The organism is Butyrivibrio sp. VCB2001 (assembly GCF_000423965.1).
GTDB lineage: Bacteria > Bacillota > Clostridia > Lachnospirales > Lachnospiraceae > Butyrivibrio.
The window spans coordinates 1-56,382 of record NZ_AUIZ01000012.1; the positions used below are offsets into that span (position 1 = coordinate 1).

Here is a 56,382-nt window from a genome sequence, read left to right on the forward strand (position 1 = left end):
CAAAGGAAGCATACTTATAAAGCAAACTTTACAGTAGCAGTCCATATGTGCAGACTATATTACCGCAGAAAAACAACGCTACAAGTTTTGGAAGCCGTTATTTCGAAGAACCTCTTGCCAATTCGGCCAGATAGGAACTGGGAGCGAAATTTCGCGCCAAGAGTTTTCCGTGGCTTCTTATATAGAGTAGCATAACTGTGCTTGAATTCATAATTATGATTAGGCAGATTAGCGTCTGCCTATTAGGCATACCATAAAAAGCAAAAGAGAGACTGAAATAATGCTATCAGTCTCTCTTTATTATATCTTTGATTGATTCGCGACCCTTAACTTAATGACATTGGGGACGGAGTCAGGGGCTCAAAAATGGAGGCGCCCTGTGTATGTACATTTCATGATATACATACACAGGGCTTTTAAAATGGCTAATCAGGAGACACGGTCCTGAAACATTCGAATTTAATTGAAAATGTAAAGGAGTTGGAGGGCGACAAGCCCTGCAGCAAGCGCTGCTGACAGGATTCCCGTTACTCCTTTTGTTACACTTCGTGGATCTTTATAACGGCCAAGCAGGTTGATGGCGTCATATGTCTTTGGGATGGGTTTGCCATAGCATCTATAGGTTACATGTTCATTGCTCAATGGTATTTCCTCCGCGAACGCTCGAGGCGTTCTGAGACCCATGACCACTAAATCTTGTGCTCTATAATTTTATTATATACAACATATTCTAAAATGAGCATAAATAAATATTAAAACTTTCTAACCTGATTAACGATGAATTTATGGCGGTTTAGTGTAAAATAGGATATAAGACCGGTTTCGGAACAGGAGAGCTATAAAATGCCATTTCAAATAATCAGAAACGACATAACAAAAGTAAAAGCAGATGCCATAGTGAACACGGCAAATCCCAAAGTAGCCATAGGGAGCGGTGTTGACACTGCCATTTATAATGCTGCGGGAAAAGACAAGCTCCTTGCCGCCCGTGCTAAGATCGGGCCACTGGAATACGGCGAAGTTGCGATCACGAAGGCCTTTGATCTTGATGCAAAATACATCATCCACGCAGTTGGCTGCTGGTGGGAAGGCGGAGACAAGGGCGAGGTAGAGCTCCTTCGTAAGTGCTATGACAGAGCACTTGAGCTGGCCGCCAAAAAGAGATGCAAGTCCATCGCATTCCCTGTAATGGCTACGGGATGTTACGGTTTTCCGGCTGAGATAGGCATGGAGGTGGCCGTCAGCTCTTTTACCAAGTTCCTGGAAGAGCATGATATGGAGATATACCTTGTGGTGTTCGACCAGGGAACCGTGAGGGTTTCGGGCGAACTCGGCGAGGAAGTGCGCAGTTTCATAGATGATGACTACGTTACAGAAGCCTACGAGGATGAGTATATTGACCAGGGACTTCCGGAAGGACTGCATGGTTCTGCGCCAACCTGGCATATGGACATAGCGGCAAGAAAAGCAGAATCTGCGCCGACTGAAATGGACGATGGCGTTCCGGCCGGAATGGCATACTCGGCGCCATATGAAGCGACGGGCGCTGCGCCGTCTGCGCGCAAGGTTAAAGTCGGTGCGCCTGCGCCCAAAATGAACAAGCTCATGAAGGCCGAGTCCCTTGATGATGTGCTGAAAGGGATCTACACGGACTCTTTTGAAAAGCATCTTCAGAAGCTGATCAACAAGAAAGGACTGAAGAACTCTGAGGTTTACGTCGCGGCGAATATCAACAAGCAGTACTTCTCCAAGCTCCTCAAAGGTCAGGTCAAGCCGTCAAAAGAAAAAGTCCTGGCCCTGGCAGTTGGACTTCGCCTAAACATGGATGAAACGGTGGACTTTTTGAAGATCGCAGGCTACGCTATTTCGCCGATCTCGCAGACGGATGCGGTGGTCAAATACTTCATCGAACATGAGCAGTACAGCGTGATCAAGATAGATATGGTGCTCTTCGACTACGGACTTGCGCCACTTTCAAAGGAAACAAAATAAATTTTCAAGGTCGCCTCCCGTGCGACCTTTTTTATTCCCTCATGAATTACTATTACCTTACAAACAAGGACAGCTCTTCCGCGGGGGCACATCAAAGAAGGAGAGGTAATAGTTATGAGTAAAGGATATACAGAGATTGTTTACATATTGGACAGATCAGGATCCATGGGCGGTCTGGAGCTCGATACCATCGGCGGCTTCAACTCAATGATGGAGAAGCAGAAAAAGACAGGCGAGAAGGCGGTTGTGTCGACAGTTCTTTTCGACGACGTGTGCGAAGTGATCCACGACAGAGTTCCCATCGAGAAGATCGAGAAGATGACAGACAAGCAGTATTACGTCAGAGGCTGCACGGCGCTTCTGGACGCGGTTGGCGGAGCAATCCACCACATCGGCAACATCCACAAGTACGCAAGGGAAGAGGACAGGCCCGAGAAGACCATCTTTGTCATCACAACTGATGGACAGGAGAATGCCAGCTGCAGATACTCTCGTGAGAAGATCGAGAAGATGGTCAAGAAGCAGCAAAAGAAATATGGCTGGGAGTTCATCTTTATCGGAGCCAACATCGACGCCTACGCTGAGGCCCAGAAGTACGGCATCAGAAAAGACAGGGCAGTCAATTACGTAAGCGATGGCATCGGAACAGCCACTGTCTACGCAGGAGTTTCAAAGGCAGTCTGCTCCGTCATGATGGCAGGTAGCGCTCGCGAAGCCAGCCGTGACCTCGGCGCCAGCGGATGGGAAGAAGACATCGCAGCAGATTATAGGAAGAGAGGATGATCCCTAGGGACGGAGTCAGTGGCTCATTATCAGACAATAAAACATAGGAGTTGGAATTTTCAGATAATGAGCCCATGACTCCGTCCCCAGGGCTCATTTAGAAAGGAGAATTGAAATGGCAGTAAAAGGAGCAGTTTTAGGAGATATATTGGGATCGCAGTACGAATTTAACAGACCGAGGAACCTTGATTGGAAGAATGTTCCGCTGGTGTCGTGGCTTCCGATGAGTTACACTGACGACACGGTGATGACTCTGGCCATCAAGAAGGCTCTTTTAGAGGGAAAAGACCTTGTTGAGACCATGGTGGCTGTTGGCAGAAAGTACCCGGATTGTGGCTATGGCGGAAGATTCTTTGGCTGGATCATGGGGGCCGTCCACACGCCGTATAACAGCTGGGGCAACGGCTCAGCCATGAGGACAGCCTATATCGGCGAGGCGTTTGATGACTACGACGAGATGCAGAAGATGGCAGCCGACGTGGCGGCAGTTTCGCACAATCACCCGGAGGGCATCAAAGGCGCAGTGGTTACGTCAACCTGCATCTGGATGGCAAGGCACGGAAAGAGTAAGCAAGAGATCTATGACTACGTCCTGGAGCAGTATCCAAAGGATGACTACGAGTACAGCATCGCCTACAGCCTCGATGAGATCAGGCCTCGTTACAAGTGGAACGAGAGCTGCCAGGGCTCAGTACCTGCGGCAATGAGATGCTTTTACGAGAGCTGCGATTACGAGAGCTTTATCCGAAATGTCTTTTCCCTGAAATGCGATTCTGATACCTTCGGAGCAATCGCAGGCGGAGTTGCAGAAGAGTTCTACGGCGGATTCGGAAATGTAGATGCAGAGGGCATCTTAAAGGAGTATCTGACACCGGATCTGTATGAGATTCTGATCGCATAAAATGGTATAATACTGGTGATACGTTAAAGGAGGTAACTTGAATGGAAACCTGGTATTACGTAGTTGTCAGCATTGACGGCGATTATGCAAATTTAAAGAGAACAGACATTGAGTCGGATGATCTGAAATTGGTTGCGAGAGCTCTTTTACCGGAAGGCATTGCTGAAGGGACGCAGCTGAAGTACGAGTTTATGCAGTATTCGATTGTGTGAGCTTGTTGGACATAGAGATATATCGTTGCTAAAGGCATATTATAGAATATTGACTTATGAAGAATTCCCCAAGGCGTGGCTTTGGGGAATTTTTTGTGTGGATGTAACGTGAAATAAAGGCGAGCGGCCATGATATAATAATTGCAATAAGAGAAAGAACGCCCATGACCAGAAAATCAAGCATAGCAAACAGAATATGCATCCTACTTTTGACTTCATTATGCATCGGCATGTCGACGCTGATGTTGTGCAGCGCTGCGAGCCGGGCAGCAGAGCAGATCCAGGCGGACAGCCTGGAAACATTGGCAGAGCAGATCCCGCCGTACAGCGGAGAAGCATCTGTAGTGGTAAACGGAAACGTGCCGGAGTTCACAGCTGAGGAGATCACCACAAGCTCTTTTGAACAATACGGGGAGCTGGATGGGCTGGGAAGATGCACGGCGGCGGTTGCGTGCCTTGGCAGGGACCTGATGCCAAAGGAGGAGAGGCAGGAAATCAGCGAGATCAGGCCGACCGGATGGAAACAGAACAAATACCCGGGACTCATTGACACGGATCCGCCCTTTCTATACAACAGGTGCCACATGATCGGCTTCCAGCTGACGGGCGAGAACGCCAATGAAAAGAACCTTATCACCGGCACAAGGTACATGAATGTTCAGGGGATGCTGCCCTACGAAAATGAGGTGGCGGAGTACGTTCAGGACACGGGCAGGCATGTGATGTACAGGGTTACGCCCGTTTTCAGGGAAAAGAACCTTTTGTGCGATGGGGTTCAGATAGAAGGCTATTCGGTTGAAGATAAGGGGAGAGGAATCTCTTTTAACGTGTTCTGCTACAACGTACAGCCGGGCGTGGACATAAATTATGCAGACGGCAGCAATGAGCTTGCGCCGGACGCAGACAAGGTTGTAAACACGAACCCGATTTACGATGCCTGGCAGAGGTTTCGGGAGTGGATCGGCAGAATTTTCGGTGGAGAGTGAAGCTTGCGCGACTTCCGCAAGGACTGAAACTTACGCGATTCCCGCAGGGACTGCATAAGGAGGAAAAGAGCTATGAGCAATATTCAATTTCACGTAGGAGATATAACAAAACTTGCAGTTGACGCCATCGTGAACGCAGCAAATTCAAGCCTTCTCGGCGGCGGAGGCGTTGACGGAGCAATCCACAGGGCAGCAGGCCCGGAGCTCCTTAAAGAGTGCAGGACTTTGAACGGGTGCAGAACGGGAGAAGCAAAGATCACGGGAGGCTACAACCTTCCGGCAAAGCACGTGATCCATACGGTTGGGCCGATTTACAGCGGAAGTAAGTATGATGCGGAGGACCTTCGGAATTGCTACTGGAACAGCCTGGAAGTTGCCAGGAACAACGACCTTCACAGCATTGCTTTTCCGGGGATTTCGACCGGTGTCTACGGATATCCCAAGAGGGAAGCGGCGGAAATTGCTCTTGCTACAGTAAAAGAGTGGCTTGAGAAACATGCAGATTATGAGATGGAAGTAACCATAGTGAATTTCAGCCGGGCGGACTACGAGGTCTACAAGGGGATAACAGGATGATCAAAATCGCAGTAATTGGCGTTGGAAATATGGGTAGCAAATATGCGCAGATCCTTCAGGACGGGCTGGTTGACGGCGCGCAGCTTTCTGCGCTCACCCGCGTAAGAGGCGCATACAGAGAGCTTTTGCAGAAGTCGATTGACGGAGGCGTTCCGGTTTTTGAGAGCGCAGATGCTTTGTTTGAGGCTGTGGAGAGCGGCAGTCTTGCGCTGGATGCTGTGATCATTGCAACTCCGCATTTTGCTCATGAAACAATTGCTGTCAGGGCGTTTGAAAATGGACTTCACGTTCTGTGCGACAAGCCCTCGGGCGTGTATTCAAGGCAGGCAAGGCTCATGGAGGAAGCAGCTGATGAGTCGGGAAAGGTCTTTTCCATGGTCTTCAATCAGAGGACGCTTCCTGTGTACATTAAGTTAAAAGAGCTTGTGGAGAGCGGAAGGTACGGCGCGCTAAAGCGCGTGAACTGGGTGGTTACGGACTGGTATCGCCCGGAGCAGTACTATAAATCAAGCTCCTGGCATGCTACCTGGGATAAGGACGGCGGAGGAGTGCTGCTTAATCAGTGCCCTCACAATTTGGATCTTTTGCAGTGGATATGCGGAAATCCCAAGAGAGTCCAGGGCTTCTGCCATGAAGGAAGATTCCACGACATCGAGGTTGAAGATGACGTTACGGCGTACTTTGAATGGGAAAACGGCGCGACGGGAACTTTCATCACGTCCACTGGAGATGCGCCGGGCATCAACAGACTTGAGATATCTTTGGAAGAGGCGCTGATCGTGTGCGAGAATGGGAAGCTTCGGATTGGCGAAGTGGCGCAGGAGATGGGCTGTAAGGAAGCCGAGTACAGAAAGACTTCCACAGACTTTTTTGCCAAGATAAAAGGAACCTGGAGTGAGATTGTGCCTGAAACTCAGCCGCAGCCTTATGTAGAGGTGATAAAGGGATTTACTGATGAAATAAAAGGAACTGGAAAGAGTGTTGCCGACGGCAGAGAAGGGCGAAAGAGCCTTCTTTTGTCCAACGCAATATATCTCTCCTCCTGGGAAAGAGAGATGGTGGAGCTGCCGGTTATCGGAAGTGACGCCGAAAGGTCTTTTGAAACAAGATTCGAAAGTGCTCTCGGGGAAAAATGAGCCCTAGGGACGGAGTCAGTGGCTCATTATCAGACAATAGAACTCAGAGATGGGCATTTTCAGATAATGAGCCACTGACTCCGTCCCCGGGGCTCATTTCAGCGGACGTAGTAGTGGCGCCCGAGCCAGCGTGAAAGGCCGTCAAGGCCGGGATATACGATACGCTCCGAGACATTCTGGTGATCGAGCATGTCTCGGATCTGCCAGCGGATTTCCTTCTTTATGATGTAGCGGACGGTCTTCTCGGTGTGCACATCAAGGAACCCCTCGATATCGTGCATATCGGTTGGGATTACAGAGAAGAACGAGTACTGGTTGACGATGCGGACATCGACTGAAGGCGGCTCTATCATGAGCATGGATGATGAACCCATGTCTTTGTCGTACATATCAAGGCTTTCGCAGGCTTCTGCGAGCATGTCTACGGAAAAGACTGTGGTGTTGTACTTGGCAGATATCGCTTTGTACTTATCGGGCAGCAGGTCGTGAAGTTCGTGGATATCAGTGCGCCACACGCAGCTGTCTCTTTTCTCCATATCTTCCATGTCGTTTTCTGTGACAGAAAAGTGGAGGGCGATAAGAGGAGAGAAGGACCAGTCAAGGAGCCTTGTTGGAAGGCCGTGGTGCTGGCCGAAGATCATCTGCCTCCAGACGGAGTTCTCGATGGAAGGCTCTTCCAAAACCGCGTATTTGGTGAAGTTTCTGAGCATGCAGGGCTCGAGGGCTTTTTGCTTGTCCTTGCAGTTCCTGGCAAGGCTCGTGGTGAGCTTAAAGGAAGCATCCGGCTGGCCACGATAAACAAAGAGATTTCGGTTTCTCTTAAGGTCAGAGCGAAATTCCTGCTCGTTCAGGAGCTCATACAGGTGGTCCATATCTTCAATGTAAACAGTCTTGATCATATGCGTCGCCTCCTTTATTTAAGCATATCACAAATTTGGTACCGAAATAACGATAAGTATTATGGGAGTGATTGGAAAGTGGAAAAGAGATACAGGCTTTGCTTTTACGGAATGGTACAGGGCGTGGGCTTCAGATTCACAGCCATGCACGCTGCGAATATGTACAGGCTCACGGGTTACGTCAGAAATGAGTACGACGGCTCCGTGACCTGCGAAGTGCAGGGCGAAGAAGAGGCCATCGACAGGTTTGTGGCCACCATCAGAAGTGGCAGGTTCATCGACATATCAGACATAGACCGGAAGGAACTGGCAATAATCCCCGATGAAAGGTCCTTCGATGTGCGTTTTAATTAATGAGCCCCGGGGACGGAGTCAAGGGCTCATTATCAGACAATAGAACCTAGGGATGAGTATTTTCAGATTATGATCCCCTGACTCCGTCCCCAGAGCTCATTTTTTTGGTACAATATAATAAATATTCAACTATATTGGAGGAGGTAAAAAAATGGGTAGTATCTTAGACGTAGCTGATATCATCAAAAAGATCAACGGCAACCAGGAGCTGATGGCGCAGATCGCCAAGGCTGATCCCAAGGAGGGTGTTGCTCTTCTTAAGAAGGCCAACATCGATGTTTCCGAGGATGATATCAAGAAGGTTCAGGCTGCTGTAGCTGATGGCAAGCTTGATCTTGGAGACATTAAGAACCTCGCCGGAGGACTGTTCAAGAAGTAAGAAAGTAAAAAGCGCCTTAGTTCGCACTAAGGTGCTTTTTCTAAAAAAGGAAGAGTATATGAAAAAACTTGGATTCGGAACCATGAGATTACCGCGCCTAAATCCTGATGATCCTGCATCGATCGATATTGAGCAGTTCAAGAAGATGGCAGATCTTTTTGTGGAGCGCGGATTTAAGTATTTTGACACGGCTTACCCCTATCACCAGGAGTGCTCTGAAGGAGCGGTAAAAGAGGCTGTTGTAAAGAGATTTTCAAGAGACAGCTTTGTTCTTGCTGACAAAATGCCAATCCTGAGAGTCACCAAGACTGAGGATTATCAGATGTATTTCGATGAGCAGCTGCGTCGCTGCGGAGTCGATTATTTTGACTATTACTTGCTCCACAACCTGGGCAGAGATAGATATATCAATACCGAGAAGTTCGGCGGATTCCCGTTTATCGAAAAGCTAAAAAGAGACGGTTACGCCCGCAACATCGGATTCTCTTTTCATGATGATGCACAGACTCTGGACAGAATTCTAACGGATCACCCGGAGGTTGATTTCGTCCAGCTGCAGATCAACTACCTGGACTGGAACAGCATTGCCATCGAGTCCGGCAAGTGCTACGAAGTGGCACAAAAGCACGGCAAGAAGGTCATGGTAATGGAGCCCGTAAAGGGCGGAGCGCTTGTAAAACTCCCGGATGCAGCCATCGCGAAGTTCAATGAGTTCTACGCTCCCATGAATGACCCAGCCCTGACCCCTGCATCTCTGGCCATCAGATACGCAGCATCCCTCAGCGATGTGCAGATCGTCCTAAGTGGCATGAGCGACCTGGCGCAGCTCGACAACAACACCACATACATGCAGGACTTTAAGCCCCTCTCCGAAGAGGAGTACAAGCTTGTGGACGATATAACTGAGATCCTTAGCAGCACCGGAACCATCCAGTGCACCAGCTGCAGATACTGTACGGAGGTTTGCCCGAAGAACATCAACATCCCTGAGTATTTCGGACTCTTTAACATGCACGCCGTGACCGGCAACAAGTCAAACATGTACTACGAGCGTTTCTCCATGAACCACGGCAAGGCATCGGAGTGCATTAAGTGCGGGCTTTGTGAAAAGAACTGTCCTCAGCATATAGAAATCAGGAAGAAGCTCGAAAATTTCGCAGCACTGTACGAACAAGAGTGAGTCATTGGGGACGTTTCAGTTTGACTCAAAATGAGACAAAGTGAAACGTCCCCGGTGACTCATTTTATAGTTTAGAATATCGTTCATATATGGTAAGATGAGTTATACGTGTTTGTATTTTTATGCATCACGGAGAAGGCAATCAATCAAATCATATTTATGGAGGTATTTATGGCAATGAACAAAGTAGTTGTTGCAGGCGGCGGTGTGTTGGGGACACAGATCGGTCTTATGTGCGCATATACCGGTCATGACGTTACGTTTTGGCTTAGAAGCGAGTCTTCGATTGGAAGAACAACTCCGAAGATCGAGCTCTACAAAAAAGCTATGCTTGACGATCTGTCTGCAGCAAAAAACCTGATTGGCAATCCGCTCGGTAAGCTCCTTTATCCCAAGGGACTTATCACAAGCTGGGACGGAATCACCGCTGAGGCTATTGATGAGCTTATAGCCAAGGGCGAGAAGAACATGACTGACAATATACATATCGAGCTTGATATGGCTAAGGCCGTTTCAGGAGCAGATATTGTTATCGAATCCATGGCAGAGGATCCGGATGCCAAGATTGATGTATACGAGCAGATGAAGGACCTTCTTGATCCTGACACCATCCTGGTAACCAATTCATCTACTCTTCTTCCAAGCATGTTCGCTCAGTACACAGGAAGGCCTGAGAAGTACCTTTCACTGCACTTTGCCAACACCATCTGGAAGAACAACACAGCAGAGATCATGGGACATCCCGGAACAGATCCTGAAATCTACAAAAAAGTCGTTGAGTTTGCAAAAGAGATCAACATGATTTCACTGGAGCTCAAGAAAGAGCAGCCCGGTTACATCCTTAACTCCATGCTGGTTCCATTCCTTTCGGCAGCTCAGGCTCTTTGGGCAAAAGAGGTAGCGGATCCCGAGACTATCGACCTTACATGGCGCCTTGCAACCGGCGCACCCAAGGGACCTTTTGAGATCCTTGACATCGTAGGTCTTGAGACAGCTTACAACATCAACCAGATGAAGCCCGAGGCACAGGATCCCGATTCAACAATCCACAAGATCGGCCTTCTTCTTAAGGAGAAGATCGATAAGGGCGAGACAGGTATCAACGCCGGAAAAGGCTTCTATGATTACAAGAAATAATAAATAATAATGCAAAAGAGCTGCTGGCTCCCGAACATGGGGGTCAACAGCTTTTCATTTTTAGGCTATAATTGATACATTGATATAAAAAAGAGGAGAAGACCGGCCATGGATTACTTACACATCGTTCAGTACTACGAGACCGACAAAATGGGGATAACTCACCACTCCAATTACATAAGGTGGATGGAGGAAGCGAGGGTCGATTTCCTGTCGCAGATAGGCTGGGAGTTTGCAAAGCTTGAGGCCATGGGGATTGTATCCCCGGTTCTGACAGTGAGCTGCGACTACAAGCTCCCCACCGGGTTTTCCGATAAGGTTACCATCAAGGTTACCGTTAAGGAATTTAAGGGCGTCAAGCTCTTCCTTAATTATGAGATGAAGAACGAGGAAGGCAAGATTGTCTGCACCGGAACAACGTCCCATGCGTTCCTGAACACCGAAGGAAAGCCGATCAGAATGAAGCAGGAATTCCCTGAATTATTTGAAGCACTATGCAGTCTCGTAGAGGAGGCATAAAGGAGGAGTAATTATGAAAAGACCTATCGTATTATTAGCAATCACAACAGCAGTACTCATGGTGGGCTGCGGAAGCACTCAGCCCCAGGAGCCACAAACCACGGCCACAGCCGAGACACCTGCTCCAACAACTCTCGGCGTCCCTGAGGTAAAAGACGGAGTTTCCCGTGCCGGCGAAGACTGCGCGGAAGTATATTTTGAGTGGGCTCCGATAGAAGGCGCTGACGGCTACGAAGTTTCCGTTGCCAACAAGTACTTTGCGGAAAAAGACTACCGCGAACCCGAAAACGTAGAGACCACCGAGGCTAATTACGTCGACGGTGCGCAGGACTACTTTGATTTCCAGATCAAGGTCAGAGCATTCGCAGGAGCAGGTGGCGATAGAACCTACGGAGAGTGGAGCTCTTTTGCCGAAGGAAGTGTTTACGAGAAAAAGACCCTTACCAGCGGCGGACCACTTGGCGAGCTATCCATAACCGTCCCCGAGAGCTGGACCTGTGAAGTTTCGAAAGTTGGTGACGACAAGCTCGTTGCAGACGCCTACGGATTCATCCTTGCGCCTGACTCTGCAGATGAGGGACACATAGAGGTCTTTTGCTCAGAGAACTTCGGTGTCTGCGGAACAGGACTTAAGAGTGAGGAGATCGAGCTTGCAGGACTCAAGGCGCACGTTGGCACCTATGACGAGCACGAGCACTGGGATTTTATAATAATCGGCGAGGACCAGCCACAGATCATCGCGCAGACCGTTGGCTGCGATTCATGGTTTGGAAGCCAGTTTGAGGAGGCACAGGCTGTCCTTGACACACTTAAACTTGATACCAGCAAGACGGAAGGATAAGGTATGAGAACACTTTTTATCGGAAACAGCCACACCTATTACAACGACATGCCCAAGATGTTCAAGGACATCTGCGCTGAGAACGGGATTGACATGCAGGTGACCATGCTGACCAAAGGCGGAATGGGCTTTGATTATCACGCGGAGAACGAGCAGACCAGGTTCAACATTTTGTTTGGCGACTACGACTTTATCATTCTGCAGCACGTTGCGCACCCCATGGGTGAGTACGAGGTCATGGAAGCAGCTGCCGACAAGCTCATGGGCTGGATCAGGCAGACTAAGGCCGTTCCCTGCTACTACATGACCTGGGCAGAGGAATACAACGAAAGTTACCAGACCGAGATGAGCGCAAGGTACAGGAAACTTGGCGAAAGACATAACTGCCTTGTGGCACCTGTCGGCGAGAAATGGTGGGAAGAGGTTCACAAGCATCCGGAGGTCGATCTGTTTTTTACCGACAGAAGACACGCTTCCCCGGCGGGTTCTGAGCTGATCGCCCAGACCATTTTTGATACGTTAAAAGACAAAATGAAATAATTTTCGAAATTCATGTAACCAACTACTATCAAACATCGCTATATAAAGTGAAGGCCTTAAAAGAAAGAGAGGATCATCTTAATGGATGACTCAGCAATTGTAGATCTTTACTTAATAAGAGATGAGACGGCTATATCACAGACATCGCAAAAATACGGAAGCGGACTTCGCAGCATCGCCGGCAATGTTCTGGCAGATGCAGAGACAGCCAAGGAGTGTGAGAACGATGCGTACCTTCAGACCTGGAACCTGATTCCGCCAAACGAGCCCAGGAGCTACCTTTTTGCATTTGTCGGCAAGATCGTCAGGCACCTGGCAATCGACAGGCTTCGCCACGAGAGCAGGCAAAAGAGATCTGCCCAATACTGCGAGCTATCGGACGAGATGCTTGAGTGTATCCCGGGAAGCGCAGACGTTGAAGGTGAATTTGATGCAAAAGAGCTCTCGGAGTGCATAAACGCATTTCTTGATTCATGCACAGAGGAGCAGCGGAACATCTTCGTCAGAAGGTACTGGTACTTCGATTCCGTAACTGAGATCTGTCAAAGGTATTCCCTCCCCCAGAGCAAGGTCAAGACCACGCTCTTTCGGATGAGAGAAAAGCTGAAAGTCCATCTCACAGACGGAGGATTCACTTTATGAACGAACATGATTTATTAGATGCAATAGGCGATATTGATCCAAAGCACATCGAAAACGCAGGAGGCGCAGGAGGAAAGGGAAAGGCCAATGCCGCAAAGCGCAGCAATGTGGCGCGTTTCAGAAGCTTTTATCTGGCGGCAGCAGGTCTTTTGCTACTGGTGGTAGCCGGCGTGGTATTCAGGAATATCAGGCAGGTTCCGGTAACCGAAGAGGCACTTCCTGAGACAGATGCTGTTACTACACTGCAGGCACCGGTCACCGAGACAGAAGGCGTGACAACCATGGGAGCAATCACTGAGCAGGCAGAAGAGACAGAAGAAGCAGTAGTAGAGTCGGCGATTTCCGAGGATAGCCTTGATATGGACTTTAACAACGCACTTATAAACTTCATAGAAAGTTCAGGTTTTGAGAACCAAAACTACATGGTATCCCCGACCTCCTTCAGAGCTGCTCTGGCACTGGCTGTATCCGGTGCGGATAACGAGACCAAAGACCAGCTCCTTGAGGCAATGGGATTTGATAGCATGGAAGAGCTGACGACCTGGTACGAGGGCGTTTCCGCATCAGTCGATTCCTACAACGAGTGGCTTGAGTTTGCCAAGAAGGATTTCGAGGAGTACAAGGAATATTACGGCGATGATGCCAAGGCACCGGAAGGAAGCTTTGACCTTCAGAACTCAATCTGGCGCAACACCAAGGCCAGTGGCAAGCTCTCCAAGAAGTACATCAAACTTGTAAAAGAGAACTTCGGCGCAACAGCAGAGAACGTGGCGCCCGACAAGATCACAGACAAGGTCAATTCATGGATCAACAAAAACACTAACGGACTTATCCCGACCATCAGCAATGACCTCTCCTACGCGGACCTGATCCTTGTTAACACGCTCTACTTACGTGCCGGCTGGGTTAGCTCTTTTGAAGAATTTGCAACTAAAGAAGGCGACTTCACCACAATCTCAGGTGATGTTGTCAAAAAAGATTTCATGCATCAGCAAAGCCGTTTCATGTATTACGAGGACGAGAATGGTAAGTTCGTGGTTCTTCCTATGAATGGCGGGATCAACGCAGTCTTTATCCTTGGTGACGTGGAAGATGTTGTAGGCAAAATGGCAAGTGCAACGGCCGAGGAAGTTGCAGTTGCGCTTCCTAAATTCGAGGCAGAGACTGAGTTTAGTAATAACGAGCTTGTTGACTTCTGCAAGCAGCGCGGAGCAGCAGATGCCTTCACTGCAAACGCAGACTTCTCGCTGATGAGCGATGACATGTCAGTATTTATATCCGACATCATTCAGAAGACCAAGATCAAAGTCGACGAAGAGGGCATTGAAGCTGCAGCAGCGACAGCTATCATGATGACTGAAGGCGCATTCTTGGAGCAGCCTGAAGTAAAAGAGTTTACCGCTGATGAGCCGTTTAAGTTCATGATCCTGACAGCGTCTGAAGAGCCGGAACTTCTTTTCTACGGACAGATTGTTGAATGATAATACAGTGCTAAAACCTTATAAAAGGGCCTTTTCGAAAGAAGAGGCTCTTTTTTGTTAGCATAAACTAATAAATATTCACAAAAGTTGTTGACAATTAAATTGATATATGAGAATATGTCATGGTTAGCAAACGCTAACAACGAGGAGGGTAAAATGAAGAACAAAATCTTATCAACAATGCTTGCAGTCTCAATCAGCATGTTAGCAATGGCTTGCGGAGTTGCCAGCGAAATCAATACAACTGAAGAAACTGTAAACGAAGTAGAGGCTGAAAAAACTGAAGCCGGTTCAGTAGAGGAAGCCGTTACGGATGAATTATCCGACAGCTCTTTTCCTATGACGATCACACACGGTCTCGGCGAGATAGTCCTTGAGGAGAAGCCGGAGAACGTAGTTGCTATCGCCTGGGGAAACCCTGATGTGCCTCTTGCTCTCGGCGTTATCCCTGTTGGAATTTCCGAGGCGAACTTCGGACCAAGAGATGAGAACGGCCTTCTTGCATGGACAGCCAAGGCCTTCGAGGATGCGGGCGTTACACCTAATGTCTTCGACGACACAGACGGATGGGACTACGAGGCAATTTCAGATTGCAACCCTGACGTAATCCTTGCTGCTTACTCAGGACTTAGTCAGGAGGAGTACGACAGACTCTCAGAGATCGCACCGGTTGTGGCTTACCCCGAGATCGCCTGGACAACAACCTGGCAGGAAGAGGCCATAAACGATGCAAGAGCCCTTGGTCTTGAGAAGGAGGGAAAAGAGCTTGTGGAAGAGACAGAGAAGCTCATCGCCGATAAGCTCACCCAGTATCCTGACCTTGCAGGAAAGAGAGTAGCCTTCGCATGGCTCTCCGAGGACGACCTTGGAACCTTCTACATCTACACAGGAAATGATCCAAGAGCAGCTTTCCTTTCTGACCTTGGACTTGTAACACCTGATAGTGTAAAGAGCCTTATCACCAGCGATCAGGATTTCTCAATTACAGTAAGTGCTGAGAATGCAGATCTTTTAAATGATGTAGACATCATCATCACCTACGGTACTGAGTCCCTGGTTGATGCAATGCAGGCTGACGGAAGATTTGCAAATATCCCGGCTGTCAAGGACGGAGCATTTGTGCTTCTTGATACCAACGATGTTCTTGCAGCAGCAAGCACACCTACAGTTCTTTCAATTCCTTATGCAATTGATGATTATTTGAAAGCTTTAAACGATGCAGCACAGAAAATACAGTAACAATCGCATATTTATTGCACTTGCAATTGAAATTTGTTTTGTCATTCTAAGTCTTTTTCTTTCCATATCCTATGGAAGCAAGAGTATTCCTTTTGGTGACACCATGAGCTACTTCACAGGCGGCATGACCGACGAGTTTTTAAGTGCAGTTATCGCAGCCAGAATCCCGAGGACAGTCTTTGGGCTTCTGGCCGGTGCTGCCTTAGGGGTATCGGGTGCTCTTATGCAGGCAATAACACGAAACCCCATAGCAGACCCCAGCATCCTTGGAGTAAACACGGGAGCTGCGCTGTTCGTGGTGGTTGGTATCGCCTATCTAAACATTTCCTCAGGCATCAGGTTAATAGGTATATCTTTTGCAGGAGCTCTTTTGACAGCACTCTTCGTATATGGCATTGCGTCTGTCGGCTATGGCGGAGCCAATTCCATTAAGCTGGCACTGGCGGGAGCTGCGGTTTCTACGGCCCTGGGAGCACTGGTAAACACCATCATGCTTCCGGATACGCAGGTCATGAAGCAGTTCAGGTTCTGGCAGGTGGGCAGCATCAGCGGAGCAACCTGGGAGGACATAAAGCTCATCGTTCCTTTCCTGGTGATTGGAGTTGTCTGCGCAGTTGTGCTGGCATCGCCCTTAAATGCCATGGCTCTTGGAGATGAGATGGCAATTTCCCTGGGCGTCAAAGTCGGAGTTGTCAGGATGTTTGCAGCCCTTGCAGGCGTTATTCTATGCGCTTCGGTCACGGCTCTTGCTGGACCCATCGGCTTTGTGGGACTTATGCTTCCCCACATTTTCAGGCAGCTCTTTGCCAGCGACTTAAGGCTGGTGATACCTATGTCGGCCATCGGAGGAGCGGGGCTTCTCACTTTTTCGGATGTCCTCGGAAGAGTCCTTGGAAGGCCCGGAGAGCTGGAAGTTGGCATCATCACTGCGATAGTCGGTGCACCTGTTTTTATTTGGATTGTTTGTAAGACAAAGGCTAAGAGTATATGACAAAGAACCTTGAACATGATCTTAAGAATATATATAGAAAACACAGCCGCCTGAACACCGCTTGTATTGTGGCTTTGCTGGTGATCATCGCCGCACTTGGAGTGCTGATGATGACCTTGGGCAATACCAATTATTCGTTAAAAGAGGTTTTGGCTTACCTTTTAAGCTCTGAGAGCAAAGGTGCGGCTTACAACATAAAGACCATAAGGCTTCCTAAACTTATTGTGGGAGGCTTTGCGGGATTTGCGTTTGGGATTTCCGGATATACTTTCCAGAATCTGCTAAGGAATCCACTGGCTTCGCCGGATATCATCGGAGTTTCGGCCGGGTCCTCCGCAGCAGCGGTGTTCTGCATTCTGATCCTTGGAATAAGCGGACCGGCGGTGACTTTTTTCGCCGTAGCAGCAGGACTTCTCATCACAACTGTGATTTTTGTGTTGTCTGGCAGAGGAAGCTTTTTTGGCAGCCGGATGATCCTCATCGGAATTGGAATTCAGGCGGTCTTGAATGCGCTTATTTCCTGGATGCTGCTGGTGGGCTCTGAATATGACGTGGCAACGGCTCTCAGGTGGCTTCGAGGAAGCCTTAATCTGGTGCAGATGAGCGATGCTCTGGGAATTACGCTGGTTACTGTGATTTGCAGCGCGCTGCTGCTTATCTGCAACAGGTATCTGAGGATGATGCAGCTGGGAGATGAATATGCGACCACTCTTGGAGTTCCGCTTTCGGCCGTGAGATTATGCTGCATGCTTTGCGCACTGGTGCTGAGCGCAACTGCTGCGTCAATCACGGGACCTATTGCATCGGTTGCTTTTTTATCAGGACCCATCGCCGGCAAATGCACCAAGAACGGTAAGAACGCCATGGTAGTTGCCGGACTTATCGGAACCATACTAGTTTACGCATCGGAACTTGTTGGAAAAAACATGTTTGAAACCAAGTACCCTGTTGGCGTTGTCACGGGACTTTTGGGAGCACCTTATCTTTTGTTTTTGCTGCTTAACCTTAACAGAAAGGGAGAAAAGATCTAATGGATGGATTTGCACTTAGTCATGATTTCTGCGCGAGAAACATAAGCGCAGGATATGAAGAGAACCTCATATTAAAGGATTTGGACATCATCGTTCCTGCAGGGAAATTCAGCGTGCTGATAGGTCCCAACGGCTGTGGCAAGTCAACTCTTTTAAAGAGCTTTGCGCGCCTCTTAAAGCCTAAGGATGGCGACGTGGTACTGGACGGGAAGTCAATATATGATATCCCGACACAGCGTTTATCCAAGCAGATAGGTCTTTTGCCACAGTCTCCGATTGTTCCGGCGGGCATAACCGTGGCGGATCTGGTTGCAAGGGGAAGATTCCCGTATCAGAACCTCTTCGGACAGCTCTCAAAGGCAGATTACAAGGCAATTGCCGACGCCATGGAGGCCATGGGTATCGCTGACCTTGCGGACAAGAGCGTGGATTCATTGTCCGGTGGACAAAGGCAGAGGGTGTGGATCGCGCTGGTGCTGGCGCAGGATACGGACATTCTTCTTCTGGATGAGCCGACAACCTATCTGGACATCGCTTATCAGGTGGAGATCTTGGACTGTCTTGCGATGCTCAATAAGACCAAAAAGACTACGATCGTTGCAATCCTTCACAACATAAATCTCTCGATCAGGTACGCAGATCACATCTTTGCCATGAAGAGAGGCAGACTCATTGCTGAGGGCGAGCCCAGGGAGATCATCACTCCTGAGCTCATGATGGAGGTTTACGGCATGGAGAGCGACATCATCACAGATCCTGCCACAGGAGACCCCTACGTTATCCCAAGAAGTAAGGCCTGCTAAAATGAGCCCCGGGGACGGAGTCAGTGGCTCATTATCAGATAATTAACTGCTAGAAAAATAGCTTTCAGATAATGAGCCACTGACTCCGTCCCCAGGGCTCATTTTGCATATTGGAAATTTGACTGTTGTTAGGCGGCTGTCTTGGTGTAGAATAGGGGTTGAATTGGAGGCTGACATGGAAGAAATTTTTGATATAACAGATGATAACGGAGTTCCCACAGGAGAGACGGTGACCAGGTCAAAGGCTCACGAAGAGGGAATTCCTCATAGAACTGCACATGTTTGGATCGTGAGAAAACAAGGGGATTCTTATCAGGTTCTTCTCCAGAAAAGAAGCGCTGAGAAAGAGTCTTTTCCCGGTATGTACGACACTTCGTCCGCAGGCCATATCCAAGCCGGGGATGAACCCTTAGAGTCTGCAAGGCGTGAACTCTTTGAGGAGCTTGGCATAAAGGCGGAGGACGGTGATCTGACATTTGCGGGAAGATTTCATATAAAGTACGCAATGCCATTTCATGGGAAGATTTTTAATGACAATGAAGTGGCATTTGTTTATGTCTATGAAAAGCCTGTGGATGCAGGAAACCTCGTGCTTCAGGAAGAAGAGGTGGAAGAGGTAAAGTGGTTTGACATAGACGAGGTGATAAAGGGGTGTGAGCACCGCGACGGTACTTTCTGTGTGCCGACTGAGGGGCTTGATATAGTGCTGGAATATCTGGGACTTAAGAGCGGGTTTAAGGTTGACAGGCAGAAGGTCAAGGAGCAGTTTGCCTCTTATACAAGAAACTACGATCCGACAGACCCCAAGATCGCGCTGAAGATTGCGCATACATACAGAGTTGCTGACAACTGCGAGCAGATCGCAAGGTCAATTGGCCTTTCCGATGAGGATGTGGAGTTTGCCTGGCTTTCGGGGATGCTTCATGATATCGGAAGATTCGAGCAGGTGAAGAGGTACAACACCTTCATTGACTCTCAGTCCGTTGATCACGCTGAGTTTGGCGCGGACCTTCTTTTTGGAGACAATAAGCTGATCTTGAGTTATGTCGATGACAGATCCAGGGATGGTCAGCTCGAGACCGTAATAAGACAGCACAACAAGTACAGGGTTGAGAGTGAAGTAACGGGAAAGACCCTTGTCTTTTGCAATATACTCCGTGACGCGGATAAGGTCGATATCCTCCGGGTAAACGTAGAGACCCCGATGGAGGAAATCTACAACGTCACTGAGGACGAGCTTCTGACCTCCGGGGTCTCTGATATTGTCATGGAACATGTGAGAGAACATCACGCAATTCCAAGAGATATTATGGTTTCTCCTGCTGAGCACCTTATCGGGCACATCGCCCTTACCTTTGAACTGGTCTACCCAAAGAGCTGGGCGCTTGCCAAAGAGCAGGGCTACCTTAACAAAATGTTCGACTTCCCCACCAGGAACGAGAGCACCAAAGCCGCCCTCATCGAAACCCGCCACGAACTCGACCACCTCAGCGTATGAGTCACCGGGGACGTTTCACATTGTCTCATTTTGAGTCAATGGGGACGGTTCTCTTTGACTCTTTTTGGCTGGCATTAGTACTTGAAGGAAAATTCGTAGGTCTCGTTGGTGTTAACGACTGCGCCGTCAGATACTGATGCGTAGAAGGATGCGCCAAGTGCGAAGCAGTCGATTCTTCCTTCTACTGATCCATCATCGCTTACAAAAGAGATGTACTCTGACTCGGGAGCGTCTTCTGTTGATCCATATCCGATAAGCTCTTTTGAATTATCAAGGTGGATCTTGATAGCGTAGGATCCGCCTTCCATGCCTTCTGTGATGAGAAGATAGCTATCACCTGCGTAGTCGCCGTAGTATCCGCAAGGTGAGTTGTCGGGGAATGAGAAAGCAACATCGCCTGTAACATCCGCAAGAGTGCTGGCAAGGTCGTAGGCTTCTCTCTTAAAGCGCATGGCTTCGTTGTAGGAATACATTGTAGGATAGATGCTTCCGCCTTCGTATACGTAGGTCATTTTCTCCGCCATGGAAGGCACATATTTAAGCCAATTTTCATATTCTGAATAGATGTTGTTATAGAAATCGCTGTCTTTTTCTTTGAGTCTGTCGAGAAGACTTGTAACTTCATCTTCCCATACCAGTGTTTCCCACTGGCAAAGGCAGTTCATCTCTGCCTGATTGGATGCGTTCGCTGTCATTTCCGCATATTTGTCATATAGTTTGTTTACAGCCACAAGCTCGTCTGTAAGTGAATCTGACGCAAGAGCTGCAATCTCGGATTTGATCTGCTCGGTGTAGTCGTCGGTTTCAGCTGAAGTCTGGTTTGCGCCATCTGCGCCACCTGTGTTTGCGTCTGCGCTTCCGGCTGCGTCTGTATTGGCGTTCTGGCCTGCTGTGTCGCCTGCTTCCTGATTTGATCCTTCGCTCTGATCAATCTTCTCAAAAACACTATTGCCTTCATCCGGAGCAGAAGTATCTTTTCCGCACCCGCTCATAACAAGAGTCATGGCGATAAGTGCCAGTATCAGTTTCCTTTTCATAATATTTCCCTCCTCGCATAAAGCCCTTTTACAAAAAAACATACTAAAAAGGGTAGCACGTATAACAATTTAGTGCAAATTTGGGGAGTCAATGGGGACGGTTCTCTTTGGCTCCTTTTTGATCCCTGGGGACGGAGTCAAGGGCTCATTTTTTGGTCCCCGGGGACGGGGGTTAGGGACCATTTTTGGAAGAGTGGGACGATTTTGCATCACAAGGACCCGGTTTTTTGGACGTTGGTTGGAAACGTAATTTCGACCACCCCACAACTTCCTCCTATACAAAAAATAGTTGGAATTTGCAAAAAAGATTTTTCTGCTTCCATAAACAATTACATCACATGGCATCCGTAGGCCAAGTGTTGTGATGTAGGATGAGCGTTAGGAATCAAATTAATTAGATCCATGGCTTGGAAAAGAGCTTGCAATTTCCAACTATTTTTTCATATATCAATTTTTATGATGTGTTTCAAAAAGCGATTCAAACCATGAAACCAATATTTCCTTTTTGTGATGCAGTTTGGCCGGCATTTACCATAAAGGGACCACTGGATTAGTCCCTAAGGACCGAAAGCAAGTCAAAAGAACCGTCCCCACTCACTCAAAGAGGGAGTCAAAGAGAACCGTCCCCATTGACTCCCCCAAAAATGAGACAAAGTGAAACGTCCCCGGTGACTCAAAATGAGACAAAATGAAACGTCCCCGGTGACTCATTTGCTTAAATGGGGGAAATGAGATTAAATGGAAGTAACTGAGATGACTTGAGCTTTGTAAACAAAGAGGAATTGCTATGAAACATAAAAAGTTGAAATATATCATAAGCACTCTGTTACTCACGACAATAATAGGTTGTGGAAGTAATACATCTTCTCCCAAAGAGGCATCCGACAAGAATACAGCCGCGGAAACAGAAGCAGAATCAGAGCCCGGCAAGGATGAACCTAATGCCAATACCAATACAGAGGCTGAACCCGACGATACCCCGGACTCCAACGCAGCAGCTGTCTCCAATCCCATCTCCGACGAAGACTTCTACGCAGAGATCCTGGACCAGAACTACTATGTCCTACTGAACCAGAAGACCTACGACAATTTCTACCTGCCGTATTCCATGCTGACCTACGCCTATTCCGTGGACGGCTTCGATAAGGAAAAAGCCCTTGATTACTCAGGTTATGGCTTTGAAGACCTGGACGGCGACGGGAAGAACGAGCTGATCATCGGCAACATCTCCGACGACCCCAAGCTCAATAAGATGATCTACACAATATACACCAGGCATAACAATGTGCCCTATAACGTGATCACCGCCACCGATTACACCAATTACTACCTGTGCTCGGGCAAATTCATCGGCTATGAGCAGCACGGCTCCAAGTGGTACAACGAGGCAGGGCTCTATGAACTCACATCCAAAGACCCCGGAACGACCCTTATTACCGGCGTTAAGTCTGACAGGGCTGACGATGACAGCATGACCTGGCAGAAGACCGATGTCTCAGGAAAAGAATTCACCATCACCGATGACGAGGCGCAGAAGGCCATGGAAGAGTACAGAGGCAGGAGAATCGCTCCGACGCTGACTGCTTTTTCAAATTACAAGCCCCAAAACCCTGAAAACTACTACGACCACATTGCATCTTCCACCTTTGGAAAAGGCTACGATTCCTGGAACGAGGGCTATCTGGCTTACCTGGAGGAGAAGATGCCTGAAGATATGATGGATATGTCTTTTGCCCTCATATATATAGATGATGACGATGTGCCAGAGCTCGTGATTGATTCAGGGTTTGAGGCCGGTGGCTGCCAGATTCTGTCTTTCTATGACGGAACCGTAAGAGAACTGCAGACCGCGAGGCTCTATTTTACCTATATTGAAAAGAGTGGGCTCCTCAATAACTCTGAAGGCCACATGGGCTACTACTACGACTATGTCTACAAGCTTGATAAGGGGCTTTGGAAGCTGGTGCTAAGCGGCGATTACTATGAGCTTGACGAGAACGCCACCGAAGAGGATCAGATGTACAACGAAGAGACAGGCAGATTCAGGACTCTTCACTATTCCATCGACGGCGAGGAGACTGACGAGGAGACCTACATGTCACGGCTTGGGGAAGTCTATGATCTTGATAAGGCAAAAGACCCTTCGAGCTACCTCCGCATTGATGACCTGAAATCCTATCTTTCCACCGGCAAGTACGTCTCCGACGGTCACAGGTACGAGCTCGTCATCGAGGACTGCACCTGGGAAGAGGCAGCCCAAAAGTGCGAGGAAAAAGGCGGCTATCTCGCCTGCCTTACTACCGATGAGGAATTTGAGATAATTGACGATCTTATCAGATCAGAAGATAAGCTGAACAATGTCTTTTACATAGGTGCAAACCGTATAGACAGCTTCTCATGGCATTGGACGGAAAAGGGCCTTACCCAAAACGAGTGCGTTGGCAACGGCTATTGGAAACACTGGCTTGATGGAATGCCGAGCTATTCGGACAAACTTCCGGACGGCACTGAGATTGACGAGGAATATGTGGAATATTTCTACAGAAAGTCAGAGGACAAGTTCTATATGAACGACATTCCAAACGACGTGATCGGCTACTACCCCAGCTACAAAGGTCGCATGGGCTACATTTGCGAGTACAACTAAACTCAAGTTAGACTTGAATTAATTATTGAAACTTAAACCCCTGCTCTATAGAATATAAGTGGAATCTGAAATACCATAAAGGCATCAAAGAAAACGGAGGATGCAGATGAGTATCGGTTCAAATATCAAGGCGTTTAGAGAGGAAAGAAAGCTTACGCAGGAACAGGTTGCGGAGGCTCTGGGAATTTCGTTTCAGGCAGTTTCTTCCTGGGAAAGAGATGAGTACAATCCGGACACGGACAAGCTGATAAGGCTCGCAGAGGTGCTTGGCGTGTCGGTTTCAGCCTTGGTGGAGGAGAAGCAGAAATTCTTCAAGACCAAGGAAACCATTTATGACTGGGAGCACATGAAGACCTACGTCAAGACCACTGCCAGAAACTTAAAGCTCCCCAACACGCTAAAGGCTGTGGACTTCGCAGTCAAGGCCCACGAGGGGCAGAACAGAAAACGCTCAACGACGCCTTATATCTATCATCCGCTGAACCTGGCCTGCCACGCGCTGTCCATGGATATTCATGAAGATGAGATTATAGCTGCATGTCTTTTGCATGATGTTGTGGAAGACTGCAAGATCGGCGTGAATGACCTCCCGGTAAACGATGAAACCCGCGAGCTTGTCAGGCTCCTTACCTGTGAAAAGACAAATGACGATAACCGCCACGAGATCATCAGCCGGTACTATAAAGAGATCATGACAAACCCCAAGGCGGCTCTCATAAAGTGCATGGATAGGTGCAATAACCTGACCACCATGTCCTGGGGCCTCTCCCGCGAGAGGATATACAGGATGATAAAAGAGACTGATGAGTTCTACCCGGGGCTTTTGCAGGTAATAAAGGATACCACCGAGTACAACAACGCAGCATGGCTCCTCAAGTACCAGATCGAGAGCATGCTGGATATTTATAAGAGACTTTTGTAAAATCAGCAAGTAAAGAGGAGCAACCGATTATGGGATCAATCCTTATAAAAGATACAACCAGAGAAGAAAGAGAACGCATCGTTGCTGAGTCCATCGGCAACATCAGCGGATCCTGCGACGGATGCATGTCCGGACTTGCGGATATGTACCAGGACTACATCGACGGCAAGAAAGAGATACGCGAGATCAACATGGAGTTCAGGGCGCACTACGAATCCGGTGTTGACGGCCCGGAGAAGGCCGATTGCGGATATAAATTATGAGGAGCCGGAAGCAGTGGAAAGCCGGCACAAAGAGCCTTATCCTGGAAAAGACAGGTGGACTCTGCGCACGCTGTGGCAAGCCGGTAACTCCCGATAAAGTGACAATCGATCACTTCGTCCCGAAGTACCATGGCGGAGGCGATGACGACAGAAACCTCCTTCCTTTGTGCAAGAACTGCAACAAACAAAAGGGCTCCAGAGTGGTGACGACAGAGGAGTACTACCCATACTTAAAAGACACTTACCGCCTTAAGGCCGATGAATACAAGGCGGAATGGGAACGGAAGCTGGAACACGAGAGCAATTAACATGGATAAGAAAATCGTAAATGTAGTCGCAGCTGTGATTTGCGACGATTACCATAAAAAGACCAAGATATTCGCAACGCAGCGCGGATACGGAGAATACAAGGACGGCTGGGAATTTCCCGGAGGCAAGATCGAGGCGGGGGAGACCCCCGAGGATGCCCTTAAGAGGGAGATCAGAGAGGAACTCGGAGCGGAGATTGAAGTCCACGACCTCATCGATGTCATAGATTATGACTACGATACCTTTCACCTTCACATGAACTGCTACTGGGCGACCCTCGCAGGAGGTGAGCTTAAGCTCCTTGAGCACGAGGCGGCCAAGTGGCTTGGCATTGCAGACCTTGAAAGCGTAGAGTGGCTCCCGGCAGACCTTTCGCTCCTGCCAAAACTCTCCGCCGCCATGCAGACGAGCTGACGCGACCTGGCAAAAGAGCTGACACAACAATATAAAGAGGAGAAGAATCATGGAATTAGTAGTTGGGAGACCGGAAAACCCTGAAGGAAGGCTCGACAGAGAGATCAGGGTTTACGACATGCTCGACAATCTGGGGATCGAGTACGAGAGAGTCGATCACGAAGCAGCAATGACAATGGAGGCCTGCGAGGCCATAGATGTGGCCCTTGGAACACTCATGTGCAAGAACCTCTTTTTGTGCAACAGACAGAAGACCGCCTTTTACCTGCTTCTTATGCCAGGGGACAAGAAGTTCAAGACAAAAGAGCTATCGAATCAGATAAACTTAGCCAGACTCTCTTTTGCGGAAGCAGAAGATATGTTGAAATATCTGGACATCGAGCCCGGAGCGGTAAGCGTCATGGGACTTATGAACGACAAGGACCACGCAGTAAGGCTCCTTGTGGATGAGGACGTCAAGGCCGGCGCATTCATAGGGTGCCACCCTTGCGTAAACACTTCGAGCCTCAAGATAAAGACCTCTGATATTTTTGATAAGTTTTTGCCTGCAACAGGGCATGTAGCTGAGATTGTTCATCTTGTTGGGGAGGACTAAAGTATGAGCATTGCTGATAAATTGGAGATCCTTTTAAGCAAAGCCAACGAAAATCCGGAGCTTAAGCAAAAGCTCCTTGATACCAGAAGCGCCAAAGACCAGCTCTCTGAGTTCTGCAAGATCGCGCAGGAGAGCGGCGTTGACATCACGGTCATGGACATCGTCAATCAGGGCGAGGAGTTCTATGCCGAGATAAAGCGCAGCACCAACGGTGGCGGCGAGAACTCACCGGACCTTGAATTTCAGAACGACGAATACTCGATCTTCATGATGAGACTTGGTGGCTGAACATGTGCGGACGGTACTTTTTTGGCGACAGAACTGCGGATGAAGTGGAAAAAGAGCTCGGACTTCGGCCCGGGTCTATCAGTCCGCGCCCGGGTGATGCGACTCCCGGGATGATTCTGCCCGGAATCGTAAGACGCCGAAATGGCGCACAAAACCATGACAACGAGCTTCAGGCCACAGACGTCCGAGACCTCTTCTGGGGCCTTACTTCCCGTGACAACAAGCTCATCATCAACGCCAGAGCCGAGTCCGTCTTAGACAAGCCCATGTTCTCGGATAGCTTCTCAAACAGAAGATGCCTTCTCCCGGCAGCAGGTTTCTACGAATGGGACAAGGCCAAGACTAGATTCATCTTCAAAAGACCTGACGGAAAGCCAATGTATCTGGCAGGTTTCTATGACCTTAGCCAAGGCAAAGACTCTTTTGTCATATTAACGACATCCCCCAACAGCTCCATGGAACCTGTCCACGACAGGATGCCCGTTATGATCGAAGCTGCAAGCGCGCAGGACTACCTGCAGGATACGTCAGCAGCCATGGACATGTTAAAAGAGCCCATGCCTGAGCTTGAGCGCAGCACAGGCTACGAGCAGCTAAGTCTTTTCTGATTTCTGATATACCAATCCATTGCTAAAAGGGCTAAAAATGCTGTTTTGACATTGAAAAAATAAAGCGCGGTACATACAATCATGTGGTAGTGTTAGCAAAAGCTAACCAAAAGCTATATGCCTTTGGCAGGAGGAGAATTGTATGTGTTTGAGTGAACTTAGACAAAACAGCGACGCAGTAGTAAAAAGCTTAAACGGTGACCAGCGCTTTATCAGCAGGATCACCTCAATCGGACTCACCCCGGGATGCAGCGTGAGAGTCCTTCGAAACGACAAGAACAGACCCATGCTGGTATTTTCAAGAGATACCATGATCGCCCTCAACAGGAAAGAGTGCATGGGAATTGAAGTATCGGAGGTGACAGCATGAGTCAGGCGGCTACTATTGCTCTTTTAGGTCAGCCCAATTCGGGCAAATCAACCCTTTTTAATGCCTTGACAGGCCTTCGCCAGCACGTGGGAAACTGGCCCGGCAAAACTGTAGAAAAGAAGGAAGGCTTCTTTACATATAAAGGAATGGAGTGCGCGGTAGCGGACCTTCCGGGCTCTTATTCACTGACGGCCAATTCCGACGAGGAAGTCATCACCAGAGATTTCATCGCCTCCGGAAGGGCAGATGTAGTCTGCATTCTGGCGGACAGCTCACAGCTTGAGAGAAGTCTTTTCATGGCTGCGGACTACGCGGGAATCACGGTTCCGAGCTTCCTTGTTCTTAACATGGCCGACGTTGCCAAAGATCAGGGAAAAGAGATCGATGCGAAAGCCATAGAGAAAAAGCTTGGCATACCGGTGCTTCTTTTCTCCGCAACAGATGCCAAAAACTATGAGCCCTACTACGAGATCATGGAGCGCGCAGTCAGGGAAAAGACTGTCCTTAGCAGCGCAAAGATCGAAGAGGAGTACGAAAAAATAGAAGGCTACGAGGAACTCAAAGCCCTTATTCCGGATGAGCTTGTTCACGGTTTCTCATCAACCTGGATGGCCATCAAGGCGCTGGAGAATGACAGAGTGGTCATGAAGCAGCTAAGAGAGAAGCTCCCTGCAGATACAATGAAAAAGATTGAGAGCATCTGCAGCAGATCTGAAGGCGCCATAGCAACAGGAAGCGCCAAGTTCAGATGGATCGACGAGGTGCTTGAAGGCTCTGTTAAATCCAAAGAAAATCAGCTCAAAGTATCAAAGCTCGACAAGATATTTCTTAGCAAAACCTGGGGTAAGCCCGCGGTTGTTCTCACAGTCCTTCTTGGACTCATTGCATCATTTATCCCGGCACTGCCACTGATGTTTGTGGGTGAAGGAGTTGCGGCTTTAAAGGCACCTGTATCGGCCCTTCTCACATCAGTAGGATGCCCTGAAGTTATAATTGTCGCTATTTGTACAGTCATCATTCAGTCATTTTCATATATCTTCAAGATGCTGGGCTTTGTGTTCGGCGTAACTCTTGTATTCGGACTTTTGGAAGAAGTCGGCGTCATGGCGCGTATTTCCTACGTCTTCGACAACACCATGGGTAAGCTCGGTCTTCAGGGAAAATCGGTTATGCCTTTCCTTGTAAGCTTTGGATGCACCATGGGCGGAGCAGCAGGCTCAAGAGTTATAGATAACTGGGGACAGAAGGTCCTTACCATTGCACTTGCCTGGGCTGTTCCCTGCGGCGCTGCGTGGTCGGTTGTGCCGATGCTCTCAGCAGTGTTCTTCGGCCCCGGAGCCATCCTGGTTGTTGCAGCGATCCTGCTCACCATGATCCTCCATATGTATATCACTTCACTGGTATTTGGCGGTCGCCTGGTTAAAAAGACAGAGCGCTACGGAATGATCATGGAGCTTCCTCCATATCACAAACCCAAGTGGGGGGCGCTTCTTCGCTACGTATTCGGAAGATGCGTTGATACCTTTAAGAGAGTAAGCAGCGTGGTAATCCTTGTCTGCGGCGTATTCTGGCTCCTTAGCTACTCCTTCACACCCGGCAGCATTCCGATCCTTACAAGAGTCGGCCAGGCAATCGAGCCCGTCACCAGAGTCTTCGGACTTGGCTGGCAGATGTTTATCGCCTTTATTGCGTCTTCTGTCGGAAAAGAGGGTGCAATCGGCGTTATCAGTGCGCTCTTTACCGGAGAGAATCTCGCAGGCGCATTCAATGCAGCCATGAGCGGAGCACCTGCTGCTTCCAACCTCTCTCAGATCCTTCTTGCAAACGTATCAAAGCCTGAGGCACTTGCTTTCATATTCGCTATCACTTTCAACATGCCTTGCGTAGTGGCTTTGGCAGCAACCTATCAGGAGACTGCTTCTGCAAAGTGGACCTTGAGGATCGCACTTTATTACACAGCGACAGCTCTTTTACTGGCAACGATCGTGTACCATATCGGACTGATCATCTGGTAAAGATGGAAAGCAGGCGCAGATGAAGGAACTTATTGAACTCTTAAGTGATGGTAATGCCAGAACCGTAAGACTTCTTGCCATTGAGCTTGGAACTTCTGTCGAAGATGTTAAAAGACAGATCGAATATCTTACCAATATCGGAGTAATAAAGAAAGTAGATATGTCCCTCGGGTGCGGCGGAAACTGCGGAAGCTGCAGCGATGGCTGCAGTGGAAGCTGTGCTTCCTGCCTGCCTCAGGGCGGATTTAAAAACATGGGCGAAATGTATGAGGTTTGCAAAAGCTAAAATGACTGCTATAATCGTTAGTGACTGCTAACAAAATGTCACAAGATAAGTGCGGACAAAAATCCGCCGGAGGAATTTACATGTTATCAAATGTACTGGTTATAGTGATTTTAGCTGTGGTACTCTTCATAGCTTTGAAGGGGAGCATCAAGCACCTCAAAGGAGAGGGCGGATGCTGCGGAGGCGGCGATTCTGTCAAAAAAGAGCCTGACAAAAAGCTTACAGGACCCATAATAAAAACGACGATATTCAAGATAGACGGAATGCATTGCGAGAATTGTTCAAACAGAGTAAAGCGCACCATCAACAGATTAGATGGCGTTTCAGCCAAGGTGAATCTCAGGAAGAAAGAGGCTGTTGTCCGCTATGAGAAAGACATCGCCGATGACGTTATCACAAAAGAGATCGAGGACCTTGGCTATAAGGTGACTGAGTGTTATGGCAAAGTGTAAGAGCGTGGAGTTTACCATTCCATCCGCAGACGGCGGCCGTGATGGTAAGCTTAACTGGATGATGCTAAGCCCCTGTTTGTATGTGGGATACGTTGATATCTGGTCCAGATACCTTCCGCAGTGCGTCTTTGAGTCGCCATCGCTAAAGAGCTTTGATGGCACACCTATCAAGATAAATTACTGCTTTCGCGGAAGGTGCGAAATTATGCTAAATGCCGGCGCAACCACCTTTGTTGTGGGTGACGAGCTTGCAGTGGATTACGGGACTTCCTGCGAGGGAAGGCAGGCGTTCTTTTACCCGACTGCGGAGTACGAGGGCATTGAACTCGTGATATTTCCATCGGATACCGCGGAAGGCGAAGTGTATCCATACTTGGGAAAAGAGCTTGTTAAGGGCCTTCTGGATAAATTCGAAGGCAGAAATATTCCCTACATTAACGTGCCTGATGCACGCATCAGAAGATGCATGGAGGATTTCAGGGACGATATCCTCTCCCGTGCAGATGAAAGGCTCATTGCGACAGATGTATACAGGCTTCTGCTTCTTCTTAAGGAACTGACCTTTGAGGTGGACAAAAGAAGAACATTCTGCACGCCATCGCAGGTGGAAATTGCGAAAAAGACTGTGGAGATCATCACCCGCGATCTTTCCAAAAGGCACTCGGCAGGAGATCTTGCAGCAGCCTTCGGCGTCAGCGAATCGTCGCTCAAAAACTACTGCAGAGCAGTCTTCGGCAAGGGATACCACGACATGATAGCCGAGATCAGAATGAGAAAAGCTGCAGAGCTTATCATAAAAGGCGATGAGAGCCTGTGCGAAATTGCAGAGCACGTGGGCTATCAGAGTCAGTCCAGATTCTCCAAAGCCTTTCTTAAATATCACAAAGTTCTCCCCATGGAATATAAGAGAAGAAACTTTTCGGCGATGATATAGCCAAGAATTTTGGACCTTGGGGACGGAGTCAGTGGTTCAGAGGTGAGCCCTGGGGACGGAGTCAGTGGCTCATTATCTGAAAACTATCTTTCTAGTTGTTAATTATCTGATAATGAGCCACTGACTCCGTCCCCAGGGCTCACCTCTGAACCACTGACTCCGTCCCCAGGGTCCAAAATTCTTTGGTATAATCATTGTATGGTTTTTGATCATCGATGAGTAAGGTGGGGACAAAAATGAAGACAAAACTTACAGTCATAGTAGATAATATTTCAAACGAAGGCGTCACCGGTGAGTGGGGCCTTTGTTTGCTTGTGGAATTTAATGGGAAAAAGATCCTGGTGGATGCCGGGGCGTCGAAGCTCTTTCTGACAAACATGGAAAAGCTTGGGCTTGACGTTGCGGATGTCGACTACGGCGTGCTGAGCCATGCTCATTACGACCATGCAAACGGAATCCCGGCGTTCTTTGAGCACAACAGTAAGGCGAAGTTCTATTTGAGGGATGGCACGGCAGCGAACTGCTACCACAAGATGAAGATTTTCAAGAAATATATTGGAATTCCAAGGAGTATGCTAAGAAAGTATCCTGACAGGATAGAGATGGTTTCAGGCGACTACGAGCTCATGGAAGGAGCATATCTTATCCCTCACAAAACCGCCGGTCTTTCCGAGATTGGAAAGCGCGAGCTTATGTACAGAAAGGAAAACCATCGCTGGATCCCCGACGATTTCTCGCACGAGCAGAGCCTTGTGCTTGATACCGACAAGGGCCTTGTTATCATCAACTCCTGTTCACACGGCGGAGCTGCCAATATTATAAATGAGGTAAAAGAGTCTTTTCCTGACAAGCACGTTTATGGGCTTATCGGAGGATTCCACCTGTTCAACAAATCAGGCGAAGAGATAAAAGATGTGGCCGGAAAGATAAAGGACACAGGGATAGATTATGTGTGCACCGGACACTGCACTAAAGGCCGCGCCTACGGCATCTTAAAGGAAGAGCTTGGCGATAAGATAGAGCAGATGAAGGTTGGATATCAGATGGAGTTCTAGTATTTGCCGGTCAGGGTGATCATGTCGACGTGCTTTAATATGCCGACATCTTCAAGAAGCCTGATCATTCGATAAACAGTGGCGGTACCGACGGTATTGTCTTTTGCAATTACCTTGTGGTAGATCTCTTTGCAGGATGCACCATCGCTCCCGAGAATGATATCTATTATAAGTTTTCTTTGTTTTGTGATCCTAAAGCCCTTTTCTTTCAAAAGGGATATGACGTATTCGTTACTCATGTCAGCCTTTCATTAAGATGCGACGCATCTGTTTCTAGTAGTATTAACGATCATCTGTGATAAGTGTCTGCCTCCGGACAGGCACTTTTTATATACTTCAGTACACTTCTTATAACTGGAAAAGGTCTTTTCCGCCTTCTCCTTATCCCCGTAAACCTTCCAGTAGCCGACGCACTTGACGCCCTTCCTGGTATCCTCCATGAAGCCCCTTTCCTGCAAAGCACTGATTAAGCTCTCTTAGTTCTTCATTTATATCTGTAATAAGAGATCTGTCCACTGTGAATATGTTTCCAGTTTTTATCCCCGCCAGTGTTGGTGAACAGTTCTCGACTATGATATTGTCAGGCATTTACGTGACTCCCCGAAAAAGATATTTTCGTAACGTTAGCTATTGCTAACGAAATTATAGCGTATTATAATTCTGTTAGCAATAGGTAACTTTGTGTTATGAGGAGGAAAAATGAAAGAACAGTTTCTTGAGATCAAAGATTTAAAGAAGAGTTTCGGAACCGGAGAGGCCAGACAGGATGTCCTTCGGGGCATGAATTTCACTGTTAAAAAAGGTGAATTCTGTGTGCTTCTTGGGCCATCCGGATCCGGAAAATCAACACTTTTAAACATCATCGGCGGGATCGATACGCCAGATGAAGGGTTTGTCAGCATAGGCGGTGACAAGCTGGAAGAGATGAGTGAGAAGGAGCTTACGCTGTACAGAAGAAAGCACCTGGGATATGTTTTTCAGATGTACAACCTGATCCCGAATCTGAACGTCAAGGAGAACATCGAGGTGGGAGCATATCTCTCCGACAATCCTCTTGATGTAGAGGAGGTACTGACCACACTTGGACTTCAGAAGCACAAGTACAAGTATCCAAATCAGTTATCCGGCGGACAGCAGCAGAGGGTATCAATCGGCAGAGCTGTCGTTAAAAATCCCGACATCTTAATGTGCGATGAACCGACAGGCGCACTGGATTACAAGACATCAAAAGAAATACTGGCCCTTATTGAGGAGTGCAACAACAAGTTTGGCAGTACCGTGATCATGGTGACCCACAATGAGGCGATCAAAAATATGGCGGATCATGTCATCAAGTTAAGGGATGGTGTGGTGCGCCATAATGATATCAATGAAAATAAGATCTCTGCGATGGATCTGGAGTGGTAGGAGGTAGACGCTATGAAAAATCCTCTTATCAGGAGAATCCCGAGAGAACTTAAAGGTGACTGGCACAAGTATTTGGTTATCATCGTTTTCATGGTGATCATGATCGGAGTTATCTCCGGAATGTACGTTGGTCACGACTCAATGCTGGCAGCAGTTTATGCGGGAAGAGATGAGCTTAACCTCGAGGACGGAAGCTTTGAGTTGTCCAAGAAGGCGTCGCAGGACCTGCTTGATGACATAAGCTCCGGTAAAAAAGCTGACGTCAGAAGCTACTATATCGACAAGGGCAACAAAGAAGCCGACAAGAAGGTGGCGGAGGCTGTTGAAGATGAGCTCAATGAGCAGGTGACTGAAAAGATTGAAGAAGCTGTAAGGGCTCAGTGTGCTGCATATGGTATTACGGATGAAGAGATGATAAAAGAGCAGATCGATGCGGCCATGGAAAGCTCTTTTGACCAGGCAATAGAAGAAGCAAGGGAGTCAGATGAGTTTAAGAAAGCCGTGGATGAAGCCTATGATGATGCCCACGAAGAAGTGGTTAAAAAAGTCGATGAGGAGTGGGACGAAGTCGCAGACAGGTACAACCTTAATGATGAAATCGATCCGGTCACGGTTAAGATATATGAACACTTCTACAGAAATGAGTCCGAGGATAACAACGGCGATGGCGTAGAGGACGCCACTGTCAGGGTTTACAAGAGCGACTCGGAGATAGACAAAGCCTCTTTTAACGAAGGACGTGCACCTGAGGCGGATGACGAAATTGCCATAGACAGGATGCATGCTGACAACGTCGGCGTGGCACTGGGCGACACGATCAGCGTTGGCGGAAAAGAGTTCGAGGTGGTTGGACTTCTTTCGTATGTAAATTATCTGACGCTCCATGAGTCCAACACGGACCTGATGTTTGATGCCTTCGGGTTTGATGTTGCCATGGTGACGCCTGAGGCGTTTAAGGGATTGCGGTCCAGAGTGCATTACAGCTATGCTTATAAGTATGATAAGGCGCCTGAGTCGAAGGTGGAGCAGCAGGACTATTCAGAGAATTTCATGAAGGCTTTGATCACGCAGACTCTTGTTTACGACAACGAGATTGACGATTATCTTCCCGAGTATCTACGCCAGGCCAGCAACTTCGCAGTGAGTGACATTGAAGGGGATTCAGTTGGCGCAAGCATTCTCTGCTACATACTTATCGGAGTTATCGCATTCATATTTGCAATCATCATCAGTAACACCATTGAAAAAGAGGCTTCGGTCATCGGGACTCTCAGGGCTTCGGGCTATAGCAGGTCGGAACTAGTGGTGCACTACATGTCCATGCCGGTTATCGTAACGCTGATCGGGGCTGTGATCGGAAATGTTCTGGGATACACGGCGTTTAAGAACCTGGCGGTTTATCTGTATTTCAACAGCTACAGCCTTCCCAAGTGTCACGCAGTCTGGAGCAACACGGCGCTTATTAAGACCACGATAATTCCGCTGCTTTTGATGTTCTTCATAAATCTTTTTGTCATTGTGAAAAAGCTGCAGCTAAGTCCTTTGAAGTTCCTGCGCCACGACCTGGTAAAGACAAGAAGGACCAAGGCTATGCGCCTTCCGAGGTGGTCGTTCCTGAAAAGGTTCAGGCTCAGGATTCTTTTCCAGAATATACCAAACTATCTGGTGCTGATATTCGGAGTAATCTTTATAGAGCTCATGATGTGCTTTGCTTTCGGGCTTCCGGATTCTTTGAACCATTATGCGAAAGCAGCGCCGGACATGATGTTTGCTGAGTATCAGTACATGCTGATGGATAGCAAGAATTCTGATGGCGATGTGATCGAGACATCCGAGGAAACTGCTGAGCGTTTTAGCATGACAAATCTTTTGTATCCCAAGAAGAGCAGTTCTTTCCGCGAAGGAATGGGAAGCGGCCAGGATGAGAGCGTAACGGTTTATGGAATCAGCGCGGACAGCGATTACATCACTTTGGGAAAAGACACTTCGAAGGATGCACTGTATATCTCCAGCGCCTTCTCTAAGAAATTCGGAATTAAGGCAGGGGATAAGATAACTCTTCACGAAGAGTATGAGAATAAATCCTATGAGTTCAGCGTTCTTGGAGTTGTGGACTACGACGGAGGAATTGCAGCATTTCTTGATGCTAAGAGCTTTAATATAGCATTTGAAAAAGACAGCGATGACTTCTCAGGGTATTTCTCAAGAAATGAGATCACTGATATAGATGATCAGGACATTGCAACGGTCATCACTTCTGAAGATATCGTGAAGGTCACAAATCAGCTGATGCACTCCATGGGCGGCTTTATGGGAGTCTTTAAATATGCTCTTATAGTACTGTCGGCGTCGCTGATATATCTTTTGGCCAAGATCATCATTGAGAGGAATGAGCACTCTATCTCAATGGCGAAGATTCTGGGCTTTAAGAACGGAGAAATCGGATCTCTCTACATTATTCCGACGGCCATCGTGGTGGTAGTATTTGCAATCGCTGCATTTGTGGTTGGATATTATCTGATGGTGTGGATATTCCACGCGTTCATGCTTCAGCTTGACGGGTACTTTGCATTTTATATGAATCGCTCGTCCATGGTGCTGACGGTGGTCTATCTGCTGATAGGATATGCGTTTGTGTCGCTGGTTGATTTTGCAAGAATTAAGAGAATTCCACTGGATGTGGCGCTTAAGAACATAGAATAAACCTTAAACCTCTGTAAAGAGGGGGCAGCCGGGCTTTCTGAAAAAAGGAAACCCGGCTGCTTTTGATTTGTGCATATCTTTGATGATAGTTAGCTTGCTTATTGATCAGGCGATTGCATCATATCCGGAAACCATGGATGAACTGAACTCTGATGGTGTGAACATATCGACTGAAGCTCCGCTGCTTACGGCGCCTGCCTTAACAGCTTCTGCCATTGACTGTGTGTTACCTGTACCGCTCCAATATACTATTGCTACTTTACTCATACTTTCCTCCTTAAGTACACGTTGTTGTGTTGTGATTACATGTTGTAGTGCTATGTATAAGTTAGCATACGCTAACAATAACCTTTCCCCGGACCCTAGTCAAGGCACTTCGTTGATAAAATATCTCAAAAGAATTTTTTGTGCTATAATCTAATGCGAATTTGGCACTAAGTAGTTTGATATATTTGTGAAGATATATTTGGGAAGAATAAGAAATGTTCAAGAATTCTAGATTACAAGAGAATAGCACCGGCAGAGATATTCTGCTTAATATGGTCATTGCAGCCATCAGTTTGTTTGTTAATGGATTTGGGGTTTATCTTACGATCCAGGCGAATATCGGCGCCGGCCCCTGGGATGTCCTGAATCTGGGACTTTCAAAGACCTTTGGAATCCTGTACGGAACAGCCTCGGTTGCAGTTTCCTATGCGATACTTGGAATTGATATTGCGTTAAAAGAGCCCATTGGAATAGCGATGTTCATTGATGCCTTCGTGGTTGGCAAGGCAGTTGATCTCTTTAACAGGATCAACCTTGTACCTAAGTGCGACAGCCTTGCTACCGGAATTCCCGTGATGATCCTTGGACTTATCATCATGGCTTACACCCAGTACACCTACATGAGCGCCTCACTCGGTTGCGGCCCAAGAGATACACTTCTTGTTGCCCTTGCAAAGCGCGCAGGCAAGATTCCGATCGGAGCTGTGAGCATAACACTTCTTAGCCTTGCAACCTTTATCGGCTGGCTCCTCGGAGGCCCTGTCGGCATCGGCACCCTTATCTGTGCCTTCGCCACCGGCCCCATCATGCAGGCAGCCTTCACTTCCGTTAAATTCGACGCCAAGAGCGTCCACCACCAGCACCTTTTCGATTCAGTCAAAGTCTTCTCCACCCACAAAGCCGCCTGACTTTTTGAGCCCCAGGGACGGAGTCAAGGGCTCACAAATGAGCCCCTGACTCCGTCCCTGGGGCTCAAAAATTTATGTTTTTTTAATTTTTTGGGTGCATAAAGTGAGGTAACATTTTATTTGATGTTATATACGAGGAGGACGGGTTATGAAAAAGAATGGACTTAAGATTTTTACGGTACTTCTGCTTTCAGGTGCGATTGCTGCAGCGCTTATGATGGGATGTGCGGATAAGACAGCGCAGAATGCGGCGACTGAGGAAGCTACTAATGAGAGTGCGCCTGCTACTGAGGCTACAACTCAAGCTGCAGAAGCTGCTACGGAGCAGGTGACTGAAACAACTGCTGAGATTCCTGCACCACCGTATTTTACAAAAGGTGTATATGTTAACTACGCAAAAGAGGCTGAGAATCCATCCAAGACTTACTTCTATGTGATCAATGACGAAACCTACGGACACACAGAGGATGGCGAGCATGATGGAATCGGACTTCCATTTGATATCACACAGAAAGATGGCGCAGTTGAGTTCTCATTCGGTGGCGCAGACGAAGATATAGATACACTGACAATTCACTCCGTAGAAAATGGCGTGATCACAGGTGCATTTGCAGACGGCCTTGAGCTTGTTTTCGAGCCGGTAGCAGATGCAGATCCTGAAACATTCAGTTCAGAGAACTTTGTAAACGGCCCTGAGAACAGCGTATATCACGATGCGAACGGCTGGAGCGTCAAGTATGACGCAACAAAGTTTGAGATCAACCAGAGCGGACCTCAGGTATTCATCGTTTACACAGGTGACAGCGCAGGATCAAACCTTATAACCGTCACATATACAGTGGACAACAAGGCTGAAGCTGCGATAAAAGAGCTTGGAAAGCCCTACGGCGATAAGGCAGAATATACAGAGTGGCCATTTCCTGGCGTAAGTGATGTCACAGGCTACAACGTTTCCGTTCCTGTGGACAAAGAAGGATCGGGATCTTACATGACAGCCTTTGCAAGAGATTACATGGACGGTGCTCTTATTTTTGAGACAGACGGCCATGACGGCGACGATGAAGAGATGAACACAGAGGTGCATGCAGCCCTCACAAGCGTTCTTAACTCACTGACCTTTGACTGATGACCAAGATGATCGCAAGGCGCCTGAGAAATCAGGCGCCCTTTTTGTGCTAGAATATAATTGTTGAAATACATAAGAAAAAGAAAGGCACCAACATCATGTTAATAGCACAATATTTTGTTGAATTCATATTTTACAGCTTTCTGGGCTGGGTATGGGAATCCATCTACTGCTCAGCCAACGAGAAGAAATGGGCGGACAGAGGGTTCCTCTTTGGCCCAATCTGCCCAATCTACGGCTCCTGCGTAGTCGGAGTCTCGATACTGTTTTCGCTGATAAAGCCGCTATCATCTCCAACATTCCCGATATGGGGAATATTCATCATCTGCTATATAGGCAGCGCGATCGCAGAGTACGGAACATCCTGGGTTCTGGAAAAGAGATTTCACGCCAGATGGTGGGATTACAGCAAGCTTCCGCTGAACATAAACGGAAGAATCTGCGTCCCCGTGAGCATAGCCTTTGGCCTTGCGGGAGTTGCGGTAGTCAAGTTCCTGATCCCCGCTGTTGAAGGAGTTCACGCCGCCGTCAGCCCGATCATATACGAGGTTCTCGCAATCGTGATCGCCATGATCTTCGGCGCAGACTTCGCCCTGACGGAAGCCAGCCTTAACGCACTCCTAAAAGATGTAGAGAAAATGCACGAGGAGTTCAACTTAAAGGCCCAGGAGCGCTATGAGAAGGTCGCCTCAGCACCTAAAGTGATAGAGCAGAAAATCAAGGAAGAAAAAGAGCAGATGGAGGCTCGCCACGACCAGCTTGCCAGAGCCTATGCCGAAAAGCTCTCCCTCAACCAGAAGAGAATCCTTCTTGGAATTCAGAAATTCATGCCAAAAGCCGGGGAAGATGAAAACGAAATCGATCACGTTCCGCTGATCCGTGCTACAGACAAGCTAAGAGAGAGGGTCAGAGACCTGAGAAATAAAAAGGCTTAAAAAGCTTAGAGAATATAAAAGAAGGCGCTAAATGACTATGGATACTTTTTGCTTTGGAAATCCGGACGCACCAAAGGTCCTCATCCAGCCCGTTGATGAGCACGACCTGGAGGTCCTGGAAAGCGAATTCAACATAATAAAGAGCCTGACCGACACGGACTTTTACCTCATTGCAGCCAAGGTCGGCAACTGGAACAAAGACTTATCTCCCTGGAAGGCACCTGCGGTATTTGGAAGCGAAGATTTCGGCGAAGGAGCCGGGGATTTTCTGAAAGCTCTTTTACCATTGTGCTCTGATGGGCAAAAGACATATTACATCGGCGGATATTCACTGGCAGGCCTGTTCGCGCTCTGGGCCGCCTTCCAAACAGACACATTTAAAGGAGTGGCAGCAGCATCGCCATCCATGTGGTTCCCGGGCTTTACAGAATATATGACCGAAAACGCCATAAAGTGCGACGCTGTCTACTTAAGTCTCGGCGACAAAGAAGCAAAAGCGAGAAACCCTATCATGGCCACAGTCGCAGACAAAATGTCCGAGGCTCAGGAAATCCTTAAGGCCAAAGGCGTTAACGTCACCTTCGTGTGGAACAGCGGAAATCACTTCAAAGAGTCAGACCTGCGAACTGCCAAGGCTTTCGCCTGGGTATTAAATAATACATAAATGTTTTTGGAGGAATACTATGCAATATATCAGCAAAGCACAGATGAAACGGCTAATGTGGGTATCTTTTTTCTGCATACTCATGATGTTCCTCACTGCGCAGTTTACGTTTTTGAGGGGCGTAGCCAATCTTAAGCCCATGTACGTGCTCAACATAGGAATGGATATGGTCAGCATGATGATGGGATATATGCTGTTTGTATGTTTTGTCATCGATGTGCAAAAGAACGGATCTGACCTTCGCTTTCTGATGTTGCTGCTTATAACGGCTTATGTCGGGTGCTTTACCGATGCCTGTGCATGGCTTGTGGATGGAATCCCGCAGCTGAGATGGGCTAACATTTTAGACAACACGGTGTACTATCTCTGTGCTCCGCTTGAAGCGTGCTATTTCTGGCTCTATACCATGACCTACTTAAAACTTGATGACAAATACATAAGGCTCGTGGGAAGGATCATTGTCCTCGGACTTATAGGGCCTATCAGCATGAGGATCATCAATCTTTTCACCGGAATATATTTCACAGTGGATGCATCCGGCGTTTATCAGAGAAGTCCCATGTATCTTCTCTCATTGATCTACGCCTATGTTGTTATGATCCTGGCTCTCATCGGAGTTATCTATCAGAGAAAGAAACTTCAGAGATTTCAGATAGTAACTTTCTTTGCGTATGCAGCAGTACCTCTGATCATAGGCGGGCTTACGGCGACCATGTACGGTCTTTCGCCAAGCGCATCTGTTGCCATGCTGATAATTCTTTTGATATACGGAATCCTTAACGTCAATCAGGGCAGGGAGAAAGCTGCGGCAGACAGAGACCTTATGGTGGCATCGGCCATTCAGGAGAATATTCTTCCCAAGACCTTCCCGTATCTGCCCGACAGAAAAGAGTTTGATCTTTATGCCACAATGAATCCCGCAAGGGAGGTTGGCGGCGACTTCTACGATTTCTTTATGGTGGATGATGACAGGCTGGTGCTCGTTATGGCCGACGTATCAGGTAAAGGTATTCCGGCAGCTCTTTTCATGATGGTATCAAGGACGCTTATCAAGAACAGGGCGCTTCTGGGAGAAGATCCCGCCAAGATCCTCTACGAAGTAAACAACCAGCTCTGCGAGGGAAATACGGCGGAACTCTTCGTTACAGTATGGCTCGCTACAGTTTCTTTATCCACAGGAGAGGGCCTTGCGGTCAATGCAGGACACGAGCATCCGGTACTCAAACACAAGGACGGAAAGTTTGAACTTGTTCACTACAAGCACTCACCTGCGGTAGCTACCGTGGAGGGCCTGAAATTCAGGCAGCATGAGTTTAAACTTGAACCCGGCGATACCTTCTTTGTTTATACCGACGGTGTCACAGAGGCAGCCAATGCAAACAATGTGTTCTTCGGAGAAGAGAGAATGCTGGAGGCTCTGAACAAGGATCAAGATGCAGATCCCGTAAGAATTCTTCTCAATGTTTCACAGAGCATCAAAGAATATGTTGGAGATGCCAAGCAGTTCGATGACATCACAATGCTGGCATTTACATATAACGGAGCTAATTAAGCAAAATAAAAGAACAGGAGGGGCAGCTTCCTGTTCTTTATTTTTTTGTTTGTTTTCCATATTCGGTTTTTATATTTTTTAAATCAGCCAACTAAGAACATCCTTCTTACTGCCTTGTTTCTGATGGAAACTTTGCGGATCTGGCCGATGATGATCTGAATTGCGATGCATCCGAAGATTATTCCGCAAGCTGCTGCAAAGATAGGATAAAGAGCTGATCCTGCTGCGATAGTGATTACTTCAAATACCAGTGTTAAGATGATGATTGCCTTTGCGATAATAGTTGTCATAATTTTGTTCCTCCTTAATTTGGGTTTTTCTCTCTTCTATTTTTGTGTTGCTGTATTTGTTTTGTTTTGTTGATTGTATGTTATCAAACCGAGTATCACAGAATTATCACAGGAGGCAAAAAGCTCGTGGTTATGCTTTTTTTAGAAACTCTTAAGATTTGCTGTGCAGTAACGGTGCTATAATGACTCCGTTGTGTAAATCGAACCGACGGAAAATCATAATAAGAAGAGGAGAGATTATGAAAAAGAAAATTTTACTTGTATTGATGATGAGTGTCTTTGCACTTCAGATGACAGCATGTGGAAAAGAGGCAGCTCCTGCCGAGACAGAGCCCGCTGAGACAACAGAAGCTGTAGAGACCACAGAGAATACTGAAAACACAGAGAATACAGAAATTGCAAATCCCTGGAAAGAGATCACAGAGGATGAGGCTGCTGCGCTGGTACCTAACAGCTTTAGCGCTCCCGAGGGTGCAACAAATGTAGTATGGAGAGCAATGGGTGACATGGATCCTTCTTCTTTTGAAGTTCCCGGACCAGTTATAGAGCTTGACTTTGATCTTAACGATATGAGCTTTACTGCAAGAGAGCAGATCACCGGAGATGATAACCAGGATATTTCAGGAATGTTCTATGACTGGACAGTTACTAATGATATTACACTTGCAAACTGGGCTGATGGTAACATGCCTGCAAAGGCTTCACGCTATGTAGGTGATAGCGAGAGCGCAGACCTTGTAACCTGGTATGATGTAGAGATCGGAATCAGCTACAGCCTTTCTACTGTTGCAAAAGACCTTGACGGCTTTGATCCTCAGGCTATCGTAGAAGCAATGTACGATCCAAACAAGCAGGCAAGCGCCGGCATTCCCGATGACGAGGATTCACATATTCCTATGGACATCACAGGATGTGACACATTCACACAGATCGTTGACAAGCTCCAGGCAGGTCAGGGCTATGCAAATGTAACTATCGCTGACAAGGACGTTCTTTTAGTTGCTTCAGGAACCTACGATTATGACGGAGACGGCAAGAAGTTCGTTGCAATCGATGCTGATGTTTATGAGTATGATGCAGACGGAAATATCTTATACCTCGGCTATGTTGAGTGCGGTGGTACAGCATATCCTCTTTCAGTTAAAGATGGCGTGCTCTATGTTGGAAACAACCACGGCATGCAGAAAATGACCATCACTGAGTTTGATATTCTTGCAGTTGATGAGAATGCTTATGTTGATTATGACTCAGACGGAAACGGAACTTACTACTACACATCAGAGCTCCGTACAGTAAACGAAGATCCTGACGGTAAGTTTGCAGATGATTCCAAGCTTAACGAGTTCTATGCGGATTACGAGAAAGCAGAGATGGTTGAATTTAATACAGTACAGTAATTTGCCAAATCAGGTGTAAAACGGGTCGATATCAGTGTGATATCGACCTTTTTCATATGCATATACTATGATAATGTTTAAATAACAAAAACTTAAATGGGGTTCAGTTATGGAGGAAGTAGAAAATGTTGGAGATAAAAAACTATTCTAAGTCTTACGACGGAGGGAAAAAAGCTGCGGACCATGTGACACTTACCGTAGAGAGCGGCGATATTTACGGCTTTATCGGTCACAACGGCGCAGGAAAATCCACAACTATCCGTGCAGTGGTAGGCGTCCTTGATTTTGACGAGGGTGAGATCCTTATTGATGGCCATTCCGTAAAAGATGAGCCCATGGAATGCAAGAAGATCACCGCCTACATCCCTGACAATCCGGACCTGTACGAGAATCTGACAGGAATCCAGTACCTTAATTTCGTGGCAGATGTCTTTGACATTAGTGCCAAGGACAGAGAAGAGAAGATCAAGAAATATGCAGACCTGTTTGAGATCACAAGTGCCCTTGGAGATCAGATCGCCTCATACTCACACGGTATGAAGCAGAAGGTCGCCATTATCTCGGCACTGATCCATGATCCAAAGCTTCTGGTTCTCGATGAGCCCTTCGTTGGTCTCGACCCCAAGGCGACTTTTACGTTAAAAGAGATAATGCATGAGATGTGCGATCGTGGAACGGCCGTATTTTTCTCAACCCACGTTCTTGATGTTGCTGAAAAGCTCTGCAACAAGGTTGCAATAATAAAGCAAGGAAAGATCATAGCTGCCGGAACCATGGAGGAGCTGACGGAAGGTCATTCTTTGGAGGAAGCATTCCTGGAGGCTGATAATGGATAAGAAGAATCTGATTTTGTTAAAAACTCTTCTTCTTTCTACCAGCAGGGTGAACATCCTTAAGCATTCAAAAGACAAAAAGAAGAAGAATAAAATAATCGCAGCATATGTGGGATTGTTTTTCCTGTATGCGATGATAATGGCTTACAGCATTCTGATGTGCGTCGGATATGGAATGATGGGGATCATCGATTCGGTCCCTGCCATGTGCGCACTTGTGATCAGCTCTTTGGCCTTTGTGTTTACGGTCTTTAAGACCAACGGATATCTCTTTAACTTCAAGGAATATGACATGCTGATGTCACTTCCTTTTGAGAGCAGCACTGTAGCAGGGTGCAAGTTCCTTTACATGTACATAAAGACACTGCCCTGGTATATGAGCGTTTCGGTTGCTATGCTTATCGGCTACGCGATATTCGCAGGCGCTGGTCCAATAATCTGGCTCTACTGGATACTGCTTTCATTCTTTATTCCGCTGATCCCGATGCTGGCTGCATCCTTTGTGGGATTTATCATAGCCAGGATCAGTTCCGGATTTAAGAAGACGAATTTGATCCAGACAATACTTGCTTTTGTATTTATCATTTTCAGCTTTTCTCTTCGCTACATAATTGAGCATTTCTTTGAAAACGGAAGAGCAGAGCAGACTCTTGAGAATATGTCGCAGGCTACAGAAAAAGCATCGGGGATTTACCTTCCAATGGGATGGTTTTCTGACGCAGTTACAAAGGGAAGTATTTTAAGCGGACTTCTGCTTATAGTGGTGTCGGCAGCTCTTTTCCTGATCCTGTTCCGCATAGTGGGAAGGTCATACAGAAATATCAATTCTGCACTTAAGACCCACGCTGCCGGCGGCAAATTCAAGATGACCACTCAGAAAAAGAGAAGTCTCGTTACCGCCATTGCCTACAAAGAATTCAGGAGAATGCTGGGTTCAACAACTTACATCACCAATGCGGCTGTAGGCGAAGTGCTGGCAGTGGTTTTGGGAATTGCGACACTGATTTTCGGATTCGATGTAATTGTGTCAAAGGTGACTTCCGGCGCACCCCTTGATTCGATGATATTGCAGCCGGCGATTCCGTTTATTGCATACTTCCTGGTGGGAATGATGTCTACAACATCCTGTTCGCCGTCCCTTGAGGGCAAGAACTACTGGATAGTGCAGAGCATGCCCATAGAAAAGAAGACTCTTTATCAGGGCAAGATGCTCTTTAACATGTGCCTGACAGTGCCTTTCATGGTATTTACGGTGCTGTGCTTATGCATCTCGGCAAGAGTTCCTGTGATCAATACACTTTTGTATATCATCCTTGGAACCGCCTTGTGTGCCTTCTCTACAGCCTGGGGCTGCGTTTGCGGAATAAAGCACATGAAGCTCGACTGGGAGAATGAAGTTGAGGTCATCAAACAGGGACCGGGCGTTGCATGGTATATGCTTCCGAATATGTTTGTGGTCATGATCCTTGTGGTGCTTATAGTATTTCTTGGAATGCGTATAGACCATAAGATATTGGCTCTGATATTTACTGCGATCGCCGGAGTGCTGGCGCTTCTTAGCTACAAGCGAGCTCTGGCGCTGGCAGAGAAGAAATAAGAGATACGAATCAAGATATAAAGATATAAAGACAGCCGTCGGAGGTTTGCGTCTCCGGCGGCTTAATTGTGCCTTTTATTATAATACTTTCGATAAGAAGTCCTTAAGCCTCTGGCTCTGAGGATTTTCGAAGAATTCCTTGGGGGTGTTCTCCTCTAAGATATTTCCTTCATCCATAAAGAGCACCTTGGTGGCAACCTCTCTTGCAAATCCCATCTCGTGAGTTACAACCACCATGGTCATTCCGTCATCGGCAAGCTGTTTCATAACGTCGAGAACTTCGCCTACCATCTCGGGATCAAGAGCTGATGTCGGCTCATCAAAGAGCATCATTTCGGGATTCATGCACAGTGAGCGCACGATCGCGATTCTCTGCTTCTGACCACCTGATAAAGAAACCGGATAAACGTCGGCTTTATCGAGAAGATTAACTCTCTTAAGGAGCTCTGTTGCCTTTTCCCTTGCCTCTTTTTCACTCATTACCTTGAGCTTGACGGGAGCGAGGATGATGTTATCCATAACGGTGAGATTGTTGAAGAGGTTGAAGTTCTGGAACACCATTCCCATGCGCTGTCTGATCTTGTTGATGTTGATCTTGGGATCGGTGATCTCCTGAGCGTCAAAGTAAATCTCGCCGGATGTAGGTCTTTCAAGGAGGTTAAGACACCTAAGGAAGGTGCTCTTTCCTGAACCTGAAGGGCCGACGATAACAATCTTTTCACCCTTGCCGACTTCATATGTAATACCGTTTAAGACCTTTGTTGTAGATCCGTCGGTATTTTTAAATTCTTTATAGAGATTATTAACGTTTATCACTCTTACGCATCCTCCTTTCAAGTTTGCCAAGGAGTATGGTCAGCAGTTTGATGATCACAAAGTAAACAACCGCTGCACCGATGAGAGGCATAAAAGCATCATAGGTCCTTGAAGCTACCTGGTTTGCCACACGTGTGAGGTCTGCGAGAGAAACGTAACCTACGATCGCAGTCTCTTTTATCAGAGTTATGAACTCGTTGCCAAGGGGCGGGATGACATTCTTGATGGCCTGTGGAAGGATGATGTAGCGCATGGTAGCTGCCTTGGAGAGACCAAGACTTCTGCCGGCTTCCATCTGACCCTTGTCAACAGCAAGGATTCCGCCGCGGACGATCTCCGATACGTAAGCTCCGGAGTTGATTCCGAAGGAAAGTGATGCCACCAGGATTCCGTTGTTGGAGGAAGCCATGATGATGAACCACATGATAAGGAGCTGCAGTACGCTGGGAGTTCCTCTGATGATGTCCACGTAAACTGTGGCTATGTAGTTAAGGATGGTAGGCCTTCCGTCTTCGGTGGTGGAGAGTTTCATAAGGGCAACAACAGTTCCGATTATGATACCCAGAATTCCGGCAAATATGGCAACTTCGAGAGTGATGCCAAGACCTGCCAGGTACTGTTTCCAGCGATCACCGGTTATGAAAGCCGCAATAAAACGTTCAGATAAAGTCATTTAAAAGAATTACTCCTCAATGTATTTTTTAACGAGGCTGTCGTATGTTCCGTCTTCCTTGAGTGCCTTAAGTGCTGCGTTGATCTTCTCTGCAAGCTCTGTGTTTCCCTTAGGAAGTGCGATTGCGTAGTTCTCAGGCTCAAAGTCAAAGTTTGTTCCGGGAACAACGTCAACCTTGTCGGGGAACTGAGCGCCGAATACCTCAGCGGGGTTTTTGTCTACGATAACGCAGTCAACACGGCCGTTGTTGAGGTCGTTAACAGCATCTACTGCTTTATTATAAGCGGATACTTCAGCGCCTTCAATCTCATCTGCGATGAACTCGCCTGTTGTTCCGAGCTGAACACCGATCTTGAGACCCTTTAAGTCGTCAGCTGTAGCGATTGCAGATCCCTTGGGAACGATAACGTCCTGAACTGCCTCGTAGTAAGAATCTGAGAAATCAACGGTCTTCATTCTCTCTTCTGTTACAGTCATACCTGCGATAGCAACGTCAATCTTGTTTCCGATAGAAGATACAAGTGAGTCAAACTCCATATCCTGGATCTGAACTTCGAATCCTGCCTTCTCACCGATGGCCTTGATAAGAGCTACGTCAAATCCGTCAGGCTTTCCGTCATCTCCAACATACTCAAAGGGTGGGAATGCAGCGTTTGTACCAACTACAAGTGTCTCGCCGGTGCTTCCTGCAGAACCATTTGATGCGCTTCCGCAACCAACAAGTGAGCCAAGAGCTACAACTGCAGTAAGTGCTACTGCGATAATTTTCTTTTTCATAATAATATCCTCCTGTTTTTATACATTTTCTGCATAAATATACACGTTTTATGTATAATATAACAGCGATATTAAAATATATCAAGTACTAAATTTAATTTTCGTTCTGTTGCCTGAAAAAAGAGCTTATTTTTGTTTTGAGCCCCGGGGACGGAGTCAAGGGTTCATTTTTGTTTTGAGCCCCGGGGACGGAGTCAGGGGCTCATTTTGGTGCTGGGGTGGTACATCACAAAGTGCTAGCTTTCTGTGCGATGGTTGGAAACGTAATTTCGACCACCCCACAACTTTCCTCTATGCAAAAAATAGTTGGAAATTGCAAAAAAGATTTTCGCGTCGCAAACAAGTATTTGCAAAAAACTACATCACAACGTTCCGTGGAGCCGATGCTTGTGATGTAGCCACTATGTTAGGCATCAAATTTTTCAGAAACCCGGCTTTGAATTTTCCTACCAAAAATTCATATATAAATTTTTGTGATGCTTTTTAAAAACAGACTCCAACCAACAAGCCCATAAAGGATGTCTTGTGATGCACTTTTGACCTGTCACCTTGCAAGCAAACAAAAAAGAAGTCAAAGAGAACCGTCCCCTTTGACTCCTTTTTGAATTGTCTGAAAATGAGCCCCTGACTCCGTCCCCCAGGGCTCATTTTATGCCTCAGGGTTTTTATTCAGTGAAAGAAGCTTCTCATATGCTGAAACTTTTCTTGAAGAATTCAGTATAAAGAAAACTCCGATGCCGACCAGGACAAATATCAGTGATGGTCCGACAGCATTTGAGAGAATCTTGATCTTCATTGCACCAAGAACGCTCACCGGGATCACGCTGCAGATGCAGCACATAACGCCAAGGGCGAACATGAAGTGCTGACTTGAATTGTTCTCTTCAAGCTCTTTTTTTACAAATTCTTCAGTCTCGATTTCGAGGCCACAGTTGCCCTGATCAAGGAACTCCCAGCCCTTTCTCTTGGTGCCTGATAACAGGATCAGTCCAACACCGATGGCAACTGACAGGAACAAAAATCCCACGCCAAAGCTTGATAAGAAATTAGTGAAGGCATTGCTTCCAAAGATGTCCTCAAAGACACTGAAAAGCACTGGTCCGGCCGGTGAGAGGATGCAGAAGAATACGCCAAGCCCGAAAATAAATGTGGAAAGTGAGTTGTCCATGACATAATCATTGGCCTCGTCTATTGTCAGCAGGCGTCTTCCTTCGCTCTCATAAGTTACGTTCTCGATGGTTGCAACTGTCTGTACCGGCTCTGAAACTACCGGGACGATGGTATCTCTTTTGCCAAGATCCAAGGATTCCTTGAGCTCATCGATGTTTCCAAACTCGGTGATGATAGTTCCGACGATGGCATTCTCGGCCATTCCCTGCGCTTTGAGCTCGTTGTACTTATCTTCCATCATGGAAAAGAGCTCGCTCTTAGCCCTGCGTGTTTCCTCTGTGTCAGGCAAATTTGCAAACATTGTTTCAAGATAATTCTTAATTGTTTCCATATCACTTCTCTCCCCTAAAATCTTAATCTGATATAAATCTCTCAATTACATCCTTGGTCAGCCGCCACTCTTCACATTTTTCCTTGTAGTAGACTCTTCCTGCCTCGGTTATCTGATAGTAGGTCCTGCGCTTTCCGTTATCCGCTTCCTGACTGAAAGAGGTGATGTAACCGTTCTTTTCAAGTCTTGTAAACGCGGAGTAGAGCGTTGTCTCTTTTATCAGGTATTTGTTCTCCGACAGAGCCTTGATGTTCCTGGATATCTCGTATCCGTAGGAGGGCTCTTCCATCAGGAAAAATAGGATAATGGTGTCGTTGTAGCCTCGGATCACATCACTGCTGATTTCCTGCATATTCTGATACCTTATTCCTGTTGTTTGTTTATACTACGACCATCGTTACTACGACTGTCATAGTAAATATACAACGACTGTCGTAGTATGTCAAGCGATGCCAATAGATAATAATAATGTAATGGTGTCTTTATTGTTTTTTAACACTTTAATGATAAAATACAATTGAAAAAATGTACTGTTTTTGGGATGCACGGAGGCACAGATGAAAATAGTAGATAAACTTTTGCATTTAATTCTAGGGGTGATCGTGCTAATTGTGGCGCTCATCCTTCTTTGTGCTGCAAATCCTGACGTGAGACAGGTTGCAGCAGGCATAGCTCAGAGCATAGGACCTATCTATGTTCCGCCGGCAGAGGAAGAAGCGGAAGTACAACAGGCAAGTGCGGGTGAATCAGGCGAGGAAGCACCTCAGGAAACCACATACACTGTATCGATGGATCCAAGCAAATTCATATATGCTGATGAGCTGGTAAAGACTGTTGTTGAAGCAACAGATTTCGCGCCTCAGGAAGAGAGCTACAGTGATTATGGCGATAAGCGCGACCTGACAGGCGTTATGAATGATGGAGCGCTTCAGGACTATAACCCGGGTAACGACGAATATTTGCAGCTGGTAGAACAAGGTGATGAAGGGCTGCTGACACTTGATGAATATTTGAACCAGGCTGTTAAAAAGAGTGATGCCAAGCTGGCAGAACCTGATGTCACGGAGATCACAGACCCTCAGGAAGCACAGAACATTGCGGACACAGTACCCTTGGGCGAAACCGGTGAAGATGCCGAGTTCGACAAGCTCTTTTACCCTTACTATCATATGCTCGGCGAGAAAGAGCAGAAATTATATAAGCAGATATATGCCAACGCAAATGCGCTGACTCCGGAGTTCAGGCCGGTTGAGGATTGCACTCCGAAGGAATGGATTGCTGCCTGGGACTGCGTTTTCTATGATCATCCGGAGCTGTTCTGGATGGATAATACCAAGTACTATGAGTCTGACTACAGCGGTAAAGTGATCAAAGTCGGCCTTAAATTCTATGCGGAAATTCCGGATGTAGCGAAGGCTAAGCTGCGTTTTAATGATGATGCGAACAAGATTCTGGCGGGAGCTCAGAGCCTTGAAACGGATTACGATAAAGAGAAATACATCCACGATGCTTTGGTCGACAAGATAACCTATATGTTCAACACGCTGGATCAGAGCGCCTTCAGCTCTATCCCCAATGACTACACGGTTTGCTGCGGATATGCCAAGGCGTTCCAGTATCTGATGCAGCAGCTGGGTGTTCCTACATACTTTGTGATCGGATGGGGCGGAGAGCTTCATGCCTGGAACATCATAAAGCTTGACGATGAGTACTACAACGTGGACTGTACCTGGGATGACACTGACCCTAAGACGTACGATTTCTTTAACGTGACTGACAGGAAAAATCTGATGCATTCAAGGATGTATCAGTCAAGATATCTTCCTGCTTGTAACGGAACCACATACAGCGGTCTTGAAAATACTGCACCAAATTTAAAAAAGCTTGGAGCTGCAACAGATAAGATTTATACCGATAAGGTTGAATATGCTAATGACCTGATTGATCTGCTGACAAAAGCGATTGCTTCCAAAAAGCAGAGTGCGGATATTAAGCTTGTGATAAGCAGAGAATTGTTCATAGAGTGGTACAGAGCATTCTTTGGAACGCAGTATCAGGACGGCGCGAATAATATGCTCTCTTATACCGGAGAAGATAATAGTAGTCTTGTCATGATGTTCGAGCGCCTTGATAGCGGAGACTATCTGATCACACACCATGTTGATCTGATTGCTGAGTAAACCAGAAATGAGCCCTGGGGACGGAGTCAGGGGCTCATTTTCAGACAATTCAAAAGGAGTCAAAGGGGACGGTTCTCTTTGACTTCTTTTTTGTTTGCTTGCAAGGTGACAGGTCAAAAGTGCATCACAAGACATCCTTTATGGGCTTGTTGGTTGGAGTCTGTTTTTAAAAAGCATCACAAAAATTTATATATGAATTTTTGGTAGGAAATTTCAAAGCCGGGTTTCTGAAAAATTTGATGCCTAACATAGTGGCTACATCACAAGCATCGGCTCCACGGAACGTTGTGATGTGTTTTTTGGCAAATACTTGTTTGCAACGCGAAAATCTTTTTTGCAATTTCCAACTATTTTTTGCATAGAGGAAAGTTGTGGGGTGGTCGAAATTTCGTTTCCAACCATCGCACAGAAAGCTAGCACTTTGTGATGTACCCCACCACAAAATGAACCCTTGACTCCGTCCCTGGGGCTCAAAACAAAAATGAGCCCTCGACTCCGTCACCGGGGCTCCCTGGGGCTCAAAACAAAAATGAGCCCTTGACTCCGTCCCCGGGGCTCAAAATAAAAAGGAGTCAAAGAGAACCGTCCCCTTTGACTCCTTTTATATTACTCGATTGTTTTCTTGAAAAGATTTGCGGAATATTCTGTGAAGTTGTCCTCAACCCAGGTGGTGAATTCTGCGGGGGTGATGACTTTGTCTGCGAAGATCTCTACGACGATATCGTCGTTAACATCCACAACTCTCTTATATAACTCAACGATCAGGTCGTTCAGAAAAACCTGGGTTCCGGTGCTTGGTAACTGATCCAGCTCGATGAGAGTGTCGGTGATTTCCTTTGAAATGTGGTGTTCGTGCTTGATTGCTTCCAGAAGTTCTTTTTCGTTCTTTACCATGACCCTTTTGCCTCCCCAAAAAGTGAATGTTTTTACACTATTATTCTATCACATTTGCTATAATTTTATTTGTGAAAAAAGGAAACTAAACTTCATAGTATCAGGAGGACAACATGGCACTCATTCAAGTGAACTATCTTTCAAAATCTTTGTTCAGGACCGTTCCGGTTAACGTGATCCTTCCGGTGGATAAGCTGGATTTCGAAACTTTTTCCTACGCGTCAAAAGACGGATATAAGTTCAAGACTCTCTATCTTCTTCATGGCCTTCTTGGAAACTACACCGACTGGGTGAGTGGAACCAGGATCCAGAGATGGGCGGAGGAGAAGAATCTGGCAGTTGTAATGCCATCCGGAGATAACGCCTTTTATATCAACAGCCGCATCAGCAAGAATGATTACAGCACCTTTATAGGAAAAGAGCTTGTGGAGATCACCAGGAGGATGTTCCCGTTATCAGACAAAAGAGAAGATACCTTCATCGCAGGTCTTTCCATGGGAGGGTACGGCGCGCTCAGAAACGGTATTGTATATAGCGATACCTTCAGCCATGTTATTGGGCTCTCATCAGCAGTTCATCACATGGAGGAGGGCGACACCGAGAGGTTCATGGTGGAATCTCTTTTCGACGACCTTGACGAAGCCCTTAAGACTGATGCAAACCCAAGGGTTGCCTTCGCAGATATGGTAAAAGACAAAAGACCCATCCCGAAGTTCTATCTCTCCTGCGGAACAGAAGACGGCCTCTACGATGCCAACGTTAGATTCAGAGAATTCCTGAAGGAAAACGGAGCAGATGTGACCTGGGATGAAGAAAAAGGCGGCCACGACTGGGATTTCTGGGACAGCCAGATAAAGAAAGTCATCGACTGGCTTCCGCTTGATGAAGGCGCGAGCGGCCTTAGCAGCGGCCATGTAAAGATCGAAAACGATTCGCTATAAAACAGACTTTTGGGGGAATAAGTATGGGGAACAGCATTGATAAGAAAACCAAATGGTGTTACTGCGTAGGTGCCACTGGGCGAGATGCAGCCTACGTTCTGGTAAGCATGTTTGTACTTACCTATGTCCAGTACACTATGAAGCTCACGGTAGCTCAGTTCTCGGTAATATCCGCAGCAATGGTTGTCTGCATGGTCTGGGATGCGGTTAATGACCTTCTCATGAGCACCATAATAGAGAACTGCCATTTTAAGAGCGGTAAGTTCAGACCCTTCATCATTGTCGGCGCAATACTGAACGCTATCGTCATCATCGCGATGTTTACCATAAGACCGACAGGTTGGGCCTTTGTCTTTTTCTTCAGTTTCATTTATCTAATGTGGGGAATGACCTACACCATCAACGACATCGCCTACTGGGGCATGCTTCCGAGCCTCTCCAGCGACCCGAAGGAAAGAGACTCCCTGGTAACCCTTATGGGAATCTTTATCTGCGTCGGCCAGTTTCTGGTGGCAGGACTTGTGCCGATAGTCATCGCAGGTAACGCAGTCATGGCCTTCAGAGTTGTGGCACTCATAGTTGCACTTGGCTTTGTTGCCTTCCAGACCCTGACGTTTCTTGGAGTAACCGAGACCAAAAGACATGACGACAATAACAACAAAGTCGGCTTAAAGAGCATGGCCGGAATCCTTGCAAGGAACGACCAGCTCATCACTGTGGGCATAGCTTATATCCTGTTCTGCGTGGGGCAGCAGCTCTTGTTCCTCCTTGCGCTGAACTTCTTTTACTTCCAGTTCGGATACTCCGAGAGCGGAAACCTTGTAACGATATTTACTGTGATGTACGGACTTGGAACCATGCTGGCACAGTTTGCATACCCGATACTCTCAGCCAGATTTACCAGAAACAAGATCATAACCTGCACGCTGATCTGCCTTGTGATAGGGTATCTTATCTTCCTCGGCTATGGCTACATAATCCCTGCAAACATCATACTTCTCAACATACTTGGCTTTGTGATCTTCTTTGCCCAGGCCCTTTATAACCTGGCGGTCATCGTCATGGTCAACAACACTATAGAGTACGACGAGTACAAGTATGGCGAGAGGCACGACAGTATAATCTCAGCCATCAGGTCTTTTGCCGTAAAATTATCTAACGCTCTGAACCAGGCAGCAGCTTCTCTGATACTGATAGTCAGCGGGATCTACGCCGTGAGCCAGAACATCAGCGCACTGGAGATGGAAGTCGGAGCGGGAACCATTGACCGGCAGACAGCGCTCGCACAGGCCGACAGCTTCATCGCCACAGTTCAGCCCTCCCAGACTCTTACCCTGAGAGTAGGAATGGTCTTTGTTCCGCTGATCATGATGACTCTGGCATATCTGATACTGAGGGCCAGATACAAAATTGATGAGAAAGAGTACGACAGAATCGTTGCGGAGATAGCCAAAAGGCAATTATAATAAAGTCAGAAACCGGTAACTGCATTAAATGGAGAAAAGAACATGACAGACCAGATTGAAGTTTTCACACACAGCAGCATCAGGATAAAAGATGATTCAAGAACCATTTACGTAGATCCTTACAAGATCAGGGAAGACTATAAGGATGCAGATTATATCTTTGTTACCCACGGACATTACGACCATTTTTCCGTGGAGGATATCAAGAAAGTTGCCACGAAATCTACAATACTGGTGGTTCCCGAGAGCATGGTCGATGACGCAAGGGAAGTCGAGATTCTGGTAAAAGAGATCGTGACAGTAAAGCCCGGTGACAAGACAGAAATAGAGGGGCTGGAAGTTGAGGCAGTTCCTGCCTATAACAACATAAAGCCCTTCCACCCAAAGAGAGCAGAATGGGTTGGATATATCCTTGGCGTGGGTGGCAAGCGCATTTACATCGCAGGCGACACAGGACTTACCAAGGAATCAAAGGAAGTTAAGTGCGACATCGCTATGGTGCCCATCGGCGGAACCTACACCATGGATGCCAAGAAGGCAGCAGATCTTATCAACATCATTAAGCCGTCTGTTGCGATCCCGACACACTACGGAAGCGTGGTCGGCAAGCCATCTGATGCCGAGCATTTTGCAGAGCTGGTAAAAGAGCCTGTGAAGGTGGTCACCAAGATCCAGTATTTTGACTAAAGAATTATGAGGAGTTTCCGCTAAGGAGACTCCTTTTTAGAAGATAAGTTTGGGAGGAGAGCATATGCCGGGACCGGGATTTCATGGGGGATTGGGACCCAGAGGTTTTTTGACAGACGAAGAGAAGAATAATCTGCCTCAGGTGGATTCGAAACTCCTTGTCAGGATTCTTTCGTATATGAAGCCTTACTGGCTTCAGTTTGTATTTGTCTTTGTGGCAATACTTATCAGCGCTGTGGTAGGTCTTTTGCCATCTATCATCACAGGTAAGATCGTGGATGAAGCCCTTATCAACAAGGATATGGCGCTCCTTGTCCGCCTTCTTCTCATGGCCTTTGCAACTCTTGCTGCTTCGCAGATTGTGGGAGTTTTGGAGCGCTACATAAATGCCTGGATAGCGCAGCGCATCATCTATGACATGAAGAACGAGATGTATCACCATCTGCAGTACAT

Annotated in this window: 62 protein-coding genes (1 of these 62 only partly in view); 50 read left to right on the forward strand and 12 right to left on the reverse strand. The window is 47.2% G+C overall.

Annotated elements, in window-relative coordinates; genetic code table 11:
- Positions 1-843 precede the first annotated feature (843 nt).
- From G589_RS0111070 to G589_RS0111100, 7 genes are all read left to right on the forward strand, one after another.
- A complete protein-coding gene (locus G589_RS0111070; protein WP_026522191.1) occupies positions 844-1,992 on the forward strand; it encodes a macro domain-containing protein in 1,149 nt (382 codons plus the stop codon).
- Positions 1,993-2,106: 114 nt separating this feature from the next.
- A complete protein-coding gene (locus G589_RS0111075; RefSeq protein WP_026522192.1) occupies positions 2,107-2,775 on the forward strand; it encodes a vWA domain-containing protein in 669 nt (222 codons plus the stop codon).
- Positions 2,776-2,890: 115 nt separating this feature from the next.
- On the forward strand, positions 2,891-3,676 hold the full coding sequence (locus G589_RS0111080; protein WP_035775930.1) for an ADP-ribosylglycohydrolase family protein: 786 nt from the start codon (positions 2,891-2,893) through the stop codon (positions 3,674-3,676).
- A gap of 41 nt (positions 3,677-3,717) precedes the next feature.
- A complete protein-coding gene (locus tag G589_RS0111085) occupies positions 3,718-3,888 on the forward strand; it encodes a hypothetical protein (RefSeq protein WP_022770670.1) in 171 nt (56 codons plus the stop codon).
- A gap of 242 nt (positions 3,889-4,130) precedes the next feature.
- Entirely contained in the window at positions 4,131-4,874 is a 744-nt protein-coding gene (locus G589_RS19675; RefSeq protein WP_330366693.1) for a DNA/RNA non-specific endonuclease, read from the forward strand.
- Between the two features lie 72 nt (positions 4,875-4,946).
- Positions 4,947-5,450 carry an O-acetyl-ADP-ribose deacetylase gene (locus G589_RS0111095; RefSeq protein WP_026522194.1) on the forward strand — a complete coding sequence of 168 codons (504 nt, stop codon included), beginning with the start codon at positions 4,947-4,949 and terminating at the stop codon, positions 5,448-5,450.
- On the forward strand, positions 5,447-6,586 hold the full coding sequence (locus tag G589_RS0111100; protein ID WP_026522195.1) for a Gfo/Idh/MocA family protein: 1,140 nt from the start codon (positions 5,447-5,449) through the stop codon (positions 6,584-6,586). Before G589_RS0111095 ends, G589_RS0111100 begins: the two co-directional genes overlap by 4 nt.
- A gap of 98 nt (positions 6,587-6,684) precedes the next feature.
- Here G589_RS0111100 and G589_RS0111105 read toward each other — a convergent pair whose 3' ends face one another.
- A complete protein-coding gene (locus tag G589_RS0111105) occupies positions 6,685-7,485 on the reverse strand; it encodes an FRG domain-containing protein (protein WP_051192333.1) in 801 nt (266 codons plus the stop codon).
- A gap of 78 nt (positions 7,486-7,563) precedes the next feature.
- Between G589_RS0111105 and G589_RS0111110 the strand changes: the two genes are divergently transcribed.
- The 14 genes from G589_RS0111110 (at position 7,564) to G589_RS22385 (ending at position 20,120) form a co-directional block, all read left to right on the forward strand.
- Positions 7,564-7,839 carry an acylphosphatase gene (locus G589_RS0111110; RefSeq protein ID WP_026522197.1) on the forward strand — a complete coding sequence of 92 codons (276 nt, stop codon included), beginning with the start codon at positions 7,564-7,566 and terminating at the stop codon, positions 7,837-7,839.
- Positions 7,840-7,990: 151 nt separating this feature from the next.
- Entirely contained in the window at positions 7,991-8,218 is a 228-nt protein-coding gene (locus G589_RS0111115) for a hypothetical protein (protein ID WP_022770662.1), read from the forward strand.
- A gap of 58 nt (positions 8,219-8,276) precedes the next feature.
- On the forward strand, positions 8,277-9,398 hold the full coding sequence (locus G589_RS0111120; protein ID WP_026522198.1) for an aldo/keto reductase: 1,122 nt from the start codon (positions 8,277-8,279) through the stop codon (positions 9,396-9,398).
- Between the two features lie 171 nt (positions 9,399-9,569).
- Positions 9,570-10,535: a 3-hydroxyacyl-CoA dehydrogenase gene (locus tag G589_RS0111125; RefSeq protein ID WP_026522199.1), complete on the forward strand. Its 966-nt coding sequence runs from the start codon at positions 9,570-9,572 to the stop codon at positions 10,533-10,535.
- A 108-nt stretch (positions 10,536-10,643) separates the two neighbouring features.
- Positions 10,644-11,054: an acyl-CoA thioesterase gene (locus tag G589_RS0111130; protein ID WP_026522200.1), complete on the forward strand. Its 411-nt coding sequence runs from the start codon at positions 10,644-10,646 to the stop codon at positions 11,052-11,054.
- A gap of 13 nt (positions 11,055-11,067) precedes the next feature.
- Complete coding sequence (locus G589_RS0111135; RefSeq protein WP_026522201.1) at positions 11,068-11,895, forward strand: hypothetical protein; 828 nt, start codon at positions 11,068-11,070, stop codon at positions 11,893-11,895.
- 3 nt (positions 11,896-11,898) lie between these two features.
- Positions 11,899-12,435, forward strand: a complete 537-nt coding sequence (locus tag G589_RS19680) for an SGNH/GDSL hydrolase family protein (protein WP_051192334.1) — start codon at positions 11,899-11,901, stop codon at positions 12,433-12,435.
- 81 nt (positions 12,436-12,516) lie between these two features.
- Positions 12,517-13,077: an RNA polymerase sigma factor gene (locus G589_RS0111145; RefSeq protein WP_035775932.1), complete on the forward strand. Its 561-nt coding sequence runs from the start codon at positions 12,517-12,519 to the stop codon at positions 13,075-13,077.
- Complete coding sequence (locus tag G589_RS0111150) at positions 13,074-14,558, forward strand: serpin family protein (RefSeq protein ID WP_026522203.1); 1,485 nt, start codon at positions 13,074-13,076, stop codon at positions 14,556-14,558. The genes G589_RS0111145 and G589_RS0111150 overlap by 4 nt, the downstream gene beginning before the upstream one ends.
- A 156-nt stretch (positions 14,559-14,714) precedes the next feature.
- Complete coding sequence (locus G589_RS0111155; RefSeq protein ID WP_026522204.1) at positions 14,715-15,797, forward strand: iron-siderophore ABC transporter substrate-binding protein; 1,083 nt, start codon at positions 14,715-14,717, stop codon at positions 15,795-15,797.
- Positions 15,775-16,788, forward strand: coding sequence for a FecCD family ABC transporter permease (locus tag G589_RS0111160; protein ID WP_026522205.1), 1,014 nt, complete (start codon positions 15,775-15,777; stop codon positions 16,786-16,788). The genes G589_RS0111155 and G589_RS0111160 overlap by 23 nt, the downstream gene beginning before the upstream one ends.
- Positions 16,785-17,819: a FecCD family ABC transporter permease gene (locus G589_RS0111165; protein WP_026522206.1), complete on the forward strand. Its 1,035-nt coding sequence runs from the start codon at positions 16,785-16,787 to the stop codon at positions 17,817-17,819. The genes G589_RS0111160 and G589_RS0111165 overlap by 4 nt, the downstream gene beginning before the upstream one ends.
- Complete coding sequence (locus G589_RS0111170; RefSeq protein ID WP_026522207.1) at positions 17,819-18,622, forward strand: ABC transporter ATP-binding protein; 804 nt, start codon at positions 17,819-17,821, stop codon at positions 18,620-18,622. Before G589_RS0111165 ends, G589_RS0111170 begins: the two co-directional genes overlap by 1 nt.
- Positions 18,623-18,797: 175 nt before the next feature.
- Positions 18,798-20,120, forward strand: a complete 1,323-nt coding sequence (locus tag G589_RS22385) for an NUDIX domain-containing protein (protein ID WP_330366694.1) — start codon at positions 18,798-18,800, stop codon at positions 20,118-20,120.
- A gap of 74 nt (positions 20,121-20,194) precedes the next feature.
- Here G589_RS22385 and G589_RS0111185 read toward each other — a convergent pair whose 3' ends face one another.
- The gene (locus tag G589_RS0111185) at positions 20,195-21,157 is read right to left on the reverse strand and encodes a lysozyme inhibitor LprI family protein (protein WP_026522208.1); all 963 of its coding nucleotides are present in this window, start codon (positions 21,155-21,157) and stop codon (positions 20,195-20,197) included.
- 787 nt (positions 21,158-21,944) lie between these two features.
- On the opposite strand from G589_RS0111185, the gene G589_RS0111190 reads away from it, so the two are divergent.
- The 14 genes from G589_RS0111190 (at position 21,945) to G589_RS0111260 (ending at position 32,315) form a co-directional block, all read left to right on the forward strand.
- Positions 21,945-23,804 (forward strand): C-type lectin domain-containing protein, encoded by a 1,860-nt coding sequence (locus G589_RS0111190; RefSeq protein WP_026522209.1) that lies wholly within the window; start codon positions 21,945-21,947, stop codon positions 23,802-23,804.
- A gap of 106 nt (positions 23,805-23,910) precedes the next feature.
- Positions 23,911-24,726, forward strand: a complete 816-nt coding sequence (locus G589_RS21200) for a helix-turn-helix domain-containing protein (RefSeq protein WP_051192335.1) — start codon at positions 23,911-23,913, stop codon at positions 24,724-24,726.
- Between the two features lie 29 nt (positions 24,727-24,755).
- Entirely contained in the window at positions 24,756-24,989 is a 234-nt protein-coding gene (locus tag G589_RS0111205; protein ID WP_026522210.1) for a hypothetical protein, read from the forward strand.
- Entirely contained in the window at positions 24,986-25,297 is a 312-nt protein-coding gene (locus tag G589_RS19700) for an HNH endonuclease (RefSeq protein WP_035775935.1), read from the forward strand. The genes G589_RS0111205 and G589_RS19700 overlap by 4 nt, the downstream gene beginning before the upstream one ends.
- A 1-nt stretch (position 25,298) precedes the next feature.
- A complete protein-coding gene (locus tag G589_RS0111215) occupies positions 25,299-25,712 on the forward strand; it encodes a (deoxy)nucleoside triphosphate pyrophosphohydrolase (protein ID WP_026522211.1) in 414 nt (137 codons plus the stop codon).
- 49 nt (positions 25,713-25,761) lie between these two features.
- Positions 25,762-26,307 (forward strand): prolyl-tRNA synthetase associated domain-containing protein, encoded by a 546-nt coding sequence (locus G589_RS0111220; RefSeq protein WP_026522212.1) that lies wholly within the window; start codon positions 25,762-25,764, stop codon positions 26,305-26,307.
- A gap of 3 nt (positions 26,308-26,310) precedes the next feature.
- Positions 26,311-26,595: a Nif11-like leader peptide family natural product precursor gene (locus tag G589_RS0111225; protein WP_026522213.1), complete on the forward strand. Its 285-nt coding sequence runs from the start codon at positions 26,311-26,313 to the stop codon at positions 26,593-26,595.
- 2 nt (positions 26,596-26,597) lie between these two features.
- The gene (locus G589_RS0111230; RefSeq protein WP_026522214.1) at positions 26,598-27,203 is read left to right on the forward strand and encodes an SOS response-associated peptidase; all 606 of its coding nucleotides are present in this window, start codon (positions 26,598-26,600) and stop codon (positions 27,201-27,203) included.
- Positions 27,204-27,345: 142 nt separating this feature from the next.
- A complete protein-coding gene (locus G589_RS0111235) occupies positions 27,346-27,573 on the forward strand; it encodes a FeoA family protein (protein ID WP_022765193.1) in 228 nt (75 codons plus the stop codon).
- A complete protein-coding gene (feoB, locus tag G589_RS0111240) occupies positions 27,570-29,588 on the forward strand; it encodes a ferrous iron transport protein B (protein WP_026522215.1) in 2,019 nt (672 codons plus the stop codon). Before G589_RS0111235 ends, feoB begins: the two co-directional genes overlap by 4 nt.
- A gap of 19 nt (positions 29,589-29,607) precedes the next feature.
- Positions 29,608-29,874, forward strand: a complete 267-nt coding sequence (locus G589_RS19705) for an Lrp/AsnC family transcriptional regulator (protein ID WP_051192336.1) — start codon at positions 29,608-29,610, stop codon at positions 29,872-29,874.
- 80 nt (positions 29,875-29,954) lie between these two features.
- Complete coding sequence (locus G589_RS0111250; RefSeq protein ID WP_026522216.1) at positions 29,955-30,326, forward strand: heavy-metal-associated domain-containing protein; 372 nt, start codon at positions 29,955-29,957, stop codon at positions 30,324-30,326.
- Positions 30,313-31,260 (forward strand): helix-turn-helix domain-containing protein, encoded by a 948-nt coding sequence (locus G589_RS0111255; protein WP_026522217.1) that lies wholly within the window; start codon positions 30,313-30,315, stop codon positions 31,258-31,260. Before G589_RS0111250 ends, G589_RS0111255 begins: the two co-directional genes overlap by 14 nt.
- A gap of 236 nt (positions 31,261-31,496) precedes the next feature.
- Positions 31,497-32,315 (forward strand): MBL fold metallo-hydrolase, encoded by an 819-nt coding sequence (locus G589_RS0111260; RefSeq protein ID WP_035775937.1) that lies wholly within the window; start codon positions 31,497-31,499, stop codon positions 32,313-32,315.
- Here G589_RS0111260 and G589_RS0111265 read toward each other — a convergent pair.
- Together G589_RS0111265 and G589_RS22230 are read right to left on the reverse strand one after the other, a co-directional pair.
- Complete coding sequence (locus G589_RS0111265; protein WP_022770204.1) at positions 32,312-32,554, reverse strand: Fur family transcriptional regulator; 243 nt, start codon at positions 32,552-32,554, stop codon at positions 32,312-32,314. The two genes, G589_RS0111260 and G589_RS0111265, sit on opposite strands and share 4 nt — an antisense overlap.
- Positions 32,555-32,566: 12 nt before the next feature.
- The gene (locus G589_RS22230; RefSeq protein ID WP_026522219.1) at positions 32,567-32,755 is read right to left on the reverse strand and encodes a DUF3793 family protein; all 189 of its coding nucleotides are present in this window, start codon (positions 32,753-32,755) and stop codon (positions 32,567-32,569) included.
- Between the two features lie 259 nt (positions 32,756-33,014).
- Between G589_RS22230 and G589_RS0111275 the strand changes: the two genes are divergently transcribed.
- Positions 33,015-33,722 carry an ABC transporter ATP-binding protein gene (locus tag G589_RS0111275; RefSeq protein ID WP_026519877.1) on the forward strand — a complete coding sequence of 236 codons (708 nt, stop codon included), beginning with the start codon at positions 33,015-33,017 and terminating at the stop codon, positions 33,720-33,722.
- 12 nt (positions 33,723-33,734) lie between these two features.
- The gene (locus G589_RS0111280; RefSeq protein ID WP_026522220.1) at positions 33,735-36,425 is read left to right on the forward strand and encodes an ABC transporter permease; all 2,691 of its coding nucleotides are present in this window, start codon (positions 33,735-33,737) and stop codon (positions 36,423-36,425) included.
- Between the two features lie 105 nt (positions 36,426-36,530).
- Here G589_RS0111280 and G589_RS21895 read toward each other — a convergent pair whose 3' ends face one another.
- Positions 36,531-36,692 (reverse strand): flavodoxin domain-containing protein, encoded by a 162-nt coding sequence (locus tag G589_RS21895; protein ID WP_035775975.1) that lies wholly within the window; start codon positions 36,690-36,692, stop codon positions 36,531-36,533.
- A 215-nt stretch (positions 36,693-36,907) separates the two neighbouring features.
- On the opposite strand from G589_RS21895, the gene G589_RS0111290 reads away from it, so the two are divergent.
- From G589_RS0111290 to G589_RS21205, 5 genes are all read left to right on the forward strand, one after another.
- Complete coding sequence (locus tag G589_RS0111290) at positions 36,908-37,600, forward strand: YczE/YyaS/YitT family protein (RefSeq protein WP_026522221.1); 693 nt, start codon at positions 36,908-36,910, stop codon at positions 37,598-37,600.
- Between the two features lie 148 nt (positions 37,601-37,748).
- A complete protein-coding gene (locus G589_RS0111295; RefSeq protein ID WP_026522222.1) occupies positions 37,749-38,726 on the forward strand; it encodes a hypothetical protein in 978 nt (325 codons plus the stop codon).
- A 98-nt stretch (positions 38,727-38,824) separates the two neighbouring features.
- Positions 38,825-39,661: a putative ABC transporter permease gene (locus G589_RS19715; protein WP_035775944.1), complete on the forward strand. Its 837-nt coding sequence runs from the start codon at positions 38,825-38,827 to the stop codon at positions 39,659-39,661.
- Positions 39,662-39,692: 31 nt separating this feature from the next.
- Entirely contained in the window at positions 39,693-40,325 is a 633-nt protein-coding gene (locus tag G589_RS0111305; RefSeq protein ID WP_330366696.1) for a hypothetical protein, read from the forward strand.
- A gap of 19 nt (positions 40,326-40,344) precedes the next feature.
- The gene (locus G589_RS21205; protein ID WP_051192337.1) at positions 40,345-41,877 is read left to right on the forward strand and encodes a PP2C family protein-serine/threonine phosphatase; all 1,533 of its coding nucleotides are present in this window, start codon (positions 40,345-40,347) and stop codon (positions 41,875-41,877) included.
- Between the two features lie 83 nt (positions 41,878-41,960).
- On the opposite strand, the gene G589_RS0111315 is transcribed toward G589_RS21205, so the two are convergent.
- Positions 41,961-42,167 carry a hypothetical protein gene (locus tag G589_RS0111315; RefSeq protein WP_026522224.1) on the reverse strand — a complete coding sequence of 69 codons (207 nt, stop codon included), beginning with the start codon at positions 42,165-42,167 and terminating at the stop codon, positions 41,961-41,963.
- Positions 42,168-42,406: 239 nt separating this feature from the next.
- On the opposite strand from G589_RS0111315, the gene G589_RS0111320 reads away from it, so the two are divergent.
- The 3 genes from G589_RS0111320 to G589_RS0111330 all read left to right on the forward strand — a co-directional run bounded on the left by G589_RS0111320 (position 42,407) and on the right by G589_RS0111330 (position 45,994).
- Positions 42,407-43,564 (forward strand): hypothetical protein, encoded by a 1,158-nt coding sequence (locus G589_RS0111320; protein ID WP_026522225.1) that lies wholly within the window; start codon positions 42,407-42,409, stop codon positions 43,562-43,564.
- 125 nt (positions 43,565-43,689) lie between these two features.
- Positions 43,690-44,400: an ABC transporter ATP-binding protein gene (locus G589_RS0111325; protein ID WP_026522226.1), complete on the forward strand. Its 711-nt coding sequence runs from the start codon at positions 43,690-43,692 to the stop codon at positions 44,398-44,400.
- A complete protein-coding gene (locus G589_RS0111330) occupies positions 44,393-45,994 on the forward strand; it encodes a putative ABC transporter permease subunit (protein WP_035775945.1) in 1,602 nt (533 codons plus the stop codon). Before G589_RS0111325 ends, G589_RS0111330 begins: the two co-directional genes overlap by 8 nt.
- Positions 45,995-46,072: 78 nt before the next feature.
- On the opposite strand, the gene G589_RS0111335 is transcribed toward G589_RS0111330, so the two are convergent.
- The 5 genes from G589_RS0111335 to G589_RS0111360 form a co-directional block, all read right to left on the reverse strand.
- Positions 46,073-46,810: an amino acid ABC transporter ATP-binding protein gene (locus tag G589_RS0111335; protein WP_026522228.1), complete on the reverse strand. Its 738-nt coding sequence runs from the start codon at positions 46,808-46,810 to the stop codon at positions 46,073-46,075.
- On the reverse strand, positions 46,797-47,483 hold the full coding sequence (locus G589_RS0111340; RefSeq protein ID WP_022770225.1) for an amino acid ABC transporter permease: 687 nt from the start codon (positions 47,481-47,483) through the stop codon (positions 46,797-46,799). The genes G589_RS0111335 and G589_RS0111340 overlap by 14 nt, the downstream gene beginning before the upstream one ends.
- Positions 47,484-47,492: 9 nt before the next feature.
- A complete protein-coding gene (locus tag G589_RS0111345) occupies positions 47,493-48,260 on the reverse strand; it encodes a basic amino acid ABC transporter substrate-binding protein (RefSeq protein ID WP_026522229.1) in 768 nt (255 codons plus the stop codon).
- A 649-nt stretch (positions 48,261-48,909) separates the two neighbouring features.
- Positions 48,910-49,761: a permease prefix domain 1-containing protein gene (locus G589_RS0111355; protein ID WP_026522230.1), complete on the reverse strand. Its 852-nt coding sequence runs from the start codon at positions 49,759-49,761 to the stop codon at positions 48,910-48,912.
- A 22-nt stretch (positions 49,762-49,783) separates the two neighbouring features.
- A complete protein-coding gene (locus tag G589_RS0111360) occupies positions 49,784-50,113 on the reverse strand; it encodes a PadR family transcriptional regulator (protein WP_026512618.1) in 330 nt (109 codons plus the stop codon).
- Between the two features lie 205 nt (positions 50,114-50,318).
- Here G589_RS0111360 and G589_RS0111365 point away from each other — a divergent pair, with 205 nt between their 5' ends.
- Entirely contained in the window at positions 50,319-51,941 is a 1,623-nt protein-coding gene (locus G589_RS0111365) for a transglutaminase domain-containing protein (RefSeq protein WP_026522231.1), read from the forward strand.
- Between the two features lie 606 nt (positions 51,942-52,547).
- Here the strand turns inward: G589_RS0111365 and G589_RS0111370 are convergent.
- Positions 52,548-52,835: a hypothetical protein gene (locus tag G589_RS0111370; RefSeq protein WP_022770231.1), complete on the reverse strand. Its 288-nt coding sequence runs from the start codon at positions 52,833-52,835 to the stop codon at positions 52,548-52,550.
- Positions 52,836-52,948: 113 nt separating this feature from the next.
- On the opposite strand from G589_RS0111370, the gene G589_RS0111375 reads away from it, so the two are divergent.
- The 4 genes from G589_RS0111375 to G589_RS19725 all read left to right on the forward strand — a co-directional run.
- On the forward strand, positions 52,949-53,776 hold the full coding sequence (locus G589_RS0111375; RefSeq protein WP_026522232.1) for an alpha/beta hydrolase: 828 nt from the start codon (positions 52,949-52,951) through the stop codon (positions 53,774-53,776).
- Between the two features lie 23 nt (positions 53,777-53,799).
- Positions 53,800-55,242 carry an MFS transporter gene (locus G589_RS0111380; RefSeq protein ID WP_026522233.1) on the forward strand — a complete coding sequence of 481 codons (1,443 nt, stop codon included), beginning with the start codon at positions 53,800-53,802 and terminating at the stop codon, positions 55,240-55,242.
- Positions 55,243-55,284: 42 nt separating this feature from the next.
- A complete protein-coding gene (locus G589_RS0111385) occupies positions 55,285-55,929 on the forward strand; it encodes an MBL fold metallo-hydrolase (RefSeq protein ID WP_026522234.1) in 645 nt (214 codons plus the stop codon).
- 64 nt (positions 55,930-55,993) lie between these two features.
- Positions 55,994-56,382, forward strand: partial view of an ABC transporter ATP-binding protein gene (locus G589_RS19725; RefSeq protein ID WP_051192338.1) — the 5' portion only. Its footprint extends 1,510 nt past the window's final position; the window shows 389 of its 1,899 coding nt (coding positions 1-389); it begins with the start codon at positions 55,994-55,996; the stop codon falls past the right edge of the window.

Bases quoted from the DNA above. Each gene is read 5' to 3' on its own strand.
- G589_RS0111070 (WP_026522191.1), top strand. From the start codon at position 844: ATGCCATTTCAAATAATCAGAAACGACATAACAAAAGTAAAAGCAGAT.
- G589_RS0111075 (WP_026522192.1), top strand. From the start codon at position 2,107: ATGAGTAAAGGATATACAGAGATTGTTTACATATTGGACAGATCAGGA.
- G589_RS0111080 (WP_035775930.1), top strand. From the start codon at position 2,891: ATGGCAGTAAAAGGAGCAGTTTTAGGAGATATATTGGGATCGCAGTAC.
- G589_RS0111085 (WP_022770670.1), top strand. From the start codon at position 3,718: ATGGAAACCTGGTATTACGTAGTTGTCAGCATTGACGGCGATTATGCA.
- G589_RS19675 (WP_330366693.1), top strand. From the start codon at position 4,131: ATGTTGTGCAGCGCTGCGAGCCGGGCAGCAGAGCAGATCCAGGCGGAC.
- G589_RS0111095 (WP_026522194.1), top strand. From the start codon at position 4,947: ATGAGCAATATTCAATTTCACGTAGGAGATATAACAAAACTTGCAGTT.
- G589_RS0111100 (WP_026522195.1), top strand. From the start codon at position 5,447: ATGATCAAAATCGCAGTAATTGGCGTTGGAAATATGGGTAGCAAATAT.
- G589_RS0111105 (WP_051192333.1), bottom strand. From the start codon at position 7,485: ATGATCAAGACTGTTTACATTGAAGATATGGACCACCTGTATGAGCTC.
- G589_RS0111115 (WP_022770662.1), top strand. From the start codon at position 7,991: ATGGGTAGTATCTTAGACGTAGCTGATATCATCAAAAAGATCAACGGC.
- G589_RS0111120 (WP_026522198.1), top strand. From the start codon at position 8,277: ATGAAAAAACTTGGATTCGGAACCATGAGATTACCGCGCCTAAATCCT.
- G589_RS0111125 (WP_026522199.1), top strand. From the start codon at position 9,570: ATGGCAATGAACAAAGTAGTTGTTGCAGGCGGCGGTGTGTTGGGGACA.
- G589_RS0111130 (WP_026522200.1), top strand. From the start codon at position 10,644: ATGGATTACTTACACATCGTTCAGTACTACGAGACCGACAAAATGGGG.
- G589_RS0111135 (WP_026522201.1), top strand. From the start codon at position 11,068: ATGAAAAGACCTATCGTATTATTAGCAATCACAACAGCAGTACTCATG.
- G589_RS19680 (WP_051192334.1), top strand. From the start codon at position 11,899: ATGAGAACACTTTTTATCGGAAACAGCCACACCTATTACAACGACATG.
- G589_RS0111145 (WP_035775932.1), top strand. From the start codon at position 12,517: ATGGATGACTCAGCAATTGTAGATCTTTACTTAATAAGAGATGAGACG.
- G589_RS0111150 (WP_026522203.1), top strand. From the start codon at position 13,074: ATGAACGAACATGATTTATTAGATGCAATAGGCGATATTGATCCAAAG.
- G589_RS0111155 (WP_026522204.1), top strand. From the start codon at position 14,715: ATGAAGAACAAAATCTTATCAACAATGCTTGCAGTCTCAATCAGCATG.
- G589_RS0111160 (WP_026522205.1), top strand. From the start codon at position 15,775: ATGCAGCACAGAAAATACAGTAACAATCGCATATTTATTGCACTTGCA.
- G589_RS0111165 (WP_026522206.1), top strand. From the start codon at position 16,785: ATGACAAAGAACCTTGAACATGATCTTAAGAATATATATAGAAAACAC.
- G589_RS0111170 (WP_026522207.1), top strand. From the start codon at position 17,819: ATGGATGGATTTGCACTTAGTCATGATTTCTGCGCGAGAAACATAAGC.
- G589_RS22385 (WP_330366694.1), top strand. From the start codon at position 18,798: ATGGAAGAAATTTTTGATATAACAGATGATAACGGAGTTCCCACAGGA.
- G589_RS0111185 (WP_026522208.1), bottom strand. From the start codon at position 21,157: ATGAAAAGGAAACTGATACTGGCACTTATCGCCATGACTCTTGTTATG.
- G589_RS0111190 (WP_026522209.1), top strand. From the start codon at position 21,945: ATGAAACATAAAAAGTTGAAATATATCATAAGCACTCTGTTACTCACG.
- G589_RS21200 (WP_051192335.1), top strand. From the start codon at position 23,911: ATGAGTATCGGTTCAAATATCAAGGCGTTTAGAGAGGAAAGAAAGCTT.
- G589_RS0111205 (WP_026522210.1), top strand. From the start codon at position 24,756: ATGGGATCAATCCTTATAAAAGATACAACCAGAGAAGAAAGAGAACGC.
- G589_RS19700 (WP_035775935.1), top strand. From the start codon at position 24,986: ATGAGGAGCCGGAAGCAGTGGAAAGCCGGCACAAAGAGCCTTATCCTG.
- G589_RS0111215 (WP_026522211.1), top strand. From the start codon at position 25,299: ATGGATAAGAAAATCGTAAATGTAGTCGCAGCTGTGATTTGCGACGAT.
- G589_RS0111220 (WP_026522212.1), top strand. From the start codon at position 25,762: ATGGAATTAGTAGTTGGGAGACCGGAAAACCCTGAAGGAAGGCTCGAC.
- G589_RS0111225 (WP_026522213.1), top strand. From the start codon at position 26,311: ATGAGCATTGCTGATAAATTGGAGATCCTTTTAAGCAAAGCCAACGAA.
- G589_RS0111230 (WP_026522214.1), top strand. From the start codon at position 26,598: ATGTGCGGACGGTACTTTTTTGGCGACAGAACTGCGGATGAAGTGGAA.
- G589_RS0111235 (WP_022765193.1), top strand. From the start codon at position 27,346: ATGTGTTTGAGTGAACTTAGACAAAACAGCGACGCAGTAGTAAAAAGC.
- feoB (WP_026522215.1), top strand. From the start codon at position 27,570: ATGAGTCAGGCGGCTACTATTGCTCTTTTAGGTCAGCCCAATTCGGGC.
- G589_RS19705 (WP_051192336.1), top strand. From the start codon at position 29,608: ATGAAGGAACTTATTGAACTCTTAAGTGATGGTAATGCCAGAACCGTA.
- G589_RS0111250 (WP_026522216.1), top strand. From the start codon at position 29,955: ATGTTATCAAATGTACTGGTTATAGTGATTTTAGCTGTGGTACTCTTC.
- G589_RS0111255 (WP_026522217.1), top strand. From the start codon at position 30,313: ATGGCAAAGTGTAAGAGCGTGGAGTTTACCATTCCATCCGCAGACGGC.
- G589_RS0111260 (WP_035775937.1), top strand. From the start codon at position 31,497: ATGAAGACAAAACTTACAGTCATAGTAGATAATATTTCAAACGAAGGC.
- G589_RS0111265 (WP_022770204.1), bottom strand. From the start codon at position 32,554: ATGAGTAACGAATACGTCATATCCCTTTTGAAAGAAAAGGGCTTTAGG.
- G589_RS22230 (WP_026522219.1), bottom strand. From the start codon at position 32,755: ATGGAGGATACCAGGAAGGGCGTCAAGTGCGTCGGCTACTGGAAGGTT.
- G589_RS0111275 (WP_026519877.1), top strand. From the start codon at position 33,015: ATGAAAGAACAGTTTCTTGAGATCAAAGATTTAAAGAAGAGTTTCGGA.
- G589_RS0111280 (WP_026522220.1), top strand. From the start codon at position 33,735: ATGAAAAATCCTCTTATCAGGAGAATCCCGAGAGAACTTAAAGGTGAC.
- G589_RS21895 (WP_035775975.1), bottom strand. From the start codon at position 36,692: ATGAGTAAAGTAGCAATAGTATATTGGAGCGGTACAGGTAACACACAG.
- G589_RS0111290 (WP_026522221.1), top strand. From the start codon at position 36,908: ATGTTCAAGAATTCTAGATTACAAGAGAATAGCACCGGCAGAGATATT.
- G589_RS0111295 (WP_026522222.1), top strand. From the start codon at position 37,749: ATGAAAAAGAATGGACTTAAGATTTTTACGGTACTTCTGCTTTCAGGT.
- G589_RS19715 (WP_035775944.1), top strand. From the start codon at position 38,825: ATGTTAATAGCACAATATTTTGTTGAATTCATATTTTACAGCTTTCTG.
- G589_RS0111305 (WP_330366696.1), top strand. From the start codon at position 39,693: ATGACTATGGATACTTTTTGCTTTGGAAATCCGGACGCACCAAAGGTC.
- G589_RS21205 (WP_051192337.1), top strand. From the start codon at position 40,345: ATGCAATATATCAGCAAAGCACAGATGAAACGGCTAATGTGGGTATCT.
- G589_RS0111315 (WP_026522224.1), bottom strand. From the start codon at position 42,167: ATGACAACTATTATCGCAAAGGCAATCATCATCTTAACACTGGTATTT.
- G589_RS0111320 (WP_026522225.1), top strand. From the start codon at position 42,407: ATGAAAAAGAAAATTTTACTTGTATTGATGATGAGTGTCTTTGCACTT.
- G589_RS0111325 (WP_026522226.1), top strand. From the start codon at position 43,690: ATGTTGGAGATAAAAAACTATTCTAAGTCTTACGACGGAGGGAAAAAA.
- G589_RS0111330 (WP_035775945.1), top strand. From the start codon at position 44,393: ATGGATAAGAAGAATCTGATTTTGTTAAAAACTCTTCTTCTTTCTACC.
- G589_RS0111340 (WP_022770225.1), bottom strand. From the start codon at position 47,483: ATGACTTTATCTGAACGTTTTATTGCGGCTTTCATAACCGGTGATCGC.
- G589_RS0111345 (WP_026522229.1), bottom strand. From the start codon at position 48,260: ATGAAAAAGAAAATTATCGCAGTAGCACTTACTGCAGTTGTAGCTCTT.
- G589_RS0111355 (WP_026522230.1), bottom strand. From the start codon at position 49,761: ATGGAAACAATTAAGAATTATCTTGAAACAATGTTTGCAAATTTGCCT.
- G589_RS0111360 (WP_026512618.1), bottom strand. From the start codon at position 50,113: ATGCAGGAAATCAGCAGTGATGTGATCCGAGGCTACAACGACACCATT.
- G589_RS0111365 (WP_026522231.1), top strand. From the start codon at position 50,319: ATGAAAATAGTAGATAAACTTTTGCATTTAATTCTAGGGGTGATCGTG.
- G589_RS0111370 (WP_022770231.1), bottom strand. From the start codon at position 52,835: ATGGTAAAGAACGAAAAAGAACTTCTGGAAGCAATCAAGCACGAACAC.
- G589_RS0111375 (WP_026522232.1), top strand. From the start codon at position 52,949: ATGGCACTCATTCAAGTGAACTATCTTTCAAAATCTTTGTTCAGGACC.
- G589_RS0111380 (WP_026522233.1), top strand. From the start codon at position 53,800: ATGGGGAACAGCATTGATAAGAAAACCAAATGGTGTTACTGCGTAGGT.
- G589_RS0111385 (WP_026522234.1), top strand. From the start codon at position 55,285: ATGACAGACCAGATTGAAGTTTTCACACACAGCAGCATCAGGATAAAA.